Origin of the sequence: Pseudomonas sp. VA159-2 (assembly GCF_024126635.1) — a bacterium.
GTDB classification, from domain to species: Bacteria; Pseudomonadota; Gammaproteobacteria; order Pseudomonadales; family Pseudomonadaceae; genus Aquipseudomonas; species Aquipseudomonas muyukensis.
The window spans coordinates 223,913-280,947 of record NZ_JAMYBV010000002.1 but is presented as its reverse complement, the minus strand read 5'-3'; the positions used below and the strand labels follow the sequence as shown (position 1 = coordinate 280,947).

Genomic DNA, 57,035 nt, shown 5'->3' with positions numbered 1-57,035 from the left:
CGGAGCAGAAAAAGAAACGCGATCCCGATCAATCAGTCTGGCACGCAGGCGGCGCCTCGTCAGCGCCGACCATGGTCGCAGTGGCAGGACGTCGCAGGGTTCATTCAACCCGCCCACGGGTGCCCAACCAATAGAAAAGGGCTGCCAATGCGACCGACCCGATCAGCAGGTAAAACACCGCCACCGGCAGCACATGCCCCAGCGCCAGGCCCACCAGGATCGGCCCCAGCCCCGCGCCCAGGTTGGAAAGGTTCTGCGCGCCATAATAAACCCCGCGCAGGTGCTCCGGCGCGATCAGGTCGATGAACATGAACTCGGCCGGGATCACGATGATCTCGCCCAGGGTGAACACCAGCATGGCCAGGCACCAGGCCGGTGCCGAAGCGGCCAACGAGAAGCCCAGCAACCCGGCGATGAACATGGCCATGCCGGCCATCAGCCAGGGCATCAGGTGCTGGCGGGCGATGCGTCGGCCGATCAGGTACTGCAGGCAGATGACTGCGAGGGCATTGGTGGTGACCAGGTAGCTGGCCAGGCGCGCTACCTCGGCGGGGTCCTGCAGCGTGACCACCAGGTACTGCGACAGGTAGGCGGTGAACTGGCCGAATACCACGGCGCTGAGCACCCCGCCCAGGGTGAAGCAGACCAGCCGTCGGTCGCGCAGCATGCCCAGGGCAACCTGGGCAAAACCCGCCGCGGGCCCGTCCTCGCGCAGGCTCAGCAGGTTGCGCTCGCCCAGCCGGTAGTAAGCCAGGCTCAAACCGAGGCCGATCAGCGCCGATACCAGGAACGGCAAGTGGTCGTCGGCCTCGATCAACAGCACCCCGAGCATCGGCCCTGCGGCCCAGGCGATGTTGTTGAACGTGTACTTGATGGCGAACGCTTCGCCGCGCCGCTGCTCGGGCAGCAGGGCGCAGAACCCGGCCTTGGCGGCAATGTCGACGACGGTCTGGGCCAGGTAGGCCACCACCAGGAAGCAGAAGAACAGCACCGCCGAGGTACTGCTGACGATGCCAATGAAGGCCAGGGCGAATACCAGCGTGCAGGCGACGATCAGCGTGTGGCTGCGCAGGGTGTCGACCAGGTGCCCGCCATAGAGGCTGAGCATGGATGCCAGGAGCATGGCGCCACCCACCAGCAGGCCGGTGTGGCCGACCGACAGGCCCATGTGCGCCGACAGGTACACCACCAGATAGGGCAGGGTGATCGCCCGGGCCATGGTCAGGGTGAAGGTGGTGAACAGCAGCAGGCGCACGGCGGCTGGATAGTGTTTCAGGGCGCGGAGCATCGACCGATCCTTGTCGTTGTTAGTGGGCAAGCATATGCCAGGCGAGGGCTCGGGCGATATATTTATAAAACCGATAACAGATAGAGAAATTACCCGTTATATAGATATTCTTTGTCGGCATAAGATAGCCCTACCTTACCCAAGGCCAGGAGAAACGCTCATGCCATGCACCCAGACCCACGCGCCTTGCTGGCGCCCGCTCAGCCAACTGGCGCACCCGCGCGAGGTGATTCGCCAGTTCACCCCCAACTGGTTCGCGGCGACCATGGGCACCGGCGTGCTGGCCCTGGCGTTTCACCAGCTCCAGGTGCCGGTACTGGACTGCGTGGCCGAAGGGCTGTGGTGGCTGACCATTGGCCTGTTCACCCTGTTCTGTGTCCTGTACGGCGCCCGCTGGCTGCTGTTCTTCGACGAAGCCCGGCGCATCTTCGCCCACTCCACCGTGTCGATGTTCTTCGGCACCATCCCCATGGGCCTGGCCACCATCCTCAATGGTGCCCTGGTGTTCGGCCTGGCGCGCTGGGGCGAGGCCGTGGTGCCCTGGGTCGAGGCCTTGTGGTGGCTGGACGTGGGCCTGGCGCTGCTGTGCGGGGTGGCCATTCCCTACCTGATGTTCACCCGCCAGGAACACAGCATCGACCAGATGACCGCCGTCTGGCTGCTGCCGGTGGTGGCGGCGGAAGTCGCCGCGGCCAGTGGTGGCCTGCTGGCCCCGCACCTGGCCGATGCCCACCAGCAGTTCCTGGTGGTGGTGACCAGCTACGTGATGTGGGCGGTGTCGTTGCCGGTGGCGTTCAGCATCCTGACCATCCTCATGCTGCGCATGGCCCTGCACAAGTTGCCGCCGGCCAACATGGCCGCTTCCAGCTGGTTGGCGCTGGGCCCGATCGGTACTGGCGCGCTGGGCATGCTGCTGCTCGGTGGCGATGCGCCGGCAGTGTTCGCCGCCAATGGCCTGGGTGGGTTGGGCGAGGTGGCGCGCGGGCTGGGGCTGGTGGCCGGGATCGTGCTGTGGGGCGCGGGGCTGTGGTGGCTGTTGACCGCGGTGCTGATCACCCTGCGCTACATGCGCCAGGGCATGCCGTTCAACCTGGGCTGGTGGGGCTTCACCTTCCCGCTCGGGGTGTACTGCCTGGCCACGCTGAAACTGGCGGCCTGGCTGGGGCTGGGTTTCTTCAGTGTGTTCGGCCAGGTGCTGGTGGTGGCGCTGGCACTGCTCTGGGCCGTGGTGGCCAGCCGCACCTTGCGCGGCGCCTGGCGCGGCGAGTTGTTCGTATCGCCGTGTATCGCCCAGCGCTGACGGGGGTGCCTGGCAGGGCTTGTTCGCTGGCAAGGCCGGCGCCTACAAGGGGGCGCACCCGTAGGTGCCGGCCAATTGCGTGGCTACGGGTTGCCTTCGCTGGCCATTCCCGTGCAGATTTGTGGCTTCCCGCGCTGTGCGTGCCTCCAATGACAAAGCCCAACCAGGTACAAGGACGATGAGTCACCCCTCGCAATTCACCTTGCTCGGCAAGCGGCGCTTCCTGCCGTTCTTCATTACCCAGTCGCTGGGTGCCTTCAACGACAACCTGTTCAAGCAGTCGCTGATCCTGGCGATCCTCTACAAGCTGAGCCTGGAAGGCGACCGCTCGATCTGGGTCAACCTCTGCGCCTTGCTGTTCATCCTGCCGTTCTTCCTGTTCTCGGCATTGGCCGGGCAGTTTGGCGAGAAATTCGCCAAGGACCGGCTGATCCGCGCGATCAAGCTGGCCGAGATCGCCATCATGGCCATCGGCGCGACCGGTTTCGTTACCCACCACCTGGAGCTGATGCTGCTGGCGCTGTTCGCCATGGGCACCCACTCGGCGCTGTTCGGCCCGGTGAAATATTCGATCCTGCCCCAGGCCCTGCGCGAGGAGGAACTGGTGGGCGGCAACGGTCTGGTGGAGATGGGCACCTTCCTGGCGATCCTGGCCGGGACCATCGGCGCCGGGGTGCTGATGTCGTCGTCCAGCTACGCCGCGCTTGCCGCGGCAGGCGTGGTCGGCACCGCCGTGCTCGGCTACCTGGCCAGTCGCTGGATCCCCCGCGCCGCCGCCGCGGCACCGCAGATGAAACTGGACTGGAACATCTTCAAGCAGTCCTGGGCCACCCTGCGCCTGGGCCTGGGGCAGACCCCGGCGGTGTCGCGCTCGATCGTCGGCAACTCGTGGTTCTGGTTCGTCGGCGCCATCTACCTCACGCAGATCCCGGCCTATGCCAAGGACTGGCTGCATGGCGACGAAACCGTGGTCACCCTGGTGCTGACCCTGTTCTCGGTGGGCATCGCCGTCGGTTCGCTGCTGTGCGAGCGCCTCAGCGGACGCAAGGTGGAAATTGGCCTGGTGCCGTTCGGCTCGTTTGGCCTGACCCTGTTCGGCCTGCTCTGGTGGTGGCACTCCGGGGACGTTCCCGCCGCGGCGACGCCCCATGACTGGCTGGCCCTGCTGGGCATGAGCCAGGCCTGGTGGATCATGCTCTCTATCGTCGGTCTTGGGGTGTTCGGCGGCTTCTACATCGTGCCGCTGTACGCCTTGATCCAGGCGCGCACCGCAGAAGGCGAGCGGGCCCGGGTGATCGCCGCCAACAACATCCTCAACGCGCTGTTCATGGTGGTTTCGGCGATCCTCAGCATCGTCCTGTTGAGCCTGGCCAAGCTGAGTATCCCGCAATTGTTCCTGGTGGTGTCGCTGCTCAATATCGCGGTCAATGCCTATATCTTCCGGATCGTGCCGGAATTCACCATGCGCTTCCTGATCTGGCTGCTCAGCCATTCGATGTACCGGGTCGAGCACCGCGAGTTGCAGCGTATTCCCGACGAAGGCGCGGCGCTGCTGGTGTGCAACCATGTTTCCTTCGTCGACGCGCTCCTGCTCGGCGGCGCCATCCGCCGGCCGATCCGTTTCGTCATGTACTACAAGATCTACAACCTGCCGGTGCTCAACTTCGTGTTCCGCACTGCCGGGGCCATCCCGATCGCCGGGCGTGGCGAAGACGAGGCTACCTACGAGCGAGCCTTCGCCCGCATCGCCCAGTACCTGGCCGACGGCGAGCTGGTGTGCATCTTCCCCGAGGGCAAGCTGAGTGCGGACGGTGAGATCGATGTGTTCAAGGGTGGGGTCAGCCGTATCCTGGAGCAAACGCCAGTGCCGGTGATTCCGTTGGCGCTGCAGGGGCTGTGGGGGAGTTTCTTCAGCCGCGATCCGAACAAGGGCTTGTTCAAGCGCCTGTGGTCGCGGGTGACCATCGTGGCTGGCGCCGCCATCCCGGCGGAGGCGGCGCAGCCTGAAGCGCTGCGCGAACAGGTGAGCCTGCTGCGCGGCGCCATACGCTAAGGCGGTGGGGCGAAGGTCAGCTGGCGCTGACCTTCAGGCCGACCAGGCCGCAGATGATCAGGGCAACGCTGACCAAACGCACCAGGGCCATGGATTCGCCGAACAGGATGATGCCGGCGATGACCGTGCCGACCGCGCCGACGCCGGTCCAGATGGCATAGGCGGTGCCCAGCGGCAGTTCTTTCATGGCCAGGCCCAACAGGCCGAGGCTGATGACCATGGCGCCGACGGTGAGCACGGTGGGCAGGGGGCGGGTGAAGCCGTCGGTGTACTTGAGGCCGACAGCCCAGCCGACTTCGAACAGGCCGGCGAAGAACAGGATGATCCAGGACATGGTAATTCTCCATCGTTTCAAGGATGGGGCCGTCCCCGGAATGGTCACGCACAGCGTCGTGAGGTCGTCCTCACAGTGCGCAGTATAGTGCACATTTTTCAGCGCGCCGGCAAGCGCCCTGCGCTATAGCTACCAGCCGTTCGCGGCAGAGGTCGCGCCTGTTGGCGGGGGCCTGGCCGTGATAGAAAGCGTCGATCATGCGGTATGCGCTATCGATTGGACGCTGCCAGGGGTTGTCTCTAACGTGGCCGCGAGCCCATTTGTGGAGCAGTTCCCATGAGCGTGAAATCCGATGCGGTGTTCGTGCCGCTGAACATCGCCGTGCTGACCGTCAGCGACACCCGTACCTTCGACAACGACAGCTCCGGTGAGCTGCTGGCCAGCCGCGCGGTTGGCGTCGGCCATCGCCTGGTGGCGCGCGAGCTGCTCAAGGACGACCTGTACAAGATCCGCGCCCAGGTCGCCAGCTGGATCGCCGACGAGCAGGTGCAGGTAGTGCTGATCACCGGCGGCACCGGCTTCACCGGGCGTGACAGCACGCCGGAAGCGGTGGGCTGCCTGCTGGACAAGCACATCGATGGCTTTGGCGAGCTGTTCCGCGCCCTGTCGATTCTCGACATTGGTACTTCCACGGTGCAGAGCCGGGCGTTGGCCGGCATGGCCAATGGCACCCTGGTGTGCTGCCTGCCGGGCTCGACCGGCGCTTGCCGCACGGCGTGGGAGGGGATTCTCGCCGAGCAGCTGGATGCCCGGCACCGGCCATGCAACTTCGTCGCCCACCTCAAGCCGATCCGGGCCTGCGCAAGCCGCGGTTGACCTCGGCAAGCCCATCGCGGGGCAAGTCGCGATGGGGCTTCAACTCAGCACATGATCCACCGGCTGCAGCGCCGGCGGCAGCGGCTCGTGCCCCAGCGCCGCCAGCACATCGCGCTCTAGGGTGCGCACCAGCGCATCGGTGGGCAAATCGTTCTCGTCGCGCCCGAACGGGTCCTCCAGCTCGTTGCCGATCGCATCCAGGCCGAAGAAGGTGTAGCTGACGATGGTGGTGAACAACGGCGCCAGCCAGCCCAAGGGTTCGGCCAGGGCGAACGGCAGCAGCAGGCAGAAGATATAGATGGTGCGGTGCAGCAGCAGGGTGTAGGGGAACGGCAATGGCGTGCCCTTGATCCGCTCGCAGGTGGCCTGCACGTCCGAAAGCCCCGCCAGGCGCTGCGCCAGGCTGGTGTAGCGGAACTCGCTGAGCGCGCCTTGTTCGGCCAGCCGTGAACAATGTTCGCCCACCTCGCGCAGGATGCCGTCGCAGACATTATGGGGGGCGATCCGCGCCTGCTCGCCCAGCCAGGGGCGGGCGGCGCGCAGTTCGTCCTCGTTGCGCAGCCGGGCGTTGAGGGCGTGGGCGAAGCCGCACAGGTTGCGCAGCAGCAGCGTGCGCAGCTGTTGGTCCTTGATCACCACGCTCTCGCGGGTGAACGAGCGCACTTCGATGATCATTCGCCCCCAGGCCTTGCGGCCTTCCCACCAGCGGTCGTAGCAGGCGTTGTTGCGAAAGCTCATGAAGATCGACAACGACAGGCCGAGCAAGGTGAACGGCGTGGCGCTGACCGGGTAGAACAGCGCCGGGTAGTGCCGCTCGATCAGCACGATCAAGGCCGCCAGCAAGGTCACCCCCAGGCAGCGCAAGGCGATGCGCTGGATAATCGAGCCTTTGAGGGTGAACAGCACGCGCAGCATGTCGGGGCGTGGATGGACGATCAAGGCGGTTCCAGAGGCAGCCGATCAGCCGCCGGTCATGTTCATGAAACGCAGGATCTGCACCTCGCCGCCGACCTCGAAGTGGTGGCGGTAGGGCTTGAGCTGCATGGCGTCGCGGATCGCCTGTTCCAGGCGCTCGCGGTCGCCGGGGTGCTGGCGCAGGACCTGCTTGAGGTCCACCGAGTGCTCGTTGCCCAGGCACAACAACAGGCGGCCTTCGACGGTCAGGCGCACGCGGTTGCAGGTGGCGCAGAAGTTGTGGCTGTGCGGCGAAATGAAACCGACCCGGGTGTGCGGCGCCTCGGCCAGGCGCCAGTAGCGCGCCGGGCCCTGTGACGACTCGGCCGATTCGATCAGGGTGAAGTGCTCGGCCAGGCGCGCGCGTACATCATCGCTGGAGCAGAACGACTCGCCACGTTCGTGTTCGCTGATCACGCCCAGGGGCATCTCCTCGATGAAGGAGATGTCCAGTTCGCGGTCGATGGCAAAGCGCACCAGGTCGACGATCTCATGGTCGTTGCGGCCCTTGAGTACCACGGCGTTGAGCTTGGTGCGACGGAAACCGGCGGCGCGGGCGGCGTCGATGCCGGCGATCACCTGGTCGAGGTCACCGGTGCGGGTCAGGGCGCGGAAGCGTTCGCGGTCGAGGCTGTCGAGGCTGATGTTCAGGCGCGACACGCCGGCATCGAACAACGGCTGGGCCAGGCGGCCCAACTGCGAGCCGTTACTCGTCAGGCACAGTTCGCGCAGGCCGGGCAGGGCGGCGATGCGCCCGCACAGCTCGACGATGCCCTGGCGTACCAGCGGCTCGCCGCCGGTCAGGCGGATCTTGCGGGTGCCCAGGGCGACGAAGCGTTCGGCAACCTGGTACAGCTCCTCGAGGCTGAGGATCTGCTGGCGCGGCAGGAACTGCATGTCTTCGGCCATGCAATAGACGCAGCGGAAGTCGCAGCGGTCGGTGACCGACATCCGCAGGTAGTCGACTTTGCGGTTGAAACCGTCGATCAGGGCCTGGGGGTTCTTTTCCACGTTCGCGCTCGACATTGAAGAGGGTGGGGCGGCGCAAGGCCGCAGACAAGGTTCAAGCTATAACCTGCGTCCAGTGCCGTCAAATTGCTTTGCCCGACTATTCGATCAGTCTCCTCTATCACGGCTGCAGGCCTCGCCAGGCAAGGGCTGCAGACTGTGATCGACGGCGTTTATCAGGCCTTCACTCATATCGATTGGACGTGCCTGGGGCGCGCTTCTTAGGCTGGAAAAAACACCGCGCGAGATTTTCACAGCATGAGCCAGGACGAACACATCAGGGACTACAAGGGGCCGGCCGCCGGCTGGGGCGCGCTCAAGAGCGTGACCAAGAGCTGGCTGGGCAGCGAGAACGCCTTCAAGAACCTGCGGGCCATGCTCAAGACCAACCAGAACGGTGGCTTCGACTGCCCGGGCTGCGCCTGGGGCGAGTCGCCGGAAAGCGACATGGTCAAGTTCTGTGAAAATGGCGCCAAGGCGGTGAACTGGGAGGCCACCGGCCGCTCGGTGGACCCGGCGTTCTTCGCCAAGTACAGCGTCAGTGCGTTGCGCGAACAGACCGACTACTGGCTCGAGTACCAGGGCCGGCTGACCCACCCGATGCGCTATGACGCGGCCACCGACCATTACGTCCCGACCAGCTGGGAAGAGGCCTTCGCCCTGATCGCCCGGCACCTCAACGGCCTCGAGTCGCCCGACCAGGCCGAGTTCTACACCTCTGGCCGGGCCAGCAACGAGGCGGCGTTCCTCTACCAGTTGTTCGTGCGCGCCTTCGGCACCAACAACTTCCCCGACTGCTCGAACATGTGCCACGAGGCCAGCGGCGTGGGCATGGCCGAAACCCTCGGCGTGGGCAAGGGCACCGTGGTGTTCCATGACCTGGAGCTGGCCGATGCGATCTTCGTCATTGGCCAGAACCCCGGCACCAACCACCCGCGCATGCTCGAACCGCTGCGCGAGGCGGTCAAGCGCGGCGCCCAGGTGGTCTGCTTCAACCCGTTGAAAGAGCGTGGCCTGGAGCGCTTCCAACACCCGCAGCACCCGTTCGAGATGCTCAGCAACGGCTCCGAGCCGACCAACACCGCGTACTTCCGCCCGGCCTTGGGCGGCGACATGGCGGCCATGCGCGGGATCGCCAAGTTCCTCCTGCAGTGGGAGCGCGAGGCGCAGCTGAACAACCAGCCGCCGGTGCTCGACCATGCGTTCATCGCCGAGCACACCAGCGGCGTGGAAGATTACCTGGCCCTGGTGGATGCCACCCCCTGGGAGCACATCATCGAGCAGTCCGGCCTGAGCAAGGCCGAGATCGAGTTGGCCGCGCGCATGTACCGCAAGGCCGAGCGGGTGATCATGTGCTGGGCCATGGGCATCACCCAGCACCGCCACTCGGTGCCGACCGTGCAGGAGATCGTCAACCTGCAATTGCTGCGCGGTAACGTCGGCAAGCCGGGCGCCGGCCTGTCGCCGGTGCGTGGCCACAGCAACGTGCAGGGCGATCGCACCATGGGCATCGACGAGAAGCCCAAGGCGCACTTGCTCGATGCCATCGAGCGGCGCTTCCAGTTCAGCGTGCCCCGCGAGCACGGGCACAACGCGGTGCTGGCGATCAAGGCCATGGAGCAGGGGCAGGCCAAGGTGTTCATCGGCCTGGGCGGCAACTTTGCCCAAGCCACGCCGGATACCCCACGCACCCACGCGGCGCTGCGCAACTGCGAGCTGACCGTGCAGATTTCCACCAAGCTCAACCGCTCGCACCTGGTGACCGGACGCGACGCATTGATCCTGCCGTGCCTGGGCCGCACCGAGATCGACCTGCAGGCCGAAGGCCCGCAGGGCGTCACCGTGGAAGATACCTTCAGCATGGTGCACATCTCCCACGGCCAGTTGCAGCCGCGTTCGCCGCACCTGCGCTCGGAGCCGGCGATCATCGCCGGCATGGCCCAGGCCACCCTGGGCAACCGGCCGATCGACTGGGACCATGTGATCGCCGACTACGGCCGCATTCGCGACCTGATCGCCGATGTGATCCCGGGCTTCGCCGATTTCAACGCGCGCCTGCAGCACCCAGGCGGTTTCCACCTGGGCAACAACGCCGCGCAGCGCAACTTCCGCACGACTACCGGCAAGGCGCGTTTCACCGCCAGCGAGCTGCCGGTGCAACTGATCAACGAAGCGGTGCTGGCGCGTGGTGACACACCGGACCTGATCCTGCAGACCTTGCGTTCCCATGATCAGTACAACACCACCCTGTATGGCTTGGACGACCGCTACCGCGGTGTGTTCGGCCTGCGCGAGGTGGTCTTCGTCAACGAGGCCGATATCCGTCGCCTGGGCTTCGAGCCGGGCGAGCAGGTGGACCTGGTGTCGCTGTGGGAGGATGGCCGCGAGCGCCGGGTGTCAGGCTTTCGCCTGGTGGCCTATGACGTGCCCCAGGGGCAGGCGGCGGCCTACTACCCGGAGACCAACCCCTTGGTGCCACTGGACAGTTACGGCGAAGGCACCTACACGCCGACCTCGAAGTTCGTGGCGATCAAGCTGGAGAAGGCCCAGGCCGGCAATCGTATCGAGGTGATAGCCGCAGGGGCGTGAGGAGCGGCGCTGGCCATAAACTGTAGCCAGCTTGCTGGCGAACCAGGCACCGCGGTGGCTGGCACCGGCCATGCCGGTGTTCGCCGGCAAGGCCGGCCTCCACGGGGTTTGCCGCCATGCCAGGGGCGCTGGGCGTCAGCCTTTGTTTCCCACCAGGCTGTCCACCGCCGGTACCCGGGTATCGCTCTCCATCTGCGCGTCATGCTCCAGCTGATGGCTGAAGCGCTCCAGCGAGGCGCTGGCCGGTTGCGAGTCGCTGGCGAACACCGGTGGGCTCAACAGGTAGCCGGCCAATAGCTTGCTCAGGGCGGCGAGGCTGTCGATATGGGTGCGCTCGTAGCCGTGGGTGGCATCGCAGCCGAACGCCACCAGCGCCGTGCGGATATCGTGGCCGGCGGTCACCGCCGAGTGGGCATCGCTGAAGTAGTAGCGGAACAGGTCGCGGCGTACCGGCAGGTCCTGGTCGCCGGCCAGTTTCAGCAGGTGCCGCGACAAATGGTAGTCATAGGGGCCGGACGAATCCTGCATGGCCACGCTCACCGCATGCTCACTGGACGCCTGGCCTGGCGCCACCGGGGCGATATCGATACCGACGAACTCGCTGACGTCCCAGGGCAGGGCGGCCGCGGCCCCAGAGCCGGTCTCCTCGGTAATGGTGAACAGCGGGTGGCAGTCGATCAGCGGCTGGCGACCGCTTTGCACCACGGCCTTGAGCGCGGCCAGCAGCGCCGCCACGCCGGCCTTGTCATCCAGGTGACGGGCACTGATGTGGCCGCTCTCGGTGAATTCGGGCAGCGGATCGAAGGCGACGAAGTCACCGATGGCGATGCCGAGGGCCTCGCAGTCGGCGCGGGTGGCGCAGTAGGCGTCCAGGCGCACCTCCACGTGCTCCCAGCTGATCGGCATCTGGTCGATGGCGGTGTTGAACGCATGCCCGCTGGCCATCAGCGGCAGCACGCTGCCGCGGTACACGCCGGTGTCGGTGAACACGCTGACCCGGCTGCCCTCGGCGAAGCGGCTCGACCAGCAGCCTACCGCCGCCAGCGCCAGGCGACCGTTGTCCTGCAACTGGCGCACGCTGGCGCCGATGGTGTCCAGGTGCGCCGACACGGCGCGGTCGGGGGAGTTCTGCCGGCCCTTGAGGGTGGCGCGGATGGTGCCGCGGCGGGTCAGCTCGAAGGGAATGCCCAGTTCGTCCAGGCGCTCGGCGACATAGCGCACGATGGTGTCGGTGAAACCGGTGGGGCTGGGGATGGCGAGCATCTCCAGCAGTACCCGCTTGAGGTAGTCGAGGTCGGGTTCGAGGTGTCGTTCGGACATGTCCAGGTCTCCGGTCGAGTTGAATTTGCAAATGGCGCAAGGTCTTTGCAGGCGCGGCCTTGTGTCGCGAAAGGCCCGCAAAGCGGGCCCGGCAATGGATGCAGCGACGCTGAACGCCCGGGGGCGCTGCGCACCCTTTCGCGACACAAAGCCGCTCCTGCACGAAACCGAGGGGCTGTCAGGCCAAGGGACGGCTATGCGGAAACAGCAGATCGACGAAGCGTTCCGCCGTCGGCTGCGGTTCATGGTTGGCCAGCCCGGCCCGTTCGTTGGCCTCGATGATCACGTAGTCCGGGTGCTCGGCATCGCGGACCATGAAGTCCAGGCCCACCACGGGAATCTCCAGGGCGCGGGCGGCGCGTACGGCGGCATCGGCCAGCACCGGGTGCAGGCGCGCGGTGACATCTTCCAGGGTGCCGCCGGTGTGCAGGTTGGCGGTGCGGCGCACAGCCAGCCGCTGCCCAGCCGGGAGTATGTCGTCGTAGCCCAGGCCGGCGGCCTTGAGCGTACGCGCGGTTTCCTCATCGAGCGGTATGCGGCTCTCGCCGCCGGTGGCCGCCTGGCGCCGACGGCTCTGCGCCTCGATCAACGCGCGAATGCTGTGCTTGCCGTCGCCAATGACCTGCGCCGGATGACGGATTGCCGCCGCCACCACTGCGTAGCCGATCACCACGATGCGCAGGTCGCTGCCGGCATGGAAGCTCTCCAGCAGCACGCGGCTGTCGAAGCGCCGGGCCTGCTCCACGGCGTGGCTGACTTCCTCGTGGCTGGTGAGGTTCACGGCCACGCCCTGGCCTTGCTCGCCATCCACGGGCTTGACCACCACCGCGCCGTGCTCCTCGAGAAACGCCAGGTTGTCGTCGGCGTTGCCCGCCAGTTGTTGCGCCGGCACCTGCAGCCCGGCCTGGTGCAAGGCTTGCCGGGTCAGGCGTTTGTCCTGGCACAGGGTCATGGTCACGGCGCTGGTCAGGTCGCTCAGCGACTCGCGGCATCGTACCCGCCTGCCTCCCAGGCTGAGGGTGAACAAGCCTGCGCCAGCATCGTCCACCTGCACCTCGATGCCCCGGCGCAGCGCCTCGTCGACGATGATTCGCGCATAGGGGTTGAGGGTCGCCTCGGGGCCGGGGCCGAGGAACAGTGGCTGGTTGATACCGTTCTTGCGCTTGACCGCGAAGGTCGGCAGGTTGCGAAAGCCCAGCTTCTTGTACAGGCGCTTGGCCTGGCGGTTGTCGTGCAGGACCGACAGGTCGAGGTAGGCCAAGCCCCGGCTCATGAAATGTTCGATCAGGTGGCGTACCAGCACTTCACCCACGCCGGGGCGGGTGCAGTGCGGGTCCACCGCCAGGCACCACAGGCTGCAGCCGTGCTCGGGGTCGTCGAAGGCCTTGCTGTGGTCCAGGCCCATGACGCTGCCGATGACCGCCTGGGTGTCTTCGTCTTCTGCCAACCAGTACACCGGTCCACCGAGGGGGCGAGGGGTGAGCAGCTCGGGGTCGACCGGCAACATGCCGCGCGCCTGGTACAGGGTGTTGATCGCCTGCCAGTCGGCAGGCGTTTGTGCCCGGCGTATGCGAAAGCCGCGAAACACCCGTTGCGCAGGCCGATAGTCGGTGAACCACAGGCGCAGCGTGTCGGAGGGATCGAGAAACAATTGCTGCGGGGCGTGGGCGAGCACCTGTTGTGGCGCGGCGACGTACAAGGCGATGTCGCGCTCGCCGGCCCGCTCGTCCAGCAGGTCTTCGGCGAGGGTAAGCGGATCGGCGTAGGTATGCCCGATCAACAAGCGTCCCCAGCCACAATGCACGGCCCGTGGCTGAGCCTGCGGCTCGCTGCCATCGCCGGCCAGACGTGCCTGCAGGCGCTCATACGACGGCGCCTGGCCACGCAGCAAGCGCTGGCCGTAAGCGATCTCATGGGGTTTCATCGATCAGATTCCTTGTTCGCTGAGCCAGAGATTCAGGGCGGCCAATTGCCACAGCTTGGAGCCGCGCAGCGGGGTGAGCTGGCCGTGGGGGTTGCTCAGCAGCTTGTCGAGCATCGCCGGGTTGAACAAGCCGCGGTCCTGGCTCGGATCGGTCAGCAGTTCGCGCACCCAACCCAGGGTGGCGCCTTGCAGGTGCTTGAGGCCGGGCACCGGGAAGTAGCCTTTCTTGCGGTCGATCACCTCGTGGGGAATGACCCGCCGCGCGGCCTGCTTGAGCACCTGCTTGCCGCCGTCGGGCAGCTTGAAGCGTGCCGGGATGCGTGCCGACAGCTCCACCAGGCGGTAGTCCAGGAACGGCGTGCGCGCCTCCAGGCCCCAGGCCATGGTCATGTTGTCCACCCGCTTGACCGGGTCGTCCACCAGCATCACCGTGCTGTCCAGGCGCAGGGCCTTGTCCACCGCGTCGGCGGCGCCGGGGCGGGCGAAGTGCTCGCGGACAAAGTCGCCGGCCACGTCGGTTTCCAACAGCCAGGGGGCCTGCACGGTATCGCGATACTCGGCGTGGCTGCGGTCGAAAAAGGCCTCGCGGTAGGCCGTGAAGGCATCCTCGGCACCGTCCACCTGAGGGTACCAGTGGTAGCCGGCGAACAGCTCGTCGGCGCCCTGGCCGCTCTGCACGCCCTTGCAGTGCTTGGCCACTTCCCGCGACAGCAGGTAGAAGGCGATGCAGTCGTGGCTGACCATCGGCTCGCTCATGGCGCGGAAGGCGGCGGGCAACTGCTCGATGATCTCGTGCTCGGCAATGCGCAACTGATGGTGACGGGTGCCGTAGTGCCGGGCGATCAGGTCGGAGTACTGGAATTCGTCGCCGCGCTCGCCGCCGGCATCCTCGAAGCCGATGGAGAAGGTCGACAGGTCGTCCACCCCAGCCTCGCGCAGCAAGCCGACCAGCAGGCTCGAGTCGACGCCACCGGACAGCAGCACGCCAACGTCCACCGCCGCGCGCTGACGAATCGCCACGGCGTCGCGGGTGGCGTCGAGCACGCGGCTGGTCCAGCCTTCCAGGTCGAGCTCGCGCTCGTCGGGGGCGGGGCCGTAGTGCAGTTGCCACCAGGTCTGGCGTTCGACTTCGCCGTGGCGGTCGACGCGCATCCAGCTGCCGGGCTCGAGCTTCTGCACGTTGGCCAGCAGGGTACGCGGCGCCGGCACCACGGCATGGAAGTTGAGGTAGTGGTTGAGCGCCACCGGGTCGATCATCGGGTCGATGTCGCCGCCCTTGAGCAGCGCCGGCAGGGTCGAGGCGAAGCGCAGGCGCTCGCCGTTGCGCGACAGGTACAGCGGCTTGACGCCGAGCCGGTCGCGGGCCAGGAACAGGCGCTGGGCATCGCGCTCCCAGATGGCCAGGGCGAACATGCCGTTGAGCTTGGGCAGCAGCGCCGCGCCCCAGGCGTGGTAGCCCTTGAGCAGTACCTCGGTGTCGCCGTCGGAGTAAAAACTGTAGCCCAGGGCCTGCAGCTCTTCGCGCAGCTCGGGGAAGTTGTAGATGGCGCCGTTGAAGGCCAGCGACAAGCCCAGGGTGTTGTCGACCATCGGCTGCGCCGAGCCGTCGGACAGGTCCATGATCTTCAGCCGGCGGTGGCCGAGGGCGACCGGGCCCTGGCTATGGAAGCCCCAGGCGTCGGGGCCGCGGGGCGCCAGGTGGTGGGTGATGCGCTCCACCGCGGCGAGGTCCGCCGGGCGGGGGGCTTGGTCGATGGGGGTGAAACGTAACTCTCCTGCTAATCCGCACATGTAACGTAAACCCTTTGAGTTTCGGCACTCTTGGCGTTACTGGCTTTTAGCTCGTACCACTTCTGTACCACTTTCCAGCATTTTCAGCTTATCAAGCTCAGCCCAGTCGTTAGGCGAGCTGATCCACTTGGCATACGTGGAAAGCAAAACCTGCACGCTATGCCCGAGTTGCGCGGCGATGAATGCCGGGTTCATGCCGGCCATCAGGCACATGGTCGCGTACGTGTGGCGCGTGTCGTACATCCTGCGGCGCCTGATCCCAAGCTTGCGCAGTGCTGCCAGCCAGTAGCGTTTTTGACTCGTCTCAGAGCGGATGAACATCTCCGAGCGGTCACCCGTTCCACTGGGCGCGAACACATAATCTGAACGTGCCTCGGTGAGCGGTCTGGCTTTTTCGAGCCCATGAAGTGCGTGATCGTTCAATGGAATTTTTCAGGCGCGCTTGGTTTTGGTGCGCTCCTGGCGCTTGCGCCTGATCTGAATGCGGCGCACAGGGTGCGTTTTCGCGCGGCTGTCGAACTCGCTCCAGCGCTGTGCCCTGGCCTGTCCCGGCCTCATGGCGGTGTAGCAGCAAAACGCGAAACGGGCTGTATGTCGTCAGGGGCACGCCGCTCGTCGTTTCGGTCATCCGTGGTTCCGATGTGTAAAGCTCCCAGCATGTCGGCTTAGAGGGGGATATAGTCGTTGTATTGTTGCAAGCCCTGATGGGCGCCTTCGATCAAGTGCACGTATTGGCCATTCACCCAGTCGACCGGCAAGCAGTCATCGACTTCCAGCACGGCATCGACATGTGGTTTGAGCCAGTTTGCCTGCTGGTGTCGTCTGCTCAATCGCTTTGCCTCGGCATTATCCCTGGCCACCACCAGACTGTAGCGGTGAGCCTCGCCGAATACCCCGCCCTCGTAACCCCCATAATTGATGAAGAACAGGCGAAGGTCATCCGGGCCGGGGGCGACATTGCTGAATTCGACACGGTATTTGTCAATGCCGCTGACTGCCATCCATGAGTCGATGTGCAGGCCGGGCCGGCTGCCGAACCAGGCCTGCCGCAGTTGCGGGTAGGCCTGCTCGATCGAAGCGGCCTGCGCGAACAACACATCGTGCACCTCGATACTTGCCCGTGGATGGCGACCGCCGAGCATGACTACGTACAGCATGGGTGATTCCTTCTCTTTCGACTGCCACGGCCCCTGCAAGGATGTGCACCTGGCAAGGGTCGCTGGGCATGATGATTTATACATTAGAGGTTGAAATCTGTACAAAATGCTATTTTTTGTACAGTAATCATGTCTTGTTCGAGGGCAGTATGGCACCGCCTATTCGTTGGACCTGCCTTTGCCTGCTGATAGCTGTGTTACCGGCGGCGGCCGACTGGCGATCCGAGCTGCCCGGGGCGCGGCGGTTGGGCGTCGGTGAGTTCACTTGGTTTGGCCTGCGTCTTTACACAGGCCAGTTATGGACGCTGGGCCCCTCCTTTGACTGGAACCAGCCTTTCGCCCTCGAGCTCCTCTACCACCGGTCTTTGTCCAGGGACACGCTGGTACAGGCCAGCCTGGAGGAAATGCGCCGCCTCAACGCTGGCAGCATAACGCCACAGCAAAGCTCGGCGTGGACCACTGCGATTGAAGAGGCATTCGTGGACGTGCGCCCTGGCATGCGTATAACGGGCGTGTACCTGCCCAGGCAGGGCTGCCGTTTTTACATTGACGGCGAGCTCAGGCGCGAAGTTGCCGATCCGATCTTTGCCCGGCTGTTCTTTTCCATCTGGCTAGACCCACGCGCCAGGGACCCGCAACTGCGTGAGCGGCTGCTAGGGCTGGCTCGTAACGACCGAGAAACTTGAACAGGCGCCAATCAATGTTACTGGCGCTATGTCTGGTTTTGAGGGCTCGTCATGAATGTGATCGCGCTTGCCTGCTCCGGGCGATGCCGCAGCTCAGCGCCACGTCGCCAGGCGCACGAGCATGGGCAAGGCGAGGGCCCAGACAGGCGCCAGTAGCAGGCCAGTTTGCGCCGCCCCCAAAGGCAAGGCGACCCCGGCCAGCGTGGCGCCGCCTACATAGGCCAGTGGTCCGCCAAGTGCGCCCAGCAGTGAACCCAGTCGCCAGTTGTCGCCGGCCCATGCCAGGCTGTGACGCATGCCGCTGGCCAGCACCAGCCACAGCAGCGCCAGCCACAGGGGTAGCGGCCAGGCGTCGAACACGAACAGGCCTAGCGCTCCCAGGGCGCTATCGAGCAGGCATCCTGCCAAGGTGATGCGCACCATCGCCCAGGCCTCTGCGTTAGCGTCCTGGCACAGCCGCAGGTGCACCGCCAGGCCAGGAATCACCAGCCATAGCAACCAGCGCCTTTCGGCGCCCAGCACGCAGACCCACCAGCCGGCTTGCAACCAGAGTGCATTGAAGATCAGCCGGCCGGCTTGCATCAGGGACGGCCAGGCCAGGGCGCGCGTCGCGCCAGGGGCGCTGCCAAAAGCAGGTGGGCAACGCCGATGGCGCGTTCCTCGAAGCCCCCTTGGCAGTAGCACAGGTAGAACTCCCACAAGCGCTGGAACCTGTCGTCGTAGCCCAGGTCGGTCAGCTCGGCGCGCGCCTGACGCAGGTTTTCCCGCCAATGTCGCAGGGTGAGGGCATAGTCCAGGCCAAAATCTTCCATGTGCACAAGATTCATTTCGGTGTGCCGACTGGCGGTATCGAGCAGCACGCTCAGCGAAGGCAGGTCGCCACCTGGGAAAATGTAGCGCTGAATGAAGTCGACCGACCGCTGCGCCTGGGCATGGCGCTGGTCACGGATGGTGATGGCTTGCAACAGCATCAGGCCTTCAGGCTTGAGTAGCGAGGCGCACTGGCGGAAATACACCGGCAGGTAACGATGTCCCACCGCTTCGATCATCTCAACCGAAACCAGTTTGTCGAAGCGACCCTGAAGGTCGCGGTAGTCTTCGCGAAGCACGCTGATGCGAGGTTCCAGGCCCAGGGCCTGAACGCGCCCCAGAGTATGGCTGTACTGAGCCTCGGAGAGCGTCGTGGTGGTGACCTTGCAGCCGTATCGTGTGGCGGCGTGGATCGCCAGGCTGCCCCAACCGCAACCAATTTCCAGGAGGTGATCGTCAGGGCACAGTTCAAGCTTCTGGCAGATACGTTCCAGCTTGTGCAACTGGGCTTGTTCCAGTGTCTGCCCCGGGTGCTCGAACTGGGCTGCCGAATACATCATGGTAGGGTCTAGCAGCCGCTCGAAGAGGGCATTGCCCAGGTCGTAATGCGCCAGAATGTTGCGCCGTGCGCCGCGCTTGCTATTGCGGTTGAGCCGATGCAGCAGCTGCAGGGCAGGCCGGCCGAAACGCGCCAAGCCACCTTCGAGCGCGTCGAGTACTTCAAGGTTGGCGACGAACAGGCGGGTCACCAGCGCCAGATCGGGGCTTCGCCAATAGCCGTGGATGTAGGCTTCGCCCGCACCAATCGAGCCATTTCCGGCGAGCAGACTCCATGTGGCGTCATCGAGAATTTCCACCTCGGCCTGCAATGGACTGTTGGCATCACCAAAACTCCACTGCTGCCCATGGCAGAGCAGGCGCAGGTGACCGTGGCGTAGCTTGGTCATCTGGGCAAGCACGGTACTTCGTGCCAGGCCGCCAAGGAACGGGGCAAGGCCTGCGAACTTGCTAACGCTCAGGGTGTGATTCGACATCTTGGGTGTCCTCGCAAGGTTGGCCGAGCGCCAAGTCATGCTGGCGGGCAGTGTGGTCGTGGATGGGGATGCGTTTGAACAGCAGGTGCAGCGCTTGCCAGTAAATACCCCAGAGGGTGCGCAGGCTCATCCAGGGGAAGGCCACGACGTATCGGTGCAGACTGGCGCTATCCAGAGGTTGACGGCGCAATGCCAGGTCGGCCTCGAAGACCTTGCGACCCTGGTGCTGATTCTCCATGTGGATGCGTATATGTTCCGCGTCCAGGTAGAAGCGAAAGCGATAGTCCATGTCCAGTGGCATGAACGGCGACACATGGAAGGCCTTGGCGGCGCTGAACGGCTTGGCAAGGTTGCCTTGCACCGGCAGCACGTAGTGGAAGCGTTCACGCCATGGGGTGTTTCGTACTTCCAGCAGGATCGCCGCCAGGCGCCCCTCGTGGTCATGACAGAAATAGAAACTCACCGGGTTGAATGACAGCCCCCAGCAGCGCAGTTGCGTCAGCAGCCGGACCGGGCCTTCAGGCATGCGCCCCGTCGCCTGAAAGACCAGTGAGCGTGCGGCCTGGGCCAGGGCTTGGCCGTTGCGGGTCTGTGCCGGCAAGTAGTCGGTCTCGCGCCAGCACAGCGGCGCCAGGCGCCGGCGCCCCAGCCAGCGTGACAATCCCATCAGCCAGTCCTGTTCGTCCAGATCCAGGTAGAACATGCCGAGCCGGTAGCGGAAAGCGTGGAGCCGTGGCGTCAGCCGGCGGTGGCTGACCCAGCCCAAACAGAGGCTGCAGTTCACAGTTGCTCTCCGAAATACGCGGCTACCTTCAGCGCGCTGACCACCCCGTCCTCATGGAAGCCGTTGCCCCAGTAAGCCCCACAGAAATAACTGTGCTGTTGGCCCTGCAGTTGTGCCTGGCGCGCCTGCGCGGCGGACGCCGCAATGCTGTACTGCGGATGGGCGTACTGGAAGCGGGCAATGATCTGCGCGGGGTCTATCAGCGCGGTTTGGTTCAGGCTCAAGCAGAAGGTGGCCTGTGCCTGGATACCTTGCAGAATGTTCATGTTGTAAGTCAGTGCGGCCGGGGCGTGCTCTGGGTCGCCCAGGCGATAGTTCCAGCTGGCCCAGGCGCGCCTGCGGCGCGGCAGTAGACGGGTATCGGTGTGCAGCACCACATCGTTGCTGGCGTAGCCGATGGCACCGAGCACGGCTCGCTCCTGCATGCTGGGGGTTTCCAGCAGCGCCAGAGCCTGGTCGCTGTGGCAGGCGAACACCACATTGTCGAAACGTTCGGTGCCGGCCGCGCTCATGAGGGTCACGCCACCCTGGTCGCGGCTTACCCGGTGGACCTTGCAGTTGAGGCGGATGCGTTCAGTGAACGGTCGGCACAGCGGCGCGACATAGCTGCGCGAGCCGCCTTCGATCACCCGCCACTGCGGACGTTGGTTGACCGACAGCAAGCCGTGGTTACGACAGAAGCGTACAAAGAACTCAAGAGGAAAGTGGAGCATGTCGGCGCGGGACATCGACCAGATTGCCGAGCCCATCGGCACGATATAGTGGTCGATGAAGCGCGGCCCATACTGCTGCCCATGAAGGTAGGCGCCCAGGGTGGTGTTGGCATCGATACGCTGGTTGTCCAGATCGCCCAGGGCTTGGCGGTTGAAACGCAAAATATCCCGAAGCATGCCCCAGAATCCTGGAGATATCAGGTTGCGGCGTTGCGCGAACAGTGTGTTCAAGTCATGGCCGTTGTACTCCAGGCCAGTAACAGGGTCATGCACGGAGAAGCTCATCTCGGTTGGCTGCGAGGTAACCTTGAGCTGATCGAGCAACCGAATGAAGTGTGGATAAGTCCAGTCGTTGAAAACGATGAAGCCCGTGTCTATGGCATGGCGCTGGCCCTGCCAGGTCACATCGAGGGTGTGCGTGTGCCCCCCGACCCATTGCTCAGACTCGAAAACCGTTACTTGGTGTTTGCGTGACAGCAGATGGGCGCAGGTGAGTCCGGCGATCCCACTGCCGATGATGGCTATACGCATGGATCATCTTTCCTGTTCATGACGGGCCAGGTGCTGTCCTAGAGCCAAACGCAGGCGCGCGGGTAACGCCCCTAGCAGGCGTAGTGCAAAGGTGAAAAGACCGGGGAAGTTGATTTCCAAAGGCCGGCTGGGCAGGCGCTTGACGATGTGTCGGGCGGCGCGTTGCACGGTCCAAAGCTGCGGCATGGGGAAATCATTGCGCCGGGTCAATGGTGTGTCGACGAAGCCAGGGCTGACCAGGGTGACCGCTATGCCCTCGCGAGCCAGGTCGATTCGCTGTGATTCCAGCAGATAGCGCACCGCGGCTTTGGAAGCGCCATAGGCGCCGGCGCGGGGCAGGGCCAGCCAGGTCACCGAGCTGCCCATCACCACCAAGTGGGGCTGCTGGCCGGTTCGAAGCAAAGGCAGCGCGTAGGCCATGCAATAGCTGACGCCCAGCAGGTTTGTGCGCATCACGCGCTCGACCGCAGCCGGATCGAAATTCCCCGGCTCCAGGTACTCGCAGGTGCCGGCATTGAGAATGGCCAGGTCCAGCCCTCCCCAGGCTTGCTCGATCCGTGCCGTTATCCCAGCGATATGCTGCGGATTGTCAACATCGCCGATGGCCAGCAATACCTGTTCGGGAAACTGCTCGGCCAGGGAGGCAAGGCGATCAGCCTGGCGCGCGCCCAGGGCAACCTGGTGGCCTTGCTCGAGAAGGATGCGCGCGAGTGCGGCACCGATTCCGCTGCTGGCGCCGGTCAACCAGCAGCGGCTCATGCCAGCCTGCCCTTGAGCCAGCGGATCGCACTGCCCATGACCGGAAGGTGTTCATAGATAAGGGCGCCGGCATCGAAGTAGTCTTGATGAAAATGCACACGGTCGTGCCAATGCAAGCAGCTGCACCCTTGCAAGCTGATCTGCCGAGCGCTGGCCAGGCGTGGGTGGTGAAATTGCAGTGTCCAGCGCAGGTAGCCTTGGCCGGGGGCTACCTCGTCGGCGCTGGTGAACGAATAGTGGATATCGCTGGCGTTAGCGTACAGCTGTTCGAAATAGGCGCGCAGCGCCTGCAAGCCCTGTATGTGATGCAGAGGGTCGCGAAAGACAATATCGTCGCTGTACAGTTTTTCCAGTGTGCCGAGGTTAGCCTTGCCGAGGCTGGCAAAGCGCTCGGCAAATTGCTGTAGGTATGCTGACATGCTGGCTCCAGGCAATCCTGTACAGAAACTTTTCCTGTACAGGTATAGCTGAAGCCAAGCTGTTAATCTATACAAAAAATAAATTTTGTATAGATTTTATCAGTGCGCGTCCTGCCCAAGCCGACGGCGCAACTGGGCCACTTCGGCCTCCAGCTCGCGCACCTTTTGCTCGGCTGCAATCTGTGCGGTGACGTCGCGCTGGATGCCGATGTAGTACGTCAGCTGGTCAGCCTCGTTGCGCACGGGCGTGATGGATAGCTCGTTCCAGAACAGGCTTGCGTCCTTGCGATAGTTGCGCAGCACCTGGCGGCAGGGACGGCCTTCGCGGATTGCCTCGCGGATGCTTGCGAGGCCCTCCTGGTCATGATTGTCGCCCTGCAGAAAGCGGCAGTCCTGATAGAGGATGTCTTCGGCGCAATAGCCGGTCAGGCGCTCAAAGGCGGGGTTGACGTAAATAAGGATGCTGTCATTGCCTTCCTGCTCGGCAACGACGATGCCATCGTTTGAGTGCTCGACCATCAATTGAAGGAGTTTCGCGTCGATCATAGAGTCCACCTACAGGCGTTTACAGGCGAAATGCGCAGGTTGGCTTCCTGTATAGAAGGCCTCGGCGCCGTTCGTTGCATGATGAACCAAGGTGGCTCGCCGCATAAAGGTGCATATAGGTTTAGAATGCCTCACCACCCGGATACCCACTCGTTATGACAGACACCACCCCACCCGATCTGCTACCCATGCGCGACGTGGTCAGCTTGACCGGCATCAATCCGGTCACGTTGCGTGCCTGGGAGCGGCGCCATGGTTTGATACGCCCGCATCGCACCGAAGGCGGTCATCGCTTGTACACGGCGCAGGACGTCCAGCGCATACGCGACATCTTGCGCTGGACCGCCAATGGTCTACCCATCAGCAAGGTCGGTGACAGGCTCGCAGATCAGCCCGAAACACCTGTGCAGGGGCGCTCGGCCTTCGACGAATGGCGTGCCGCCATGGTGCGCGCGTCCCAGGCATTCGATGCCCAGGTGCTGGAGGGAATCCATGGTCAGTTGTTCACACTGTTCCCCAAGGCCTCGGTGCTGCGTGAAGTGCTGATGCCGGCTTGGTATGAGTTGGCTTCAGGTGCAGCGGCGGGCCAGCGTAGCCAATGGTTGTTTCTCGATACCTTCTTGCGTGCTCGCTTGCTGATGCGTCTGCAGATGAACCAGAGCCATGCGCCGCGGGTGCTATTGGCAGGCCTCGAGGGGCAAGCCGAATTCCAACTGCTGTGCGCCGGGCTGCTGTTGAGCAGCGAGCAGCAACGCATCGAAGTCCTTGGCTGTGGGCAACCGCTCGAAGAACTGCCCTTGGTGTGCGCAGCCATGCGGCCTTCGGCAGTGGTAATAAAAGCGCAGGCACCGGTAAGCCCCGCCGTGGTCAATCGCTTGCGTACCTTGCAAATGGACATCGCGTGCCCGCTGGCCTTGCTTGGCGAGGGGCTGGCCGATTGGCAACCGGCGTTGAAGGGCATCCCGCTTTGCCTGCTGGACGAGGGGGGAGCTGACGCCGCGAGCATGTTGAATGCCTTGCACTGTGGTGCCCTGGACCTCTGATCTGTCAGCGTGCTTCGCGCACGGGCACGGTTATCACGGTCTCGGCTTGGCCTGGGCGCGGTGCCAGTCGTCTGCTGGGCTGAACAGATCCAGACAGGCCCGGTTCAACCCAACTGAATCGTCCATTTCCACAGGATGCCAGGGGAGGTCTTGAAATGGCCAAATACCTGTACTTGATCAGCTATATCCTCGACAACCAACCGGGTACGTGTGAGCTGCGTATTGACGAAGCAGACTTGAGCCGCGAGGCAGCCCGCGACTACCTGCAGGGCCTTCACCGGAACGAAGCGTCATCGTTCACCGATGTGCAGGTGCAGCGGCTTGAACATGACCATGAGCCCGGCACATCGCCCGGTCATTACCAGCAGCCTTGAGTAGGTACCGGCCGGGAGCGAGATGCAGCATCACCGAGTGTCCAGGCTTTTTCGTGCAGTGGCTACAGGGCCTGCGCCTGCCGCAGACCCGGTAGGCGCCGGCCTTGCCCGCGAACACCGGCGTAGCGCGTGACCTACCAACCTGGCACCTAGGCCTTGCCGCGAATCAACCGGCGCAAGGCAAAGCGATTCGGGTGGCATGCCTCGGCCACCGCCCTGGGCACCGGCAGCGGCTCGCCACTGGCCCACGCGGCAATCAGCTCGCCGCACAGCGGCGCGGTAATCAGCCCCCGCGAGCCATGCCCGCTGTTCACATACAACCCTTCCAGCCACGGGCATTGCAACGCCGGTACCTGGCGCGCGTCCTTGCCCAGCACGGCATAGCGCTCGGCGAACCGTTCGGGGTCTGCCAGCGGCCCGACGATGGGCAGGTAGTCCGGGCTGGTGCAACGAAACGCCGCGCGGCCTTCGAGCCGCGCCGGGTCGAGCCCGGCGGTGCCCAGGCGTTGCGCCAGGTCGCTGGAAATTTCCTCCAGCAGCGCCAGGTTGCCCTGGTGCTCGGCGACGCTGGGCGTGGTGTCCTGGCTATGAAAGTCGAAGCTGGCGCCCAGGGTGTGTTCAGCGCCGCGCGGGGGCGCCACATAGCCTTCGGCGCACACCACCGTGCTCAGCGCCTGGCTGGCCAGGGTGGCGGGCAGGCGGGTGATCTGCCCGCGGATACGCTTGAGCGGCAACCCCGCGCAAGCCGGGAAATGGCCAACCTCGGCAGCCCCGGCCAGCACCACCAGCGGCGCGCTGGCCAGCAGGCGCTCGCCGTCCCAGGCCTGCCACAGGCCGTCGGCCTTGCGCAGTTCGATGACGTTGGCATGGCTGAGCAGGCGAATGCGCGGGTGCGCCAGCTGGGCCTGGCACAGGGCCGGCGGATGCACCCAGCCCCCTTCGGGGTAGAACAGGCCGCCGCTGGCCAGCGCCACCCCGGCCAAGGCCTGGGCCTGCTCACGCTCGAGCGGTTGCAGCAGGCTGCGGTCGAAGGCAGCGGCAAGCTTGGCCTGGCGTTGGCTTTCCGCTTCATCGAACGCCAATTGCAGCACGCCGCAGGCATCCCAGTCCTGGCCGCGTTGCAGGCGCTCGAGCCAGCGGCGGGTGTAGCCGAAGCCGGCGAGGATCATCTGCGACAGGGCGGTACCGTGGGCGGACAGCTTGAGGTACAGCACGCCTTGGGGGTTGCCCGAGGCTTCCTGGGCAGGGCCGGCGTGACGCTCCAGCACGCTGACCTGCCAGCCACGGCTGGCCAGGCTGCGGGCACTGGCGCAGCCGGCCAGGCCCGCGCCGATCACCAGCGCTTCGCGCGGGCCGGGCAGTGGGTCGGGGCGCGCATACCAGGGCGCGGCCGGTGCTGGCGCGGCGCCGTGGTAGGCACCGTGCATCACTTCCCATTTCTTGCCTAGGCCTGGCACCTTCTTCATGCTGAAGCCGGCTTCGATCAGCGCGCGGCGCACCCAGCCGGTGGTGGTGAAGGTGCCCAGGGTGGCCCCTGGTCGCGACAGCCGCGCCAGTTGGCTGAACAGCTCGGGGGTCCACATGTCGGGGTTCTTCGCCGGGGCGAAGCCGTCGAGGAACCAGGCGTCGATGCGCGCGTCGAGCTGGGGCAGCTGCTCCAGCGCATCGCCGATCATCAGGGTCAGGGTGACCCGGCCGCCGTCGAGGCTGAACTGCTGGAAACCTGGGTGAATCGCCACGTACTGCGCCAGCAGCGGCTGGGTGAAGGCCGCCAACTGCGGCCACAGTTGCATGGCCCGGGCCAGGTCATCGCGGCTCAGCGGGTACTTCTCGACACTGACGAAGTGCAGGCGTGCCCCGGCGGGGGCCAGCTCGGCGAACAGTTGCCAGGCGCAGAAAAAATTCATGCCAGTGCCAAAGCCCGTCTCGCCAATCACCAGGCAGTCGTGCGGTGTCATTTGCGCGAAGCGCTGGCGCAGGTGATTCTGCTCGATGAACACGTGCAAGGTCTCGTCGATGCCCTCGTTGATGGCGAAATAGACATCGTCGTATTGCCGCGAGTGGGGGCGGCCCTGGTCGTCCCAGTCGATCTGGGCATGCTGAAGGAGGGTGGACATGGTTGGCTCGGTTGCAGCGAATGGGCGGATTTTATGTCATCCGCGGAATTTACGCAGTGCGTAGCTGCGGCGCGATCACCTTAGGAGCCGGCTTGCCGGCGAATGGGCCGGTACAGGCGAAGCACAATTCCGCTAGTCTTGCTTATCCATTGAAGGAGCCATCCATGTTCGAATCCGCGCAAATCGGTCACAGCATCGACAAGGACACCTACGAGGCCGAGGTCCCCGCCCTGCGCGAGGCGCTGCTCGAGGCCCAGTACGAACTCAAGCAGCAGGCGCGGTTCCCGGTGATCGTGCTGATCAACGGCATCGAGGGCGCGGGCAAGGGCGAAACGGTCAAGTTGCTCAACGAATGGATGGACCCACGGCTGATCGAGGTGCGCACCTTCGACCAGCAGACCGACGAAGAACTGGCCCGCCCGCCGGCCTGGCGCTACTGGCGGGCACTGCCGCCCAAAGGACGGATGGGGGTGTTCTTCGGCAACTGGTACAGCCAGATGCTCGAAGGCCGGGTGCATGGCCAGTTCAAGGATGCCGTGCTCGACCAGGCCATCGCCGGGGCCGAGCGCCTGGAGCAGATGCTCTGCGAGGAAGGCGCGCTGATCATCAAGTTCTGGTTCCACCTGTCCAAGAAGCAGATGAAGGCCCGGCTCAAGGCGCTGCGCGACGACCCGCTGCACAACTGGCGCATCAGCCCGCTGGACTGGCAGCAGTCGCAAACCTACGACCGCTTCGTGCGTTTCGGCGAGCGCGTGCTGCGCCGCACCAGCCGCGACTATGCGCCCTGGCATGTGGTCGAGGGCGTCGACCCGTATTACCGCAGCCTGGCGGTGGGGCGGATCCTGCTGGAGAGCTTGCAGGCGGCCTTGGCCAATACCCCGCCCAGGCACCAGGGCAATGTCGCGCCGCTGGGGCGCAGCATCGACCAGAAAAGCCTGCTCGGCGCCCTGGACATGACCCTGAGCCTGGACAAGAAGGATTACGCCGAGCAGTTGGTCACCGAACAGGCCCGGCTCGCCGGCTTGCTGCGCGACAAGCGCATGCGCCGCCATGCCCTGGTGGCGGTGTTCGAAGGCAATGACGCGGCGGGCAAGGGCGGGGCGATCCGCCGTGTGGCGGCGGCGCTGGACCCGCGCCAGTACCGCATCGTGCCGATTGCCGCGCCCACCGAGGAAGAACGTGCCCAGCCTTACCTGTGGCGGTTCTGGCGGCATATCCCGGCCCGTGGCAAGTTCACCATCTTCGATCGCTCCTGGTATGGCCGGGTGCTGGTGGAGCGGGTCGAGGGCTTTTGCAGCCCAGCCGACTGGATGCGCGCCTACGGCGAGATCAACGACTTCGAGGAGCAGTTGAGCAACGCCGGGGTGGTGGTGGTCAAGTTCTGGCTGGCCATCGACCAGCAGACCCAGCTGGAGCGCTTCGAGGAGCGCGAGCAGATTCCGTTCAAGCGTTACAAGATCACCGAGGAAGACTGGCGTAACCGCGACAAGTGGGATGTCTATGCCGAGGCGGTGGGTGACATGGTCGACCGCACCAGCACCGAGATCGCGCCCTGGACCCTGGTAGAGGCCAACGACAAGCGCTGGGCGCGGGTGAAGGTACTGCGCACCATCAACCAGGCGCTGGAGGCGGCGTTCGCCAAGCACAAGAAGTAACAATGACTTTCAAACCCCATGCGCGTCACCTGCAGGCGCCAGCCTTGCTGGCGAACCAGGCGACGCGGTCGGTACAGCATGCGCACGGGGAATGACGTGATGAAATCTTTTCCCGTCACCTCCTCCCCGGCCAGCCTTTAGACTGCACGCTCCCCACCAAGGCCCGATTCGAGGACAGCATGCACATTTCTTCCGGACGCTGGGTCCATGGCCTGCTGTTGGCACTGTTGACCGCGCTGCTCTGGGGCATCCTGCCGATCAAGCTCAAGCAGGTGTTGCAGGTGATGGACCCGGTGACCGTGACCTGGTACCGCCTGTCCGTCTCGGGCGGCCTGCTGTTCGCCTGGCTGGCCGCCCACCACCGCTTGCCGTCGCTGCGCCGCTTGGGCGCCAGGGGCAGGGGCCTGGTGGCCCTCGCGGTAGCTGGGCTGGTGGGCAACTACGTGCTGTACCTGGTGGGCCTCAAGCTGCTCAGCCCCGGCACCGCGCAACTGGTGGTGCAACTGGGCCCGGTGCTGTTGCTGGTGGCCAGCGTGTTGGTGTTCAAGGAGCGTTTCAGCCTGGGGCAGGGCTTGGGCCTGCTGGTGCTGCTGGTGGGGTTTGCCTTGTTCTTCAACCAGCGCCTGGAGGAACTGCTCGGCTCGTTGGGTACCTACACCACCGGGGTGCTGACCATCTTCCTGGCGACCAGCATCTGGGTGTTGTATGCGCTGAGCCAGAAGCAGCTGCTGACGCTGTGGAACTCGCAACAGGTGATGATGGTGCTCTACCTGTGCTGCGCGCTATTGCTGACACCCTGGGCGCACCCGCTGCAGGCCTTGCAACTGAGCCCGTTGCAAGGCTGGCTGCTGCTGGCTTGCTGCCTGAACACCCTGGTGGCCTATGGCGCGTTCGCCGAGGCCCTGGCGCACTGGGAAGCGTCGCGGGTGAGTGCGACCCTGGCGCTGACACCGCTGGTGACCTTCGTCGCGGTGGCGCTGGGCGCCTGGTTGTGGCCGGCTTATGTTCACGCCGAACAGATCAACGGCCTGGGGTATGTCGGAGCGGTGACGGTGGTGCTGGGCTCGGCGCTGGTGGCGCTGGGGCCGTCGCTGATCGCGGGATGGCGCAGGCCCAATAGCCCGACGCGATACCTGTAGGCGCGGCCTTGTGTCGCGCCTACAGGTGATGAGTCAACCTTTGCCGCCGGGCGCCAGCATGTTCTCCGGCCTTACCCACTGGTCGAACTGCTCGTTGGTCAGGTACTTCAACGCCAGCGCCGCCTCGCGCAGGGTCTTGCCCTCGCTGTAGGCCTTCTTGGCTATTTCCGCCGCCTTGTCATAACCGATGTGCGGGTTCAGCGCAGTCACCAGCATCAGCCCGCGCTCCAGGTGCGCGGCCATCTGCTCGGCGTCTGGCTCGATGCCGGCCACGCAGTGCTGCTGGAAGTTGCGACAGCCATCGGCCAGCAGTTCGATCGACTGCAGCAGGTTGTGGATGATCACCGGCTTGAACACGTTCAACTGCAGATGCCCCTGGCTGGCGGCGAAGCCGATCGCCGCGTCGTTGCCCAGCACCTGGCAGGCCAGCATCGACAAGGCCTCGCACTGGGTCGGGTTGACCTTGCCAGGCATGATCGAGCTACCCGGCTCGTTGGCCGGCAGGCGCACTTCGGCCAGCCCCGCGCGAGGGCCCGAGCCCAGCAGGCGCAGGTCGTTGGCGATCTTCATCAGCGCTACGGCCAGGGTCTTCAGCGCCCCGGCCAGGCTGGTCAGCGGCTCGTGGCCGGCGAGGGCGGCGAACTTGTTCGGCGCGGTGACGAACGGCAGGCCGGAGAGCGCGGCCAGTTCCGCGGCAATCGCTTCGGCGAAGCCGTGCGGGGCATTCAGCCCGGTGCCCACCGCCGTGCCGCCCTGGGCCAGTTCGCACACCGCCGGCAGGGTGGCGCGGATGGCGCGCTGGGCGTAGTCGAGCTGGGCGACGAAGGCCGAGACCTCCTGGCCGAAGGTGATCGGCGTGGCGTCCATCATGTGCGTGCGCCCGGTCTTGACCAGGTGCATGTGGCGCGCCGACAGCTCGGCCAGCCCCGCCGACAGCTCGGCGATCGCCGGCAGCAGCTGGCTGTGCACGGCCTGGGCGGCGGCGATGTGCATGGCGGTGGGGAAGCAGTCGTTGGAGCTCTGCGAGCGGTTGACGTGATCGTTGGGGTGCACCGGCGCCTTGCCACCACGGCCCTTGCCCGCCAGCTCGTTGGCGCGCCCGGCGATCACCTCGTTGACGTTCATGTTGCTCTGGGTGCCGCTGCCGGTCTGCCACACCACCAGCGGGAACTGGGTGTCGTGCTTGCCGTCGAGCACTTCGTCGGCGGCCTGCTCGATCAGGCGGGCGATATCGGCGGGTAAATCGCCGTTGCGGTCGTTGACCCGGGCAGCGGCTTTCTTGACCAGCGCCAGGGCGTGCAGCACCGCCAGCGGCATGCGCTCCTTGCCGATGGCGAAGTTGATCAGCGAACGCTGGGTCTGCGCACCCCAGTAGGCGTCCTCTGGAACTTCGACCGGGCCCAGGCTGTCTGTCTCGATACGGCTCATGCTGCGCTCACTCCTTTGGTAGTTCGAAACCGCAGTTTAGGCCCTGATTCGACACAGCGGTTCCATCGCTCGTCGTGCCACTTGAGCACTTCGCCATCACGGCGCAGAATGCTCTACCCTGAGGTATCCGCCTCCCTCTCTTGAAGGAAATGCAATGACCCGTCTCCGTGCCCTCTGTGCCGCCGTTGCCCTGGTTTGCGCCAGCGGCCAGGTACTCGCAGCCACTCCAGCCCACAACGCTGCCGCCGAGAAATTCCTGACCCTGGCCAATGCCGACAAGCTGGGCACCCCGGTGTACATGCAGGTCCAGCAGATGTTCGCCCAGCGTTTCGAGCAGACCAAGGCCCCGGCCGCCAAGAAGGGCGTGCTCGACAGCTACCAGGCCAAGGCCAACGCCGCCCTGGACAACGCCATCGGCTGGAAGAAACTCAAGCCGCAGATGGTCAACCTGTACACCGCGACCTTCACCGAGGCCGAGCTGAACGACCTGGTCAAGTTCTACGAGTCGCCGCTGGGCAAGAAAGTCCTGCGCGAAATGCCCAAGGTCACCCAGCAGTCGGCCCAACTGACCCAGCAGAGCCTGGAACCGGCGGTGCCGGTGGTCAACAAGCTGCTCGAGGACATGACCAAGGAACTCGACCCGAGCGCCGGCAAGGCCGCCGCGCCGGCGAAGAAGTGAGCCTGACGCGATGAGCATGCAGCAGCGCATCGAACAGCAGCTGGCGCCCCTGGGCGACCAGCACCTTGAAGTGCACAACGAAAGCCACATGCACAGCCGTGGCCAGGAAACGCACTACAAGGCGGTGCTGGTCAGCGAGCAGTTCGCCGGGCTGAACAGCGTCAAGCGCCACCAGAAGGTCTACGCCACCATGGGTGAGCTGATGGGCGAGATTCATGCCCTGGCGATTCACACCTATACGCCCGCAGAGTGGGCGGCGGTCGGCGTCGCGCCAGCCTCGCCGGTGTGCGCCGGCGGCGGGCACTGAATCCTTTCCGTCGTTCTGGTACAATCTCGCAAAATCCGGGGGCCGCTTTGCGGCCCTTTCGCGACACAAGGCCGCGCCTACAGGCATACGCATTCCCCTGTAGGAGCGGCCTTGTGTCGCGAAAGGGGCGCAAGGCGCCCCCATGCTTTTTATGTCAAACCCGGTCCGCCCCTTACGAGGGCAACCACTGGAGATTCAGCTTCATGACTCAACCGATCGTCGTGGCGGCGCTGTACAAGTTCGTCACCCTCGAAGACTACGTCGAACTGCGCGAGCCGCTGCTCAAGGCCATGCTCGACAACGGCGTCAAAGGCACCTTGCTGCTGGCCAACGAAGGCATCAACGGCACCGTCTCGGCCACCCGCGAAGGCATCGATGCGCTGCTGGCCTGGCTGCGCAAGGACCCGCGCCTGGTGGATATCGACCACAAAGAGTCGTACTGCGACGAACAGCCGTTCTACCGCACCAAGGTCAAGCTCAAGAAAGAGATCGTCACCCTGGGCGTACCCGGCGTCGACCCGAACAAGGCCGTCGGCACCTATGTCGAGCCCAAGGACTGGAACGCCCTGATCAGCGACCCTGAGGTGTTGTTGATCGACACCCGCAACGACTACGAAGTGGCCATCGGCACCTTCAAGGGCGCCGTCGACCCGAAGACCGAGACCTTCCGCGAGTTCCCCGACTACATCAAGGCCAACTTCGACCCGAGCAAGCACAAGAAGGTCGCGATGTTCTGCACCGGCGGCATCCGTTGCGAAAAAGCCTCCAGCTACATGCTCGGTGAAGGCTTCGAAGCCGTCTATCATCTCAAGGGTGGGGTGCTGAAATACTTCGAGGAAGTTCCCCAGGAAGAAAGCCTCTGGGACGGCGACTGCTTCGTTTTCGACAATCGGGTCACCGTGCGCCACGACCTCAGCGAGGGCGAGTACGACCAGTGCCATGCCTGCCGCCACCCGGTCGATGCCAAGGACCGCGAGTCCGAGCACTATTCGCCAGGGGTGAGCTGCCCGCACTGCTGGGACAGCCTCAGCGAGAAGACCCGCCGCAGCGCCATGGACCGGCAGAAGCAGATCGAGTTGGCCAAGGCCCGCAACCTGCCACACCCGATCGGTTACAACTACAAAGCCGAGGCCTGATGCATGTCCGCACGCCTGCTCTATGTGATGGACCCGATGTGCTCCTGGTGCTGGGGCTTCGCCCCGGTGGCCGAGGCGTTGATCGCCCAGGCCCGCGAGGCCGGGGTCGACACCCGCCTGGTGCCCGGTGGCCTGCGCAGCGGCGGCAGCGCCCTGGACGCCTCGACCCGCAAGTACATCCTCGAGCACTGGCAGGCGGTGCATGACGCCACCGGGCAGGGGTTCCGCTTCGATGGCGCGATGCCCGACGGTTTCGTCTACGACACCGAGCCGGCCTGCCGGGCCCTGGTGACTGCGCGCGAGCTGGACACCCAGGGCATGTGGCGCTTGCTCAAGCTGATCCAGGCGTCGTTCTACGGGCAGGGCGTGGATGTCACCCACGCCCCGCAGTTGGTGGACCTGGCCGTCCAGGCCGGCTTCGACCGCGAGGCGTTCGCCACGCATTTCGCCAGCCACGACAGCCGCGCCGCCACCGCCGCCGACTTCGCCTGGGTACAGGACCTGGGCATCGCCGGTTTCCCCACCCTGCTGGCCGAGCGCAATGGCCAACTGGCCCTGCTGACCAACGGCTACCAGCCGCTGGACAGCCTGCAACCCTTGCTCGGCCGCTGGCTGCAGCAGGCCGCCTGTGCTTGATCTGCCAGGGTCGCCAGACCCTGTGCCAGGGAAGTCCCCCGCTGTGCCCGATCGCCTGAGCTGGGCGCAGATTCGCCGCCTGGCCCTGCACCACAAAAAAGCCCTGTGGAGCGCCAACCTGGTGGCCGTGCTCGCTGCCCTGTGCAGCGTGCCGATCCCGTTGCTGCTGCCGCTGCTGGTCGATGAAGTACTGCTCGGCCATGGCGACACCGCGCTGCAGTGGATGAACCATTTCCTGCCTGGCAACTGGCAGGTGGCGGCGGGCTATATCGGCCTGATGCTGTGCGCCACCCTCGGCCTGCGCCTGGCCGCGCTGGTGTTCAACGTGGTGCAGGCCAAGCTGTTCGCCGGCTTGGCCAAGGACATCGTCTACCGCCTGCGCATCCGCCTGATCGACCGGCTCAAGCGCATTTCCCTCAAGGAATACGAAAGCCTGGGCAGTGGCACGGTAACCACCCACCTGGTCACCGACCTGGACACCCTCGACAAGTTCGTCGGCGAGACCCTCAGCCGCTTCCTGGTGGCGATGCTCACCCTCACCGGCACCGCTGCGATCCTGATCTGGATGCACTGGCAACTGGCGCTGCTGATCCTGCTGTTCAACCCGCTGGTGATCTACTTCACCGTGCAGTTGGGCAAGCGCGTCAAGCACCTGAAGAAGCTCGAGAACGACAGTACCGCGCGGTTCACCCAGGCATTGTCGGAAACCCTGGATGCAATCCAGGAAATCCGCGCCAGCAACCGCCAGGGCTATTTCCTCGGTCGCCTGGGGCTGCGGGCCCGTGAAGTGCGCGACTACGCGGTGGCCTCGCAGTGGAAGAGCGACGCCAGTGGCCGTGCCAGCGGCCTGTTGTTCCAGTTCGGCATCGATATCTTCCGCGCCGCGGCCATGCTCACCGTGCTGTTCTCCGACCTGTCCATCGGCCAGATGCTCGCGGTGTTCAGCTACCTGTGGTTCATGATTGGCCCGGTAGAACAACTGCTCAACCTGCAGTACGCCTACTATGCCGCCGGCGGTGCCCTGAGCCGGCTCAACGAATTGCTGGCGCGCGCCGACGAACCGCAGTATCCGGCGGCCAGCGATCCGTTTGCCGGGCGTGAGACGGTGGGTATCGAGGTGCGTGACCTGCGTTTCGCCTACGCCGACGAGCCGGTGCTCGACCAGTTGAACCTGTCCATCGCGCCGGGCGAGAAGGTGGCCATCGTTGGCGCCAGCGGCGGCGGCAAGAGCACCCTGGTGCAGTTGCTGCTGGGGCTGTATGGCGCCCAGGCCGGGACCATCCGTTTCGGTGGCGCCAGCCTGCAGGAGATCGGCCTGGAAACCTTGCGCGAGCATGTCGCCGTGGTGTTGCAGCACCCGTCGCTGTTCAACGACAGCGTGCGCGCCAACCTGACCATGGGCCGGGATTGCAGCGACGACGCTTGCTGGCAGGCGCTGCGCATCGCCCAGCTGGACGCGACCATCGCCGCCTTGCCCCAGGGCCTGGACAGCGTGGTCGGGCGCTCTGGCGTGCGTTTGTCCGGTGGCCAGCGGCAACGCCTGGCCATCGCCCGGATGGTACTGGCCGAGCCCAAGGTGGTGATCCTCGACGAGGCGACCTCGGCGCTGGATGCCGCCACCGAGTACAACCTGCACCAGGCCCTGGCGCGCTTCCTCAGGGGCCGTACCACGCTGATCATCGCCCATCGGTTGTCGGCGGTGAAGCAGGCCGACCGCGTGCTGGTGTTCGATGGCGGCCATGTGGCCGAGGACGGCGACCACCAGCAGTTGATCGCCGAGGGCGGCCTGTACGCCAAGCTTTACGGCCACCTGCAACAGATCTGATTGTGTCCCGGCGGTGTAGGCCTGGCCTTGCGTCGCGAAAGGGCCGCGGGGCGGTCCCGGCAATTTCGCGCCCTGCGCGGGGCCTGGGGTTGCTGCGCAACCCTTTCGCGACGCAAGGCCGCTCCTGCAGGGGCTGTACTGCCTGGTTGCCGTCATCAAAAAGCGCGCCAAACGCATGGCAAATGGCCTACGCTGTGCTTTGTCTAGGTCGATTCGTGCCTTATCTGCCGCCGTGACAGGGACTACATGAAGGGAAATCGGACTCTCGAAGCGCCAAGGCTGCTGGGTATCATCTGGCCCTTCGTCGCCGTTGTGCTGTTCCAGGTACTGCTGGGCAGCCTGAGTCTCTACGCGTTGTCCGCCGTGCGCGCCTATGTGGCGGGCGAGAGCCTGTGGTCCAAGGCGCAGAAGGACGCCATCTATTACCTCAACCTCTATGCCGATGACCGCGACCCGCTGACCTACGCCCGCTACCGCCGCGCCATCCTCGTGCCCCAGGGCGATTTCGACCTGCGCCTGGCCCTGGACCGCCCCGAGCCAGACCTGGCGGCCGCCCGTCGTGGCATACTGCAGGGCGGCAACCACCCCGACGATGTCGCCCGGATCATCTGGTTCTACCGCAACTTCCGCCATATCAGCTACATGGAAACCGCCATTCATTACTGGGATATCGGCGACGACTACCTGCGCCAGCTCGACGTGCTGGCCGACGAGATGCGCGCAGGCTTCGCCGCCGGCGCGGTCGATGCGCGCCAGGTGGCCAACTGGCGGGCGCGCATCGTGGTCATCAACGATGGGGTGACGCCCGCGGCCAAGGCGTTCAGCGATGCCCTGGGCGAAGGCTCGCGGATGCTGCTCAAGGTGCTGATGATCACCAACCTGGCCACGGCGCTGTTCCTGATTGCCATGGCCTGGCTGCGTTCGAGCAAGCTGCTGGCCCAGCGCCAGGCATTCGCCAGCGCGCTGCAGGCGGAAAAGGAACGCGCCCAGGTGACCCTCGAGTCGATCGGCGATGCGGTGATCACCACTGATGTCGATGGCTGCATCGCCTACATGAACCCTGCCGCCGAGCAATTGACCCACTGGCAGGCGGCCCAGGCCCAGGGCCTGCCGTTGGCGGCGTTGTTCAGCCTGCTCGATGAAAACGCCGAGAAGGACGGCCACACCCTGGTCGAGCAGGTGCGCAGTGGCAGCCTCAAGGGCGGCGCCGAGCATGCCCGGTTGATCCAGCGCCTGGATGGCAGCACGGTGTCGGTGAACCTGGTCGGATCGCCCATCCTCAGCGGGGGGCAGCTCAGCGGCATCGTCGTGGTGCTGCACGACATGACCCAGGAGCGCCAGTACATCGCCAACCTGTCCTGGCAGGCCACCCATGACGCGCTCACCGGCCTGGCCAACCGCCGCGAGTTCGAATACCGCCTGGAGCAGGCGCTTAATGGCCTGGCGCGCCAGGCCGGGCGCCATTCGCTGATGTTTCTCGACCTCGACCAGTTCAAGCTGGTCAACGACACCAGCGGCCATGCCGCCGGCGACGAGCTGCTGCGGCACATCTGCGCGGTGTTGCAGGCGGGCCTGCGCGAGGGCGACACCCTGGCCCGGCTGGGCGGCGACGAGTTCGGCGTATTGCTGGAAAACTGCCCGTCGGATCAGGCCGAACGCATCGCCGAGCAGTTGCGCCAGGCGGTGCAGAGTTTGCATTTTGTCTGGAAGGGGCGGCCTTTCGTCACCACCGTGAGCATCGGCCTGGTACACATCGCCCAGGTGCCGACCACCCTGGAGGCGTCGCTGCGGGCCGCCGACATGGCCTGCTACATGGCCAAGGAGAAGGGGCGCAACCGCGTGCAGGTGTACCACGCCGACGACAGCGAACTGTCCATGCGCTTCGGCGAAATGGCCTGGATCCAGCGCCTGCATGTGGCGCTCGAGGAGAACCGCTTCTGCCTCTATGCCCAGGAGATCGCGCCGCTGCAGCCCCACGAAGGGCCTGGGCATATCGAGATCCTGCTGCGCCTGCATGACGAAGGCGGGCGCACCATCCTGCCCGACAGCTTCATTCCGGCGGCCGAGCGTTACGGCCTGATGACCGCCCTCGACCGCTGGGTGGTGCGCAACGTGTTCCAGACCATCCGCCAGTGCCTGGACGAAGGCCGCGAAGGGCCGCTGGCCATGTGCGCGATCAATTTGTCGGGCTCGAGCATCGGTGACGACAAGTTCCTCGAGTACCTGCAACGGCTGTTTGGCGAGTTCGATATCCCGCCGCGGTTGATCTGTTTCGAAATTACCGAAACCAGCGCCATCGCCAATCTTGGCAGCGCGATTCGCTTCATCAATGAATTGAAGGGATTGGGCTGTCGGTTCTCCCTCGACGACTTCTGCGCCGGGATGTCGTCATTCGCCTATTTGAAGCATTTGCCTGTAGACTTCCTGAAGATCGACGGAAGTTTCGTCAAAGACATGCTCGACGACCCGATCAACCGGGCGATGGTCGAAGTGATCAACCACATCGGCCACGTCATGGGCAAGCGGACCATCGCCGAGTTCGTCGAAACGCCGTTGATCGAGCAGGCTTTGCAAGAGATCGGCGTGGACTACGCCCAGGGATACCTCATCGAACGCCCGCAGGTCTTCACCTGCGACAGCCTGCAGCGCCAACGGATTGCCGCGAGGCCCCTTTTGCACCGGGCACCGGGGACCTTTCGCTGAACAACGCCCGGAAATCACAGGGAATCAAGGAGCTGACAGTGATTGACGCGTTCGTAAGGATCGGACCATTGATGGATCCGGCCAGTTATCCAGAGTGGGCCCAGCAACTTATCGAGGATTGTCGCCAGAGCAAGCGTCGGGTGGTGGAGCATGAGTTCTACCAGCGCCTGCGCGATGGCCAGCTCAAGCAGTCGACCATCCGCCAGTACCTGATCGGTGGCTGGCCGGTGGTCGAGCAGTTCTCCTTGTACATGGCCCATAACCTCACCAAGACCCGCTATGCCCGCCACCCTGGCGAGGACATGGCGCGACGCTGGTTGATGCGCAACATCCGCGTCGAACTCAACCACGCCGACTACTGGGTGCACTGGTGCCAGGCCCATGGCATCCACCTGCACGAGTTGCAGGCCCAGGAGGTACCGCCCGAGCTCAATGGCCTCAACGACTGGTGTTGGCGGGTGTGCGCCACCGAGTCGCTGGCCATCGCCATGGCGGCCACCAACTACGCCATCGAAGGCGCGACCGGCGAATGGTCGGCAGTGGTCTGCGCCGATGACAGCTACGCTCAGGGCTTCCCCGAGGACATCCGCAAGCGCGCGATGAAGTGGTTGAAGATGCATGCCCAGTACGACGATGCCCATCCGTGGGAGGCGCTGGAGATCATCTGCACCCTGGCGGGCGAGAACCCCACGCTGGGGCTGCGCACCGAGCTGCGTCGGGCGATCTGCAAGAGCTACGACTGCATGTTCCTGTTCCTGGAGCGCTGCATGCAGCTGGAAGGGCGCCAGCAGGGGCGGCTGCGCCCGGCGCTGGCGGCGGGCTGAGGCGGTTCGCCGGCAAGCCGGCTCCTACAAGGTCCCGTAGGAGCCGGCTTGCCGGCGAACGGGGGCGTTACTGCGCGTTCAGCGCCTGGCCGTTCACGCCCTTGCTGTCCGGCCCCATCAGGTACAGGTACACCGGCATGATCTCTTCGGGCAGCGGGTTGTTCTGCGGGTTCTCGCTGGGGTACGCCTGGGCGCGCATCGCGGTGCGCGTGGCGCCCGGGTTGATGCTGTTGGAGCGCACCGGCGCGACGCCTTCGAGCTCGTCGGCGAGGGTCTGCATCAGGCCCTCGGTGGCGAACTTCGACACGCCATAGGCGCCCCAGTAGGCCCGGCCCTTGCGCCCGACGCTGCTGGAAGTGAACACCACCGAGGCGTCTTCCGACAGCTTGAGCAGCGGCAGCAAGGTGCTGGTGAGCATGAAGGTGGCATCGACGTTGATATGCATCACGCGCATGAAGTTGTCACCCGACAGCTGCTCCAGCGGCGTGCGCGGGCCGATGATCGAGGCATTGTTGAGCAGGCCGTCGAGGCGCCCGAACTGTTCCTCGATCATCACCGCCAGCTCGTCGTACTGGTGGGGCAGGGCGGTTTCCAGGTTGAACGGGATCACCACCGGTTGCGGGTGGCCGGCGGCCTCGATCTGGTCGTAGACCTCGTTGAGGTTGGCCTCGGTCTTGCCCAGCAGCAGCACGGTGGCGCCAAGGGCGGCATAGGCCTTGGCGGCGGCGGCGCCGATGCCGCGGCCGGCGCCGGTGACCAGGATGACCCGACCCTTGAGCAGGTCGGGGCGGGCGGTGTAGTCGAACATAGGTCTGTCCTTGAATATGAGCGGCAAGCTATAAGCGGCAAGCTACAAGAGAAAGCGCATCAATGCTTTTTCTTGAAGCTTGAAGCTTGACGCTTGCGACTTGAAATCAGCAGCCGCACAGCGCGCTGTCGAGTACCTTGCGCAGTTCCAGCGGGTGGTCCACCACCACGTCGGCGCCCCAGTGGTTGGGGTTGTCCTCTGGGTGAATGTAGCCATAGCGCACCGCGGCGGTGCGGGTGCCGGCATCGCGGCCAGACTCGATATCGCGCAGGTCGTCACCGACGAACAGGACGCTGGCCGGGTCCAGCTCGAGGGTCTTGCACGCCAGGATCAACGGTTCGGGGTCGGGCTTGCTGCGGGTGACGTGGTCCGGGCAGATCAGCAGCGCCGAACGTTCGGCCAGGCCCAGCTGCTGCATGATCGGCTCGGCGAAGCGCACCGGCTTGTTGGTGACTACGCCCCACAGCAGGTTGCCTTTCTCGATGTCGGCAAGCAGCTCCGGCATGCCGTCGAACAGCTTGCTGTGCACCGCGCAGTCGCGCTGGTAGCGCTCGAGGAATTCCAGGCGCAGGGCCTCGAAGCCTTCGGCCTCGGGGTCCATGGCGAAGGTCGCGGCGACCATCGCCCGGGCGCCACCGGAAATCACCTCGCGGATGCGCGCGTCGTCGATGGCTGGCAGGCCGCGCTCGGCGAGCATCGCCTGGCAGATGGCGATGAAGTCCGGCGCCGTGTCCAGCAGGGTGCCGTCCATGTCGAAGAGTACTGCTCGCAAGCGCATGCTCATTCCTCGCGCAGGGTCTGGATCATGTAGTTGACGTCGACGTCGTTGTTCAGCTTGTAGTGCTTGGTCAGCGGGTTGTAGGTCAGGCCGATGATGTCCTTGACCTCAAGGCCGGCAGCGCGGCTCCAGGCGCCCAGCTCGGAGGGGCGGATGAACTTCTTGAAGTCGTGGGTGCCGCGCGGCAGCATCTTGAGGATGTACTCGGCGCCGATGATCGCCAGCAGGTAGGCCTTGGGGTTGCGGTTGATGGTCGAGAAGAACACCTGCCCGCCAGGCTTGACCATGCGGTAGCAGGCGCGGATCACCGACGAAGGGTCCGGCACGTGCTCGAGCATCTCCAGGCAGGTGACCACGTCGAACTGCCCGGGCATTTCCTCGGCCAGGGCTTCGGCGGTGATCTGCCGGTACTCGACGGCAACGCCGGACTCCAGCTGGTGCAGCTGGGCCACCGCCAGCGGTGCCTCGCCCATGTCGATGCCAGTGACCGTGGCGCCGCGTTGGGCCATGGCTTCGCTGAGGATGCCGCCGCCGCAGCCGACGTCCAGCACTTTCTTGCCGGCCAGGCTGACGCGCTCGTCGATCCAGTTGACCCGCAGCGGGTTGATGTCGTGCAGCGGCTTGAACTCGCTCTCGCGGTCCCACCAGCGGTGGGCCAGGGCTTCGAACTTGGCGATTTCGGCGTGGTCGACGTTGCTCATGGGAACAGTCCTCTGAATCTTCGATAAATAGTGTCGCGGGCCGGCAGCCGTGGCGGCCGGTCGTTCATTCGTTGCGCCCGCCGATGCGGGCTCCCCAGGCGCGGGCGTTGGCCGCCAGCGCGGCTTCGTCCATCTGTGTCAGGCGGCGCGCGTCGACCAGTAGCTGGCCAGCGACCCAGACATCCTTCACGCACTCGCGGCCGGTGGCGTAGATCAATTGCGACACCGGGTCGTGCACCGGCTGCTGTTGCAGGCCGGACAGGTCGAACGCCACCAGGTCGGCGGCCTTGCCCACTTCGAGCGAGCCGGTGATCGCCTCCAGCCCCAGCGCCCGGGCGCCATTGAGCGTGGCCATGCGCAGCGCGCGATGGGCGTCCAGGGCGGTGGCCGAGCCGGCCACGGCCTTGGCCAGCAGGGCGGCGGTGCGGGTTTCGCCGAGCAGGTCGAGGTCGTTGTTGCTGGCTGCGCCGTCGGTGCCGACGGCAACGTTGACCCCGGCCTGCCACAGGCGCTCCACCGGGCAGAAGCCACTGGCCAGCTTGAGGTTGGATTCGGGGCAGTGGATCACGCTGGTGTTGCTTTCTACCAGCAGGGCCAGGTCGTCGTCGCTGACCTGGGTCATGTGCACCGCCTGCAGGTTCGGCCCCAGCAAGCCCAGGCGGGCGAGGCGCGCCAAGGGGCGCTCGCCGTTGTCCTTGAGCGCCTGCTCGACTTCGCCGGCGGTTTCGTGGATGTGCATGTGCAGCGGGGCATCGAGCTGGTCGGCGATGATGCGGATCTTTTCCAGGTTGGCGTCACTGACCGTGTACGGCGCATGCGGGCCGAGGGCGACGCTGATGCGCGGCTGGTGGCGCAGTTCGTCGAACAGCTCGATGGCCTGGTGCAGGGCTTCGTCCGGGGTGCGCGCGCCGGGGATCGGGAAGTCCAGCAGCGGTACCGCGACCTGCGCGCGTATGCCGCTGCGCTGTATCCGCTGGCAGGCCGCGCGGGGGAAGAAGTACATGTCGGCGAAGCAGGTGATGCCGCCCTTGAGCTGTTCGGCGATGGCCAGGTCGGTGCCGTCGCGCACGAAGGTTTCATCGACCCAGCGGCCTTCGGCCGGCCAGATGTGCTCCTTGAGCCAGGTCATCAGCGGCAGGTCGTCGGCCAAGCCGCGGAACAGGGCCATGGCCGCGTGGCCGTGGGCGTTGATCAGCCCGGGCGTCAGCAGGCAGTCCGGCAGTTCGCGCACGGCCTGGGCCTGCGGCGCGCGCTCGCGCGGGCCAAGCCAGGCGATCTGGCCGTCGCGGATGCCCAGCGCATGGCCTTGCAAGACCACGCCCGCCGGCTCCACGGGGACCAGCCAGGCCGGTACGAGCAGCAGGTCGAGGAGGGGAGGGGCGCTGGGCATGCGAGGCATCTACCTGGTTCGGTTCGGCTAAACGCGCAGTATACCCGAGCGTCCGTGGCTGAGGGTCGCTATAATCGCCGGCTTTTGAAGCCAGGGCGACGGGGAGAGGCGATGCGCGAGCAACTGATGGCGGCGGAGACCGTGGTGGCGATCGAGTGGCGCGATGGCGCGTTGCACCTACTCGACCAGCGCCTGCTGCCGCTCGAGCAGCTCTGGCTGACGTGCAGCAGCGTCGAGGACGTGGCCGAGGCGATCGGCGACATGGCCGTGCGCGGCGCGCCGGCTATCGGCATCTGCGCCGCCTACGGGCTGGTGCTGGCGTTGCGCCAGCGCCTGGCCGAGGGCGGCGACTGGGAAGAGTCGCTGGAAGAAGATTTCCTGATCCTGGGCGAGGCCCGGCCGACCCCGGCCAACCTGTTCTGGGCGCTCAACCGCATGCGCGAGCGCCTGCAGCGGCTGCGCCCGGGCGAGGACGTGCTGGCGGCCATGGAGGCGGAGGCCATCGCCATCCACCAGAGCGATCGCGAGGCCAACCTGACCATGGCCCAGTTCGGTGTCGAGCAGATCCGCAGGCACCAGGGTAGCGAGCAGGCCCTGCTCACCCATGGCAACGCCGGGGCCCTGGCCACTGGTGGCTTCGGCACCGCGCTGGGGGTGATTCGCGCGGCGACCCTGGAGGGCATGGTCGAGCAGGTCTATGCCTGTGAATCGCGGCCCTGGTTGCAAGGCTCGCGCTTGACCGCCTGGGAGCTGGCGGCCGATGGCGTGCCGGTGACCGTGGTCGCCGACGCTGCGGCCGGGCACCTGATGAAGACCAAGGGCATCACCTGGGTGGTGGTCGGTGCCGACTGCATCGCCGCCAATGGCGACGTGGCGGCGAAGATCGGCACCTACCAGATGGCGGTGGCGGCCATGCACCATGGCCTGCGCTTCATGGTGGTGGCGCCGAGTACCAGCATCGACCTGAACCTGGCCAGCGGCGAGGAGATTCCCCTGGAGGTGCGAGGCGTCGAGGAACTGCTGGAAGTGGACGGTATCCAGGTGACGGCGGACGTCGAGGCCTACAACCCGGTGGTGGATGTCACCCCGGCCGACCTGATCGACGTGATCGTCACCGAAAAGGGCGTCGTCGAGCGGCCGGATGCGGCGAAAATCGCCCAGTTGATGTGCCGCAAGCGCCTGCATTGATGGCGGCGGCGAGGCCTCGCGCAGGGGTGGGCTTGTGGTGCGATGAGGCCCTGTGCCATATCTCCCATGCGCGCGGGCTTTGTGATACCATCCGGCAGTTTCCAAGGCCGCTCGTTGAGGCGGTCTTCATTGCGCAGATCCATGGCACAACTCATTGATTTGTCGTAAGTCGTCGCACCCCTTTGCGCTGCGGCGGCGAGCTTCGTTCGTCCTACGAGGGACCAGGCGAAGTTTCACCAGAAAAAGGAATCAGGCTTCTCATGGGCGAACTGGCCAAAGAAATCCTCCCGGTCAATATCGAAGACGAACTGAGACAGTCTTACCTCGACTACGCGATGAGCGTTATTGTCGGGCGAGCGCTGCCCGATGCGCGTGATGGCTTGAAGCCCGTGCATCGTCGCGTTCTGTATGCGATGAGCGAACTGGGCAACGACTGGAACAAGCCGTACAAGAAATCCGCCCGTGTGGTCGGTGACGTGATCGGTAAGTACCACCCGCACGGCGATACCGCCGTGTACGACACCATCGTGCGCATGGCCCAGCCATTCTCGCTGCGCTACCTGCTGGTCGACGGCCAGGGCAACTTCGGTTCGGTGGACGGCGACAACGCCGCGGCCATGCGATACACCGAAGTGCGCATGGCCAAGCTGGCCCACGAGCTGCTGGCCGACCTGCACAAGGAAACCGTCGACTGGGTGCCCAACTACGACGGCACCGAGCAGATCCCGGCGGTCATGCCGACCAAGATCCCCAACCTGCTGGTCAACGGTTCCAGCGGTATCGCCGTGGGCATGGCCACCAACATCCCGCCGCACAACCTGGGCGAGGTGATCGATGGCTGCCTGGCGCTGATCGACAATTCCGACATCACGGTCGATGAACTGATGCAGTTCATCCCGGGGCCGGACTTCCCGACCGCCGGCCTGATCAACGGTCGCCAAGGCATCATCGAGGCCTATCGCACCGGCCGTGGTCGCATCTACATGCGCGCCCGCTCGGAAATCGAAGACATCGACAAGGTCGGTGGCCGCCAGCAGATCGTCGTCACCGAGCTGCCGTACCAGCTGAACAAGGCGCGGCTGATCGAGAAGATCGCCGAGCTGGTCAAAGAGAAGAAGATCGAGGGCATCACCGAGCTGCGCGACGAGTCCGACAAGGACGGCATGCGCATCGTCATCGAGCTGCGTCGCGGCGAGGTGCCGGAGGTGGTGCTCAACAACCTCTACCAGCAGACCCAGCTGCAGAGCGTGTTCGGCATCAACATCGTCGCCCTGATCGACGGTCGCCCGCGCCTGCTGAACCTCAAGGACCTGCTCGAGGCCTTCGTCCGTCACCGCCGTGAAGTGGTGACCCGCCGTACCGTGTTCGAGCTGCGCAAGGCTCGCGAGCGTGGCCATATCCTCGAAGGCCAGGCGGTCGCGCTGTCCAACATCGATCCGGTCATCGCCCTGATCAAGGCTTCGCCGACGCCGTCCGAGGCCAAGGAAGCGCTGATCAGCACCGCCTGGGAATCCAGCGCCGTGCAGGTCATGGTCGAGCGTGCCGGCGCCGAATCCTGCCGTCCTGAAGACCTGCCGGAGCAGTACGGCCTGCGCGAGGGCAAGTACTACCTGTCGCCAGAACAGGCCCAGGCGATCCTCGACCTGCGCCTGCACCGCCTGACCGGCCTGGAGCACGAGAAGCTGCTGGCCGAGTACCAGGAAATCCTCGCCCAGATCGGCGAGCTGATCCGCATCCTCAGCAGCGCCGAGCGCCTGATGGAAGTGATCCGCGAGGAGCTGGAAGCGATCCGCGCCGAATATGGCGATGCCCGTCGCACCGAAATCCTCAATGCCAGCCACGACCTCAACTACGGCGACATGATCCCGGAAGAAGAGCGCGTGGTGACCATTTCCCACGGCGGCTATGCGAAAACCCAGCCGCTGTCCGCCTATCAGGCCCAGCGCCGCGGTGGCAAGGGCAAGTCGGCTACCGGCGTGAAGGACGAGGACTACATCGAGCACCTGCTGGTTGCCAACAGTCATGCGACCCTGCTGCTGTTCTCCAGCAAGGGCAAGGTGTACTGGAAGAAGACCTACGAAATTCCAGAGGCCTCCCGTGCCGCCCGTGGTCGCCCGCTGGTCAACCTGCTGCCGCTGGAAGAAGGTGAGCGCATCACCGCCATGCTGCAGATCGACCTGGAGGCCCTGCAGCAGAGCGCAGGCGCCGACGAAGAGCTGGAGGACGCGGAAGACACCGTGCTCGAAGGCGAAGTGGTCGAGGCCGAGGAGATCGACGAGGAAGACGGCGACACCCCTGAGTGGCTGGCCGAGCCGACTGGCGCCTACATCTTCATGGCCACCGCCTCCGGTACCGTGAAGAAGACCCCGCTGGTGCAGTTCGCCCGTCCGCGCTCCAACGGCCTGATCGCCTTGAAGCTCAAGGAAGGTGACACCCTGATCGCCGCGGCCATCACCGACGGTGCCAAGGAAGTCATGATGTTCTCCGACGCAGGCAAGGTGATTCGCTTCGCCGAGAGCGTGGTTCGCGAAATGGGCCGTAACGCCCGCGGTGTGCGCGGCATGAAGCTGGGCAAGGGCCAGCAGATCATCTCCATGCTGATCCCGGAATCCGGCGCGCAGATCCTTACCGCCTCCGAGCGTGGCTTCGGCAAGCGCACCCCGCTGTCCAAGTTCCCGCGTCGCGGCCGTGGCGGCCAGGGCGTGATCGCCATGGGCACCAAGGGGCGCAACGGCCTGCTGATCGGTGCGATCCAGGTGCAGGAAGGTGAAGAGATCATGCTGATCTCCGACCAGGGCACGCTGGTGCGCACACGGGTCGGTGAAGTGTCCAGCCTGAGCCGCAACACCCAGGGCGTGACCCTGATCAAGCTGGCCAGCGACGAAACCCTGGTCGGCCTGGAGCGTGTCCAGGAGCCATCCGAGGAAGAACTCGACGAACTGCTCGAGACGGACGAGGAGGGCACCCCGCTCGATGCGGTGGACGAGGACAGCGCTGGCGCCGAAGAGGCACCGCAGGAATAAGCGCAGCAACAACCCGAACGGGGCGACCAAGGTCGCCCCGTTTGACTGATTGGAATAGGCAACGCCCGCTTCCTGTAGGAGCGGCCTTGTGTCGCGAAAGGGCTGCACAGCAGCCCCGGCGATTTCTGCTTTCACGCTGAAACCCTGGGGCCGCGCTGCGGCCCTTCGCGACACAAGGCCGCTCCTACAGGGGACGGGCGGGGTCTGTGAGTTACGATTTGTTCTATTTGGCAGAGCGAGAGTGGATGTGAGCAAACGAGCCTTTAACTTCTGCGCAGGCCCTGCCGCGCTTCCCGATGCTGTCCTGCAGCGTGCCCAGGCCGAAATGCTGGATTGGCGTGGCAAGGGGCTGTCGGTGATGGAAATGAGCCATCGCAGCGACGACTACGTGGCCATCGCCGAGAAGGCCGAGCAGGACCTGCGCGACCTGCTGTGCGTCCCCTCCAACTACAAGGTGCTGTTCCTGCAGGGCGGCGCCAGCCAGCAGTTCGCCGAGATCCCGCTGAACCTGCTGCCGGAAAACGGCACCGCCGACTACGTCGAGACCGGCATCTGGTCGAAGAAGGCCATCGAAGAGGCGCGCCGCTATGGCAATGTCAACGTTGCCGCCAGCGCCAAGCCCTACGACTACCTGGCCATCCCGGGCCAGAACGAGTGGCAGCTGACCAGTAACGCCGCTTACGTTCACTACGCCTCCAACGAAACCATCGGCGGCCTGCAGTTCGACTGGGTGCCCGAGACCGGTGACGTGCCGCTGGTGGTGGACATGTCCTCCGACATCCTCTCGCGCCCGATCGACGTGTCGCAGTTCGGCATGATCTACGCCGGCGCGCAGAAGAACATCGGCCCCAGCGGCCTGGTGGTGGTGATCGTCCGTGAAGACCTGCTTGGCCGCGCCCGCAGCAGCTGCCCGACCATGCTCGACTACAAGATCGCGGCCGACAACGGCTCGATGTACAACACCCCGGCCACCTACTCCTGGTACCTCTCGGGCCTGGTGTTCGAGTGGCTCAAGGAGCAGGGCGGCGTCGCGGCCATGGAGCAGCGCAACCGCGCCAAGAAAGACCGGCTGTACGGCTTCATCGACAGCAGCGAGTTCTACACCAACCCGATCAGCCACAACGCCCGTTCGTGGATGAACGTGCCGTTCCGCCTGGCCGACGAGCGCCTGGACAAGGCCTTCCTGGCCGGCGCCGAGGCCCGTGGCCTGCTCAACCTCAAGGGGCACCGCTCGGTTGGTGGCATGCGCGCCTCGATCTATAACGCCTTGGGCCTGGAGGCCGTCGAGGCACTGGTTAACTACATGGAAGTATTCGAAAAGGAGCATGGATGATGTCCGACCAGGAACTCAAGGCGCTGCGCGTGCGCATCGACAGCCTCGACGAGAAGATCCTCGAGCTGATCAGCGAGCGCGCCCGCTGCGCCCAGGAAGTGGCCAAGGTCAAGACGGCGTCGCTGGCCGAAGGCGAAACCCCGGTGTTCTACCGCCCAGAGCGCGAAGCTGCGGTGCTCAAGCGGGTGATGGAACGCAACAATGGCCCGCTGGACAACGAAGAGATGGCGCGGCTGTTCCGCGAAATCATGTCATCCTGCCTGGCGCTGGAGGAGCCCCTGAAAGTGGCGTACCTCGGCCCTGAGGGGACCTTCACCCAGGCCGCGGCCATGAAGCACTTCGGCCACGCCGTGGTCAGCCGCCCGATGGCGGCCATCGACGAGGTGTTCCGCGAGGTGGCGGCCGGTGCCGTCAACTTCGGCGTGGTGCCGGTGGAAAACTCCACCGAGGGCGCGGTCAGCCATACCCTGGACAGCTTCCTCGAGCACGACATGGTGATCTGTGGCGAGGTCGAGCTGCGTATCCACCACCACCTGCTGGTGGGTGAGAACACCAAGACCGACAGCATCACCCGCATCTACTCCCACGCCCAGTCGCTGGCCCAGTGCCGCAAGTGGCTGGATGCCCACTACCCGAACGTCGAGCGCGTGGCGGTATCGAGCAACGCCGAGGCGGCCAAGCGGGTCAAGGGCGAGTGGAACTCGGCGGCTATCGCCGGCGACATGGCGGCCAACCTGTATGGCCTGACCCGCCTGGCCGAGAAGATCGAGGATCGCCCGGACAACTCCACGCGCTTCCTGATGATCGGCAGCCAGGAAGTGCCGCCGACCGGCGACGACAAGACGTCGATCATCGTCTCCATGAGCAACAAGCCGGGCGCGCTGCACGAACTGCTGGTGCCGTTCCACGAGAACGGTATCGACCTGACGCGCATCGAGACCCGTCCGTCGCGCAGCGGCAAGTGGACCTACGTGTTCTTCATCGACTTCGTCGGCCACCACCGCGACCCGCTGATCAAGGCCGTGCTGGAACAGATCAGCCAGGAGGCCGTGGCGCTGAAGGTGCTGGGTTCCTATCCCAAGGCGGTACTTTGATTCGAGATTGCCGGGGCCGCTTCGCGCCCCGTCGCGACACGAGGCCGCTCCCACAGGTATTGTGCAGGCCTTGAAGCTGTACCGGGTCCTGTGGGAGCGGCCTTGCGCCGCGATGGGCTGCAATGCAGCCCCAATGGGTCTCGCAGATTGCCTAGATTTCTGAACAGGGTTTGCACTCGTGGTTGATGCTGTAACAAACAAATCCGCACCGATTGTCGGTCGCCTGGTGGTGGTCGGCCTCGGCCTGATCGGCGGCTCCTTCGCCAAGGGCTTGCGTGAAAGCGGCCTGTGCCGCGAAGTGGTCGGCGTCGACCTGGATGCCGAGTCGCGCAAGCAGGCCGTGGCGCTGGGCGTGGTCGACCGCTGCGAGGCCGACCTGGCCGCCGCCTGTGTCGGTGCCGACGTCATCCAGCTGGCGGTGCCGATCCTGGCCATGGAGAAAGTCCTGGCGCGCCTGGCCCAACTGGACCTGGGCGATGCGGTGATCACCGACGTGGGCAGTGCCAAGGGCAACGTCGTGCGCGCAGCGCGCGAAACGTTCGCCGAGCGCCTGCCGCGCTTTGTGCCAGGGCACCCGATCGCCGGTTCCGAGCAGAGTGGCGTGGAGGCTTCCAACGCCGCGCTGTTCCGTCGGCACAAGGTGATCCTCACGCCGCTGCCGGAAACCGACCCGCAAGCGCTGCTGCTGGTCGACCGTCTCTGGCGCGCCCTGGACGCCGATGTCGAGCACATGCCGGTCGAGCGCCATGACGAAGTCCTGGCCGCCACCAGCCACTTGCCGCATCTGCTGGCCTTTGGCCTGGTCGACTCACTGGCCAAGCGCAATGAAAACCTGGAGATCTTCCGGTACGCTGCGGGGGGCTTTCGCGATTTCACGAGAATCGCCGGCAGCGACCCGATCATGTGGCACGACATCTTCCTCGCCAACCGGGAAGCGGTCCTGCGCACACTCGATACATTTCGCAGCGACCTCGACGCCTTGCGCGACGCGGTCGATGCTGGGGACGGGCACCAACTGCTGGGCGTGTTCACCCGCGCCCGGGTTGCCCGCGAGCATTTCAGTAAAATCCTGGCCCGCCGGGCCTATGTGGACGCTATGAACGCCAACGATCTGATTTTCCTGGCCCAACCGGGTGGCCGCGTGTCCGGACGGATCCGCGTACCGGGCGACAAATCCATTTCCCACCGCTCGATCATGCTCGGCTCGCTGGCCGAGGGTACCACCGAGGTCGAAGGCTTCCTCGAGGGCGAAGATGCCCTGGCCACCCTGCAGGCGTTCCGTGACATGGGCGTGGTCATCGAAGGCCCGCACCATGGGCGCGTGACCATTCATGGCGTGGGCCTGCACGGCCTGAAGCCGCCGCCCGGGCCGCTGTACGTCGGCAACTCCGGCACTTCGATGCGCCTGCTGTCCGGCCTGTTGGCGGCGCAGTCGTTCGACACCACCATGACCGGCGATGCCTCGCTGTCCAAGCGCCCGATGAACCGCGTGGCCAACCCGCTGCGTGAAATGGGCGCGGTGGTCGAGACTGGCCCTGAGGGTCGTCCGCCGCTGACCATTCGTGGCGGCCACAAGCTCAAGGCGCTGAACTACACGCTGCCGATGGCCAGTGCCCAGGTCAAATCCTGCCTGCTGCTGGCTGGCCTGTATGCCGAAGGCACCACCACCGTCACCGAGCCGGCACCGACCCGCGACCATACCGAGCGCATGCTGCGTGGTTTTGGCTACTCGGTCGCCTCCAAGGGGCCGGTCGCCTCGCTGCAGTCCGGTGGCAAGCTCACCGCGACCCGCATCGAAGTGCCGGCGGATATTTCCTCCGCGGCGTTCTTCCTGGTGGCAGCCTCGATCGCCGAGGGCTCCGAGCTGGTGCTCGAGCATGTCGGCATCAACCCGACCCGCACCGGTGTCATCGACATCCTGCGCCTGATGGGTGGCGACATCACCCTGGAAAACCAGCGTGAAGTCGGCGGCGAGCCGGTGGCCGACCTGCGCGTGCGTGGCGCCAGGCTCAAGGGCATCGACATCCCCGAGCACCTGGTGCCGCTGGCCATCGACGAGTTCCCGGTGCTGTTCGTCGCCGCGGCCTGCGCCGAAGGCCGCACCGTGCTGCGCGGTGCCGAAGAGCTGCGGGTCAAGGAATCGGACCGTATCCAGGTCATGGCCGACGGCCTGATCACGTTGGGCGTGAAGTGCGAGCCGACCCCGGACGGCATCATCATCGACGGCGGCCAGATCGGCGGTGGCGAAGTGCACGGTCACGGCGACCATCGCATCGCCATGGCCTTCAGCGTCGCCTCGCTGCGCGCCAGCGCGCCGATCGTCATCCATGACTGCGCCAACGTTGCCACCTCCTTCCCCAACTTCCTGGCCCTGTGCAAGGAAGTCGGCATCCGCGTCGCCGAAGAGGGCAAGCCGTGAATTCGCAAGCACCGGTCATCACCATCGACGGGCCGAGCGGCTCGGGCAAGGGTACCGTTGCCGGGTTGCTGGCCCGCGAGCTGGGCTGGCGCCTGCTCGACTCTGGCGCCCTGTACCGCTTGCTGGCATTCAATGCCAGCAATCATGGCGTCGACCTGACCAACGAAGAGCTGCTCAAGGCCCTGGCCGCTCATCTGGACGTGCAGTTCATTGCCGCCGAGCCGGGCAAGCTGCAGCAGATCATTCTCGAGGGCGAGGATGTCAGCCACGTCATCCGCACCGAGACCGTCGGTGCCGGTGCCTCGATGGTCGCCTCGCTGCCGGCGGTGCGCGAAGCGCTGCTGCAGCGCCAGCGCGCCTTCCGCGAGGCCCCTGGGCTGATCGCCGACGGCCGCGACATGGGCACCGTGGTGTTCCCGGATGCGCCGCTCAAGGTGTTCCTCACCGCCAGTGCCGAGGAGCGTGCCCGTCGCCGTTACCTGCAGTTGAAGGGCAAGGGCGAAGATGTTAGTCTGTCGAGTCTGCTAGATGAGATCCGTGCGCGCGACGAGCGTGACACCCAGCGTGCAGTGGCCCCGCTCAAGCCGGCGGCCGATGCAATCCAGCTGGATTCCACGGAGTTGTCCATCGAGCAGGTGCTGCAACGCATCAGAAGCGAGCTCGCCCTGCGCGACTTGGTCTGATGGAGAGGAGGGCCGGCAGGGGCACCAGTCAACGTCCTGCCAGCGCTTCTTAACTTAACGAAACCCACATTGTCTGGAATGTGGCTATGGGCGTCTTTTTCGCCCGAATCTACAGGAATTAAAATGAGCGAAAGCTTTGCAGAACTCTTTGAAGAAAGCCTGAAAACCCTCAATCTTCAGCCGGGTGCAATCATCACCGGTATCGTTGTCGACATCGACGGCGACTGGGTTACCGTACACGCTGGCCTGAAGTCCGAGGGTGTCATCCCGCTCGAGCAGTTCTACAACGAAACTGGCGAACTGACCATCAAGGTCGGTGACGAAGTTCACGTTGCGCTGGACGCGGTCGAAGACGGCTTCGGCGAAACCAAGCTGTCCCGTGAAAAAGCCAAGCGCGCCGAGTGCTGGATTGTTCTGGAAGCTGCTTTCGCTGCTGAAGAAGTGGTCAAGGGCGTTATCAACGGTAAGGTTAAAGGCGGCTTCACTGTCGACGTTAACGGCATCCGTGCGTTCCTGCCGGGCTCCCTGGTTGATGTCCGCCCAGTGCGCGACACCACCCACCTCGAAGGCAAAGAGCTGGAATTCAAGGTCATCAAGCTGGACCAGAAGCGCAACAACGTTGTCGTTTCCCGTCGCAGCGTCCTGGAAGCCGAAAACAGCGCCGAGCGCGAAGCTCTGCTGGAATCGCTGCAGGAAGGCCAGCAGGTCAAAGGTATCGTCAAGAACCTCACCGACTACGGTGCGTTCGTTGACCTGGGCGGCGTCGATGGTCTGCTGCACATCACCGACATGGCCTGGAAGCGTATCAAGCACCCGTCGGAAATCGTCAACGTTGGTGACGAGATCGACGTCAAGGTCCTGAAGTACGATCGCGAGCGCAACCGCGTTTCGCTGGGTCTGAAGCAACTGGGCGAAGACCCATGGGTTGCTATCAAGGCCCGTTACCCAGAAAGCACCCGCGTCATGGCTCGCGTCACCAACCTGACCGACTATGGCTGCTTCGCTGAGCTGGAAGAAGGCGTTGAAGGCCTGGTGCACGTCTCCGAAATGGACTGGACCAACAAGAACATCCACCCGTCGAAAGTCGTTCAGGTTGGCGACGAAGTGGAAGTCATGGTTCTGGACATCGACGAAGAGCGTCGTCGTATCTCCCTGGGTATCAAGCAGTGCAAATCGAACCCATGGGAAGACTTCTCCGGCCAGTTCAACAAGGGTGACAAGATCACCGGTACCATCAAGTCGATCACCGACTTCGGTATCTTCATCGGCCTGGACGGCGGCATCGACGGTCTGGTTCACCTGTCCGACATCTCCTGGAACGAAGCCGGCGAAGAAGCCGTGCGTCGCTTCAAGAAGGGCGACGAGCTGGAAACCGTCATCCTGTCGGTTGACCCAGAGCGCGAGCGCATCTCCCTGGGCATCAAGCAGCTGGAAGACGATCCGTTCTCCAACTTCGTTGCTGTCAACGACAAGGGCGCTATCGTCAAGGGTATCGTCAAGGAAGTTGACGCCAAGGGCGCTATCGTGACCCTGGCCGACGACATCGAAGCTACTCTGAAAGCTTCCGAAATCAGCCGTGACCGCGTTGAAGACGCCCGTAACGTGCTGAAGGAAGGCGAAGAGATCGAAGCCAAGATCATCAGCGTCGACCGCAAGTCCCGCGTTATCAGCCTGTCCATCAAGTCGAAGGACGATGCTGAAGAGCGCGAAGCCATCCAGAGCCTGAAAAACGCTCCGGAAGCGGCTGCCGATACCACCATGGCTGCGCTGCTGCGCGAAGCAATGGCCAAGCAGAACTGAGTTCTGTTTGATCGGTAAAAAGGGCGACCCTCGGGTCGCCCTTTTTTTGTCCTGGGTTTTTGTCCGGCGTTCTGGGTGTCAGCGTGAGGGGAGGGTTTGCGCGGTGATGGTCGGGTATGGGCTGGCCTCGATGCCAGAGGCGCCTGTCACGGTACGTTCTTGAATTTTTTTATTAAGTCAAGAACCACTCTGTTCAAACGCCTCGGGGCGTGCTACAAACTGATTAAGCAATGATCTAGCTGCTTGATAACGAAGGGAAAAATATGACGAAGTCGGAGCTGATCGAACGTATTGTCACCCATCAGGGGCTGCTCTCGTCCAAGGACGTGGAGTTGGCCATCAAGACCATGCTTGAACAGATGTCGCAATGCCTGGCGACCGGGGATCGCATCGAGATCCGCGGCTTTGGCAGTTTCTCGCTGCACTACCGTGCTCCGCGCGTAGGGCGCAACCCCAAGACGGGTCAGTCTGTCAGCCTCGAAGGCAAGTACGTCCCCCACTTCAAGCCCGGCAAGGAGCTGCGTGACCGGGTCAATGAAGAAGAAGAGCATGAGCCCGGCTGAGTCATTCAAGGAGCGATCCGATGCGTAACCTCAAGCGCGCCCTGGTGGCGCTGTTCGTGCTGCTGTTGGCGGCCGTAGTGCTGTTCTTCGTCCTGGAGAATCAGCAGGCCGTTTCCCTGGTGATGTTTGGCTGGGCGGCTCCGGCTGTACCGGTGGCGGTGCTGGTGCTCGCGGCGCTGGTGCTGGGCCTGGCGGTAGGTCCGCTGTTGGGGGCTTATGGCCTGGTGCGCGGCAAGCGCAAGATCCGCGCCAATGCCCGCAAGGAAGCCTTGGCCGGGCATTAAGGGACGTTTCTCACGCGAGGTGTGGCATTTGCGCGCTGTGTTGGTGGTTGAGGGGGTGACTTAATAAAGCACTCTTTCCCCTGACTCAAGGCTTTGGCGCAATGACCTACCCATTCCTTTCTCATCGCGGCGGCACCCGGGGTGTCACTGGCTCGTGTCACCAGTTGCATCTTGATCCTGCGACCAGTTTATTGATCGACTGCGGCTTGGAGCAGGGCATGGCTGGCGGGGGCGGTTCGGTATCCGCGGCGATTGATTTCGATGTCGCGGGCATTCAGGCGCTCATCATTACGCATGTTCACCTGGATCATGTCGGGCGCATCCCTGCGCTGTTCGCGGCGGGCTTTCGTGGCCCGATCTATTGCAGCGAACCCTCGGCTCGATTGTTGCCGCTGGTGCTTGAGGATGCCTATCGGCTCGCGATCAGCAGCGAGCCTGCCGAGGTTGCCCATTATGTGGCTTTCGTGCAGCAGTGTATCGTCCCGTTGCCCTTCGATCACTGGCAGGTGCTGATCGAGGATCCATCGCTGCGCTGTGCAATACGGTTGCGGCGTGCGGGGCACCTGCTTGGCTCTGCCTACGTCGAATGTGATGTGACGAGCGCAGGGCAGCCTGTGCGCATCGTGTTCTCCGGTGATCTCGGGGCGGCGGATAACCCCTTGCTACGCCCAGTGGTGCCGCCGGAGCGCGCCGACCTGCTGGTGCTGGAGAGCACTTATGGCGACCGTCTGCATGCCGATCGCAGCCAGCGTCGTCAGCGGCTCGAGCAGGTCATCGAGCGTGCCCTTGCCGACGAGGGGACGATTTTGATTCCCGCGTTCAGCCTGGGGCGTACCCAGGAGCTGTTGTGCGAGATCGAAGATATTCTTCATCACAAGGCCTTGCTGAACCAGCCGGCCGGCAAGGCGCGAGGCGATTTCCCCGAGTGGTCGCAGTTGCCCATCATCCTCGATTCGCCATTGGCCAGGCGTATTACCGACGCTTATCGGGACCTGCATCAATACTGGCGCCAGGAGGCCAGGGATCGGGTGGCCCAGGGGCGCGATCCGCTGGGCTTTCGCCAGTTGGTCAGCATCGATACCCATGCTCGCCACCAGCAGGTGGTGAACTATCTGAAGAGTACCGGGCGACCGGCTATCGTGATTGCCGGCAATGGCATGTGCTCCGGTGGGCGAATCGTCAATTATCTCAAGGCGATGCTCGGTGATCCGCGGCATGAGGTGCTGTTCGTGGGTTATCAGGCCAAGGGCACGCCGGGTGCGGTGATCCAGGCCAGTGAAGGGGCCGAAGGCTTTGTCCAGATCGACCTGGATGGGCGGATGTATGACATTCGGGCGAAGGTGGTAACGCTTGCGGGGTATTCGGGGCATGCGGACCAAGAGGGGTTGGTCAGGTTTGCGCTGTGTCGCGAGCAGCCGGCGAGGCGGGTGGTGCTGGTGCATGGCGAGCAAGGGGCCAAGCTGGCCTTGGCCGGAGTGCTGGAGCGACGGGCGCAAGGCTCGGGGATGGTGGTGTCGATTGGCTAGTGGGCTGTGCACAGCATTCGGGGGCGGCCGTTTCGCGCGTGTCGGCAAGCACAGTTCGGCCTAATTGTGCTTAAATAGCGCCCTTTCGAATGGCGCATTTCACGTTCCGGGCTGAGTGTTCTGGCTAGGTGCGGTGAAGGGCCAGTTCCGCATGGTTGAAGCGCTGCAGTGCAGGTCAAGCCCGATGATCGGCGGCTCGGATGAGCGCTGATGTTGGTTTGAATGTGCTGTAGCCACTCACAGTAATAGGCTGCTCATGAAATTAACTCAGTTGTCCATTCCCGATGTCGTATTGATCGAGCCCGTGGTGTACGCCGATGATCGGGGGTGGTTCATGGAGTCTTTCAATGAGCCGCGCTTTCATGCAGAACTTGGCAAGTTAGGTTTGCCTGTTCCGCGGCCTTTTGTCCAAGGTAACCATTCTGTCTCGAGAAAAGGTGTCCTTCGAGGCTTGCATTTTCAGCATGGGCCCCATGCCCAGGGCAAGCTGGTGAGGGTGACTCAGGGTGCGGCGTTCGACGTTGCTGTCGACATCCGCCCCGGATCGCCAACCGCAGGGCAGTGGGTGGGTGTAGAGCTCAATGCCCGAAATAACCACATGTTGTGGATTCCCGAAGGGTTTGCTCATGGCTTTGTGGCGCTGGAGGACAATACGCATTTCCTTTATCAGACCACCGATGTCTACCACAAGGAAAGCGAGGGCAGTATCCGTTGGGATGATCGGGACCTGGCGATTGACTGGCCTGTTCACAAAGGTCTGACG

Annotated in this window: 48 protein-coding genes and 1 pseudogene (1 of these 49 cut by a window edge); 27 read left to right on the top strand and 22 right to left on the bottom strand. The window is 64.7% G+C overall.

Going from position 1 to position 57,035, the window contains the following annotated elements; all coding sequences use genetic code 11:
* Positions 1-100: 100 nt before the first annotated feature.
* Entirely contained in the window at positions 101-1,288 is a 1,188-nt protein-coding gene (locus NJG22_RS03225; protein WP_253092501.1) for an MFS transporter, read from the bottom strand.
* 160 nt (positions 1,289-1,448) lie between these two features.
* On the opposite strand from NJG22_RS03225, the gene NJG22_RS03220 reads away from it, so the two are divergent.
* Positions 1,449-2,588 (top strand): TDT family transporter, encoded by a 1,140-nt coding sequence (locus tag NJG22_RS03220; RefSeq protein ID WP_253092499.1) that lies wholly within the window; start codon positions 1,449-1,451, stop codon positions 2,586-2,588.
* A 178-nt stretch (positions 2,589-2,766) separates the two neighbouring features.
* A complete protein-coding gene (locus NJG22_RS03215; protein WP_253092497.1) occupies positions 2,767-4,641 on the top strand; it encodes an MFS transporter in 1,875 nt (624 codons plus the stop codon).
* Positions 4,642-4,657: 16 nt separating this feature from the next.
* On the opposite strand, the gene sugE is transcribed toward NJG22_RS03215, so the two are convergent.
* On the bottom strand, positions 4,658-4,975 hold the full coding sequence (gene sugE / locus NJG22_RS03210; RefSeq protein WP_134691882.1) for a quaternary ammonium compound efflux SMR transporter SugE: 318 nt from the start codon (positions 4,973-4,975) through the stop codon (positions 4,658-4,660).
* A gap of 276 nt (positions 4,976-5,251) precedes the next feature.
* On the opposite strand from sugE, the gene moaB reads away from it, so the two are divergent.
* Positions 5,252-5,791, top strand: a complete 540-nt coding sequence (gene moaB / locus NJG22_RS03205) for a molybdenum cofactor biosynthesis protein B (protein WP_253092495.1) — start codon at positions 5,252-5,254, stop codon at positions 5,789-5,791.
* Positions 5,792-5,830: 39 nt separating this feature from the next.
* Here the strand turns inward: moaB and NJG22_RS03200 are convergent, their stop codons facing one another.
* Entirely contained in the window at positions 5,831-6,730 is a 900-nt protein-coding gene (locus NJG22_RS03200; RefSeq protein ID WP_253092493.1) for a bestrophin family protein, read from the bottom strand.
* Between the two features lie 21 nt (positions 6,731-6,751).
* Complete coding sequence (gene moaA, locus NJG22_RS03195) at positions 6,752-7,756, bottom strand: GTP 3',8-cyclase MoaA (RefSeq protein ID WP_253092492.1); 1,005 nt, start codon at positions 7,754-7,756, stop codon at positions 6,752-6,754.
* A 255-nt stretch (positions 7,757-8,011) separates the two neighbouring features.
* On the opposite strand from moaA, the gene NJG22_RS03190 reads away from it, so the two are divergent.
* Positions 8,012-10,342, top strand: a complete 2,331-nt coding sequence (locus NJG22_RS03190) for an FdhF/YdeP family oxidoreductase (RefSeq protein WP_253092490.1) — start codon at positions 8,012-8,014, stop codon at positions 10,340-10,342.
* A gap of 135 nt (positions 10,343-10,477) precedes the next feature.
* Here NJG22_RS03190 and NJG22_RS03185 read toward each other — a convergent pair whose 3' ends face one another.
* From NJG22_RS03185 to NJG22_RS03165, 5 genes are all read right to left on the bottom strand, one after another.
* The gene (locus NJG22_RS03185; RefSeq protein WP_253092488.1) at positions 10,478-11,662 is read right to left on the bottom strand and encodes an osmoprotectant NAGGN system M42 family peptidase; all 1,185 of its coding nucleotides are present in this window, start codon (positions 11,660-11,662) and stop codon (positions 10,478-10,480) included.
* Between the two features lie 178 nt (positions 11,663-11,840).
* Positions 11,841-13,586 carry an N-acetylglutaminylglutamine synthetase gene (ngg, locus tag NJG22_RS03180; protein ID WP_253092486.1) on the bottom strand — a complete coding sequence of 582 codons (1,746 nt, stop codon included), beginning with the start codon at positions 13,584-13,586 and terminating at the stop codon, positions 11,841-11,843.
* Between the two features lie 3 nt (positions 13,587-13,589).
* On the bottom strand, positions 13,590-15,377 hold the full coding sequence (locus NJG22_RS03175) for an N-acetylglutaminylglutamine amidotransferase (protein ID WP_253092484.1): 1,788 nt from the start codon (positions 15,375-15,377) through the stop codon (positions 13,590-13,592).
* 36 nt (positions 15,378-15,413) lie between these two features.
* Entirely contained in the window at positions 15,414-15,800 is a 387-nt protein-coding gene (locus tag NJG22_RS03170) for a hypothetical protein (protein ID WP_253092482.1), read from the bottom strand.
* A 242-nt stretch (positions 15,801-16,042) separates the two neighbouring features.
* The gene (locus NJG22_RS03165) at positions 16,043-16,534 is read right to left on the bottom strand and encodes a DUF1543 domain-containing protein (protein ID WP_253092480.1); all 492 of its coding nucleotides are present in this window, start codon (positions 16,532-16,534) and stop codon (positions 16,043-16,045) included.
* Between the two features lie 149 nt (positions 16,535-16,683).
* On the opposite strand from NJG22_RS03165, the gene NJG22_RS03160 reads away from it, so the two are divergent.
* Positions 16,684-17,220: a chalcone isomerase family protein gene (locus NJG22_RS03160; protein ID WP_253092628.1), complete on the top strand. Its 537-nt coding sequence runs from the start codon at positions 16,684-16,686 to the stop codon at positions 17,218-17,220.
* 93 nt (positions 17,221-17,313) lie between these two features.
* Here the strand turns inward: NJG22_RS03160 and NJG22_RS03155 are convergent, their stop codons facing one another.
* From NJG22_RS03155 to NJG22_RS03125, 7 genes are all read right to left on the bottom strand, one after another.
* A complete protein-coding gene (locus tag NJG22_RS03155; protein WP_253092478.1) occupies positions 17,314-17,802 on the bottom strand; it encodes a DUF2878 domain-containing protein in 489 nt (162 codons plus the stop codon).
* Positions 17,802-19,064, bottom strand: a complete 1,263-nt coding sequence (locus NJG22_RS03150; protein ID WP_253092476.1) for a cyclopropane-fatty-acyl-phospholipid synthase family protein — start codon at positions 19,062-19,064, stop codon at positions 17,802-17,804. Before NJG22_RS03150 ends, NJG22_RS03155 begins: the two co-directional genes overlap by 1 nt.
* Positions 19,039-19,848 carry a DUF1365 domain-containing protein gene (locus NJG22_RS03145; RefSeq protein ID WP_253092474.1) on the bottom strand — a complete coding sequence of 270 codons (810 nt, stop codon included), beginning with the start codon at positions 19,846-19,848 and terminating at the stop codon, positions 19,039-19,041. The genes NJG22_RS03150 and NJG22_RS03145 overlap by 26 nt, the downstream gene beginning before the upstream one ends.
* Positions 19,845-21,092: an FAD-dependent oxidoreductase gene (locus NJG22_RS03140; protein WP_253092473.1), complete on the bottom strand. Its 1,248-nt coding sequence runs from the start codon at positions 21,090-21,092 to the stop codon at positions 19,845-19,847. The genes NJG22_RS03145 and NJG22_RS03140 overlap by 4 nt, the downstream gene beginning before the upstream one ends.
* A 3-nt stretch (positions 21,093-21,095) precedes the next feature.
* The gene (locus NJG22_RS03135; RefSeq protein WP_253092471.1) at positions 21,096-21,851 is read right to left on the bottom strand and encodes an SDR family NAD(P)-dependent oxidoreductase; all 756 of its coding nucleotides are present in this window, start codon (positions 21,849-21,851) and stop codon (positions 21,096-21,098) included.
* Complete coding sequence (locus tag NJG22_RS03130; protein WP_253092469.1) at positions 21,848-22,270, bottom strand: nuclear transport factor 2 family protein; 423 nt, start codon at positions 22,268-22,270, stop codon at positions 21,848-21,850. The genes NJG22_RS03135 and NJG22_RS03130 overlap by 4 nt, the downstream gene beginning before the upstream one ends.
* A gap of 99 nt (positions 22,271-22,369) precedes the next feature.
* Positions 22,370-22,816: a PAS domain-containing protein gene (locus tag NJG22_RS03125; protein WP_253092467.1), complete on the bottom strand. Its 447-nt coding sequence runs from the start codon at positions 22,814-22,816 to the stop codon at positions 22,370-22,372.
* A 155-nt stretch (positions 22,817-22,971) separates the two neighbouring features.
* On the opposite strand from NJG22_RS03125, the gene NJG22_RS03120 reads away from it, so the two are divergent.
* Entirely contained in the window at positions 22,972-23,859 is an 888-nt protein-coding gene (locus NJG22_RS03120) for a MerR family transcriptional regulator (RefSeq protein WP_253092465.1), read from the top strand.
* A 155-nt stretch (positions 23,860-24,014) separates the two neighbouring features.
* Positions 24,015-24,233, top strand: coding sequence for a hypothetical protein (locus NJG22_RS03115; protein ID WP_253092463.1), 219 nt, complete (start codon positions 24,015-24,017; stop codon positions 24,231-24,233).
* A gap of 149 nt (positions 24,234-24,382) precedes the next feature.
* Here the strand turns inward: NJG22_RS03115 and mnmC are convergent, their stop codons facing one another.
* On the bottom strand, positions 24,383-26,350 hold the full coding sequence (mnmC, locus tag NJG22_RS03110; RefSeq protein WP_253092461.1) for a bifunctional tRNA (5-methylaminomethyl-2-thiouridine)(34)-methyltransferase MnmD/FAD-dependent 5-carboxymethylaminomethyl-2-thiouridine(34) oxidoreductase MnmC: 1,968 nt from the start codon (positions 26,348-26,350) through the stop codon (positions 24,383-24,385).
* Positions 26,351-26,514: 164 nt separating this feature from the next.
* On the opposite strand from mnmC, the gene pap reads away from it, so the two are divergent.
* The gene (gene pap, locus NJG22_RS03105; RefSeq protein WP_217853469.1) at positions 26,515-28,005 is read left to right on the top strand and encodes a polyphosphate:AMP phosphotransferase; all 1,491 of its coding nucleotides are present in this window, start codon (positions 26,515-26,517) and stop codon (positions 28,003-28,005) included.
* 179 nt (positions 28,006-28,184) lie between these two features.
* Positions 28,185-29,144 carry a DMT family transporter gene (locus tag NJG22_RS03100; protein ID WP_253092459.1) on the top strand — a complete coding sequence of 320 codons (960 nt, stop codon included), beginning with the start codon at positions 28,185-28,187 and terminating at the stop codon, positions 29,142-29,144.
* 33 nt (positions 29,145-29,177) lie between these two features.
* On the opposite strand, the gene NJG22_RS03095 is transcribed toward NJG22_RS03100, so the two are convergent.
* A complete protein-coding gene (locus NJG22_RS03095) occupies positions 29,178-30,572 on the bottom strand; it encodes a class II fumarate hydratase (RefSeq protein ID WP_253092458.1) in 1,395 nt (464 codons plus the stop codon).
* A 154-nt stretch (positions 30,573-30,726) separates the two neighbouring features.
* Here NJG22_RS03095 and NJG22_RS03090 point away from each other — a divergent pair, with 154 nt between their 5' ends.
* The 7 genes from NJG22_RS03090 to NJG22_RS03060 all read left to right on the top strand — a co-directional run bounded on the left by NJG22_RS03090 (position 30,727) and on the right by NJG22_RS03060 (position 38,682).
* Positions 30,727-31,251, top strand: a complete 525-nt coding sequence (locus NJG22_RS03090; RefSeq protein ID WP_217853472.1) for a DUF2059 domain-containing protein — start codon at positions 30,727-30,729, stop codon at positions 31,249-31,251.
* A 10-nt stretch (positions 31,252-31,261) separates the two neighbouring features.
* Positions 31,262-31,558 (top strand): BolA family protein, encoded by a 297-nt coding sequence (locus NJG22_RS03085; RefSeq protein WP_253092456.1) that lies wholly within the window; start codon positions 31,262-31,264, stop codon positions 31,556-31,558.
* Positions 31,559-31,761: 203 nt separating this feature from the next.
* Positions 31,762-32,694 (top strand): rhodanese-related sulfurtransferase, encoded by a 933-nt coding sequence (locus tag NJG22_RS03080; protein WP_253092454.1) that lies wholly within the window; start codon positions 31,762-31,764, stop codon positions 32,692-32,694.
* Positions 32,695-32,697: 3 nt separating this feature from the next.
* Positions 32,698-33,330, top strand: coding sequence for a DsbA family protein (locus NJG22_RS03075; protein WP_253092452.1), 633 nt, complete (start codon positions 32,698-32,700; stop codon positions 33,328-33,330).
* Positions 33,323-35,155, top strand: a complete 1,833-nt coding sequence (locus NJG22_RS03070; protein ID WP_253092450.1) for an ABC transporter ATP-binding protein — start codon at positions 33,323-33,325, stop codon at positions 35,153-35,155. The genes NJG22_RS03075 and NJG22_RS03070 overlap by 8 nt, the downstream gene beginning before the upstream one ends.
* Positions 35,156-35,401: 246 nt before the next feature.
* Positions 35,402-37,858 carry an EAL domain-containing protein gene (locus tag NJG22_RS03065; protein ID WP_253092449.1) on the top strand — a complete coding sequence of 819 codons (2,457 nt, stop codon included), beginning with the start codon at positions 35,402-35,404 and terminating at the stop codon, positions 37,856-37,858.
* Between the two features lie 38 nt (positions 37,859-37,896).
* On the top strand, positions 37,897-38,682 hold the full coding sequence (locus NJG22_RS03060) for an iron-containing redox enzyme family protein (protein WP_253092447.1): 786 nt from the start codon (positions 37,897-37,899) through the stop codon (positions 38,680-38,682).
* A gap of 67 nt (positions 38,683-38,749) precedes the next feature.
* Here the strand turns inward: NJG22_RS03060 and NJG22_RS03055 are convergent, their stop codons facing one another.
* The 4 genes from NJG22_RS03055 to NJG22_RS03040 all read right to left on the bottom strand — a co-directional run bounded on the left by NJG22_RS03055 (position 38,750) and on the right by NJG22_RS03040 (position 42,359).
* On the bottom strand, positions 38,750-39,490 hold the full coding sequence (locus tag NJG22_RS03055) for a YciK family oxidoreductase (RefSeq protein WP_134689252.1): 741 nt from the start codon (positions 39,488-39,490) through the stop codon (positions 38,750-38,752).
* 106 nt (positions 39,491-39,596) lie between these two features.
* On the bottom strand, positions 39,597-40,268 hold the full coding sequence (gene mupP, locus NJG22_RS03050; RefSeq protein WP_253092445.1) for an N-acetylmuramic acid 6-phosphate phosphatase MupP: 672 nt from the start codon (positions 40,266-40,268) through the stop codon (positions 39,597-39,599).
* 2 nt (positions 40,269-40,270) lie between these two features.
* Positions 40,271-40,969: a bifunctional 2-polyprenyl-6-hydroxyphenol methylase/3-demethylubiquinol 3-O-methyltransferase UbiG gene (ubiG, locus tag NJG22_RS03045; RefSeq protein ID WP_253092442.1), complete on the bottom strand. Its 699-nt coding sequence runs from the start codon at positions 40,967-40,969 to the stop codon at positions 40,271-40,273.
* Between the two features lie 64 nt (positions 40,970-41,033).
* Positions 41,034-42,359 (bottom strand): TRZ/ATZ family hydrolase, encoded by a 1,326-nt coding sequence (locus NJG22_RS03040; protein WP_253092440.1) that lies wholly within the window; start codon positions 42,357-42,359, stop codon positions 41,034-41,036.
* Between the two features lie 111 nt (positions 42,360-42,470).
* Between NJG22_RS03040 and mtnA the strand changes: the two genes are divergently transcribed.
* The 11 genes and pseudogenes from mtnA to rfbC all read left to right on the top strand — a co-directional run.
* Positions 42,471-43,547 (top strand): S-methyl-5-thioribose-1-phosphate isomerase, encoded by a 1,077-nt coding sequence (gene mtnA / locus NJG22_RS03035; protein WP_253092438.1) that lies wholly within the window; start codon positions 42,471-42,473, stop codon positions 43,545-43,547.
* A gap of 260 nt (positions 43,548-43,807) precedes the next feature.
* A complete protein-coding gene (gene gyrA / locus NJG22_RS03030; RefSeq protein WP_253092436.1) occupies positions 43,808-46,570 on the top strand; it encodes a DNA gyrase subunit A in 2,763 nt (920 codons plus the stop codon).
* A gap of 247 nt (positions 46,571-46,817) precedes the next feature.
* Complete coding sequence (gene serC, locus NJG22_RS03025) at positions 46,818-47,903, top strand: 3-phosphoserine/phosphohydroxythreonine transaminase (protein ID WP_253092434.1); 1,086 nt, start codon at positions 46,818-46,820, stop codon at positions 47,901-47,903.
* On the top strand, positions 47,903-48,997 hold the full coding sequence (pheA, locus tag NJG22_RS03020) for a prephenate dehydratase (protein WP_253092432.1): 1,095 nt from the start codon (positions 47,903-47,905) through the stop codon (positions 48,995-48,997). Before serC ends, pheA begins: the two co-directional genes overlap by 1 nt.
* Positions 48,998-49,175: 178 nt before the next feature.
* On the top strand, positions 49,176-51,416 hold the full coding sequence (locus NJG22_RS03015; protein WP_253092430.1) for a bifunctional prephenate dehydrogenase/3-phosphoshikimate 1-carboxyvinyltransferase: 2,241 nt from the start codon (positions 49,176-49,178) through the stop codon (positions 51,414-51,416).
* Complete coding sequence (gene cmk / locus NJG22_RS03010) at positions 51,413-52,099, top strand: (d)CMP kinase (protein ID WP_166884051.1); 687 nt, start codon at positions 51,413-51,415, stop codon at positions 52,097-52,099. The genes NJG22_RS03015 and cmk overlap by 4 nt, the downstream gene beginning before the upstream one ends.
* Before the next feature lie 123 nt (positions 52,100-52,222).
* Positions 52,223-53,899, top strand: coding sequence for a 30S ribosomal protein S1 (rpsA, locus tag NJG22_RS03005; protein WP_217853485.1), 1,677 nt, complete (start codon positions 52,223-52,225; stop codon positions 53,897-53,899).
* Between the two features lie 263 nt (positions 53,900-54,162).
* The gene (gene ihfB / locus NJG22_RS03000; protein ID WP_134689244.1) at positions 54,163-54,462 is read left to right on the top strand and encodes an integration host factor subunit beta; all 300 of its coding nucleotides are present in this window, start codon (positions 54,163-54,165) and stop codon (positions 54,460-54,462) included.
* 20 nt (positions 54,463-54,482) lie between these two features.
* The gene (locus NJG22_RS02995) at positions 54,483-54,746 is read left to right on the top strand and encodes a lipopolysaccharide assembly protein LapA domain-containing protein (RefSeq protein ID WP_253092429.1); all 264 of its coding nucleotides are present in this window, start codon (positions 54,483-54,485) and stop codon (positions 54,744-54,746) included.
* A 101-nt stretch (positions 54,747-54,847) separates the two neighbouring features.
* The gene (locus tag NJG22_RS02990) at positions 54,848-56,272 is read left to right on the top strand and encodes an MBL fold metallo-hydrolase (protein WP_253092427.1); all 1,425 of its coding nucleotides are present in this window, start codon (positions 54,848-54,850) and stop codon (positions 56,270-56,272) included.
* A gap of 256 nt (positions 56,273-56,528) precedes the next feature.
* Positions 56,529-57,035: pseudogene (gene rfbC / locus NJG22_RS02985) on the top strand (dTDP-4-dehydrorhamnose 3,5-epimerase) (its annotated part continues 36 nt past the right edge of the window); the annotation flags it as partial.

Excerpts from the sequence above, each read along its gene's own strand:
- NJG22_RS03225 (WP_253092501.1), bottom strand. The coding sequence starts at position 1,288 with ATGCTCCGCGCCCTGAAACACTATCCAGCCGCCGTGCGCCTGCTGCTG.
- NJG22_RS03165 (WP_253092480.1), bottom strand. The coding sequence starts at position 16,534 with ATGCTGTACGTAGTCATGCTCGGCGGTCGCCATCCACGGGCAAGTATC.
- NJG22_RS02990 (WP_253092427.1), top strand. The coding sequence starts at position 54,848 with ATGACCTACCCATTCCTTTCTCATCGCGGCGGCACCCGGGGTGTCACT.
- sugE (WP_134691882.1), bottom strand. The coding sequence starts at position 4,975 with ATGTCCTGGATCATCCTGTTCTTCGCCGGCCTGTTCGAAGTCGGCTGG.
- NJG22_RS03135 (WP_253092471.1), bottom strand. The coding sequence starts at position 21,851 with ATGAGCCGCTGCTGGTTGACCGGCGCCAGCAGCGGAATCGGTGCCGCA.
- NJG22_RS03055 (WP_134689252.1), bottom strand. The coding sequence starts at position 39,490 with ATGTTCGACTACACCGCCCGCCCCGACCTGCTCAAGGGTCGGGTCATC.
- ihfB (WP_134689244.1), top strand. The coding sequence starts at position 54,163 with ATGACGAAGTCGGAGCTGATCGAACGTATTGTCACCCATCAGGGGCTG.
- pheA (WP_253092432.1), top strand. The coding sequence starts at position 47,903 with ATGTCCGACCAGGAACTCAAGGCGCTGCGCGTGCGCATCGACAGCCTC.
- NJG22_RS03175 (WP_253092484.1), bottom strand. The coding sequence starts at position 15,377 with ATGTGCGGATTAGCAGGAGAGTTACGTTTCACCCCCATCGACCAAGCC.
- NJG22_RS02995 (WP_253092429.1), top strand. The coding sequence starts at position 54,483 with ATGCGTAACCTCAAGCGCGCCCTGGTGGCGCTGTTCGTGCTGCTGTTG.
- mtnA (WP_253092438.1), top strand. The coding sequence starts at position 42,471 with ATGCGCGAGCAACTGATGGCGGCGGAGACCGTGGTGGCGATCGAGTGG.
- NJG22_RS03130 (WP_253092469.1), bottom strand. The coding sequence starts at position 22,270 with ATGTCAGCATACCTACAGCAATTTGCCGAGCGCTTTGCCAGCCTCGGC.
- moaB (WP_253092495.1), top strand. The coding sequence starts at position 5,252 with ATGAGCGTGAAATCCGATGCGGTGTTCGTGCCGCTGAACATCGCCGTG.
- ngg (WP_253092486.1), bottom strand. The coding sequence starts at position 13,586 with ATGAAACCCCATGAGATCGCTTACGGCCAGCGCTTGCTGCGTGGCCAG.
- NJG22_RS03215 (WP_253092497.1), top strand. The coding sequence starts at position 2,767 with ATGAGTCACCCCTCGCAATTCACCTTGCTCGGCAAGCGGCGCTTCCTG.
- NJG22_RS03075 (WP_253092452.1), top strand. The coding sequence starts at position 32,698 with ATGTCCGCACGCCTGCTCTATGTGATGGACCCGATGTGCTCCTGGTGC.
- NJG22_RS03160 (WP_253092628.1), top strand. The coding sequence starts at position 16,684 with ATGGCACCGCCTATTCGTTGGACCTGCCTTTGCCTGCTGATAGCTGTG.
- NJG22_RS03115 (WP_253092463.1), top strand. The coding sequence starts at position 24,015 with ATGGCCAAATACCTGTACTTGATCAGCTATATCCTCGACAACCAACCG.
- NJG22_RS03095 (WP_253092458.1), bottom strand. The coding sequence starts at position 30,572 with ATGAGCCGTATCGAGACAGACAGCCTGGGCCCGGTCGAAGTTCCAGAG.
- NJG22_RS03150 (WP_253092476.1), bottom strand. The coding sequence starts at position 19,064 with ATGTCGAATCACACCCTGAGCGTTAGCAAGTTCGCAGGCCTTGCCCCG.
- mnmC (WP_253092461.1), bottom strand. The coding sequence starts at position 26,350 with ATGTCCACCCTCCTTCAGCATGCCCAGATCGACTGGGACGACCAGGGC.
- NJG22_RS03120 (WP_253092465.1), top strand. The coding sequence starts at position 22,972 with ATGACAGACACCACCCCACCCGATCTGCTACCCATGCGCGACGTGGTC.
- NJG22_RS03185 (WP_253092488.1), bottom strand. The coding sequence starts at position 11,662 with ATGTCCGAACGACACCTCGAACCCGACCTCGACTACCTCAAGCGGGTA.
- NJG22_RS03090 (WP_217853472.1), top strand. The coding sequence starts at position 30,727 with ATGACCCGTCTCCGTGCCCTCTGTGCCGCCGTTGCCCTGGTTTGCGCC.
- NJG22_RS03080 (WP_253092454.1), top strand. The coding sequence starts at position 31,762 with ATGACTCAACCGATCGTCGTGGCGGCGCTGTACAAGTTCGTCACCCTC.
- ubiG (WP_253092442.1), bottom strand. The coding sequence starts at position 40,969 with ATGAGCAACGTCGACCACGCCGAAATCGCCAAGTTCGAAGCCCTGGCC.
- NJG22_RS03140 (WP_253092473.1), bottom strand. The coding sequence starts at position 21,092 with ATGCGTATAGCCATCATCGGCAGTGGGATCGCCGGACTCACCTGCGCC.
- gyrA (WP_253092436.1), top strand. The coding sequence starts at position 43,808 with ATGGGCGAACTGGCCAAAGAAATCCTCCCGGTCAATATCGAAGACGAA.
- NJG22_RS03125 (WP_253092467.1), bottom strand. The coding sequence starts at position 22,816 with ATGATCGACGCGAAACTCCTTCAATTGATGGTCGAGCACTCAAACGAT.
- pap (WP_217853469.1), top strand. The coding sequence starts at position 26,515 with ATGTTCGAATCCGCGCAAATCGGTCACAGCATCGACAAGGACACCTAC.
- NJG22_RS03190 (WP_253092490.1), top strand. The coding sequence starts at position 8,012 with ATGAGCCAGGACGAACACATCAGGGACTACAAGGGGCCGGCCGCCGGC.
- mupP (WP_253092445.1), bottom strand. The coding sequence starts at position 40,268 with ATGCGCTTGCGAGCAGTACTCTTCGACATGGACGGCACCCTGCTGGAC.
- NJG22_RS03065 (WP_253092449.1), top strand. The coding sequence starts at position 35,402 with ATGAAGGGAAATCGGACTCTCGAAGCGCCAAGGCTGCTGGGTATCATC.
- NJG22_RS03155 (WP_253092478.1), bottom strand. The coding sequence starts at position 17,802 with ATGCAAGCCGGCCGGCTGATCTTCAATGCACTCTGGTTGCAAGCCGGC.
- NJG22_RS03100 (WP_253092459.1), top strand. The coding sequence starts at position 28,185 with ATGCACATTTCTTCCGGACGCTGGGTCCATGGCCTGCTGTTGGCACTG.
- rpsA (WP_217853485.1), top strand. The coding sequence starts at position 52,223 with ATGAGCGAAAGCTTTGCAGAACTCTTTGAAGAAAGCCTGAAAACCCTC.
- NJG22_RS03085 (WP_253092456.1), top strand. The coding sequence starts at position 31,262 with ATGAGCATGCAGCAGCGCATCGAACAGCAGCTGGCGCCCCTGGGCGAC.
- NJG22_RS03220 (WP_253092499.1), top strand. The coding sequence starts at position 1,449 with ATGCCATGCACCCAGACCCACGCGCCTTGCTGGCGCCCGCTCAGCCAA.
- NJG22_RS03040 (WP_253092440.1), bottom strand. The coding sequence starts at position 42,359 with ATGCCCAGCGCCCCTCCCCTCCTCGACCTGCTGCTCGTACCGGCCTGG.